At 69.9% G+C, this 52,824-nt stretch carries 64 protein-coding genes and 1 pseudogene (2 of these 65 cut by a window edge); 20 read left to right on the top strand and 45 right to left on the bottom strand.

Going from position 1 to position 52,824, the window contains the following annotated elements; translation table 11 throughout:
• The 14 genes from ACH4VX_RS28940 to ACH4VX_RS28875 form a co-directional block, all read right to left on the bottom strand.
• On the bottom strand, positions 1–1,028 hold the 5' portion of the coding sequence (locus ACH4VX_RS28940) for a tyrosine-type recombinase/integrase (protein WP_398371418.1). Its footprint begins 220 nt before the window's first position; only the first 1,028 of its 1,248 coding nucleotides appear in the window; the start codon lies at positions 1,026–1,028; its stop codon lies beyond the left edge, outside the window.
• The gene (locus tag ACH4VX_RS28935) at positions 1,028–1,267 is read right to left on the bottom strand and encodes a helix-turn-helix transcriptional regulator (protein WP_398371416.1); all 240 of its coding nucleotides are present in this window, start codon (positions 1,265–1,267) and stop codon (positions 1,028–1,030) included. The genes ACH4VX_RS28940 and ACH4VX_RS28935 overlap by 1 nt, the downstream gene beginning before the upstream one ends.
• Positions 1,260–2,606 (bottom strand): replication initiator, encoded by a 1,347-nt coding sequence (locus tag ACH4VX_RS28930; protein WP_398371414.1) that lies wholly within the window; start codon positions 2,604–2,606, stop codon positions 1,260–1,262. Before ACH4VX_RS28930 ends, ACH4VX_RS28935 begins: the two co-directional genes overlap by 8 nt.
• An 88-nt stretch (positions 2,607–2,694) precedes the next feature.
• Entirely contained in the window at positions 2,695–3,000 is a 306-nt protein-coding gene (locus ACH4VX_RS28925; protein WP_359747194.1) for a SpdD-like protein, read from the bottom strand.
• A gap of 20 nt (positions 3,001–3,020) precedes the next feature.
• Positions 3,021–3,176 carry a hypothetical protein gene (locus tag ACH4VX_RS28920; protein WP_006134826.1) on the bottom strand — a complete coding sequence of 52 codons (156 nt, stop codon included), beginning with the start codon at positions 3,174–3,176 and terminating at the stop codon, positions 3,021–3,023.
• Positions 3,177–3,192: 16 nt separating this feature from the next.
• Positions 3,193–3,372, bottom strand: a complete 180-nt coding sequence (locus tag ACH4VX_RS28915) for a mobile element transfer protein (protein ID WP_019524147.1) — start codon at positions 3,370–3,372, stop codon at positions 3,193–3,195.
• A 13-nt stretch (positions 3,373–3,385) separates the two neighbouring features.
• Positions 3,386–4,081 (bottom strand): DUF2637 domain-containing protein, encoded by a 696-nt coding sequence (locus ACH4VX_RS28910; RefSeq protein WP_398371516.1) that lies wholly within the window; start codon positions 4,079–4,081, stop codon positions 3,386–3,388.
• A gap of 85 nt (positions 4,082–4,166) precedes the next feature.
• Entirely contained in the window at positions 4,167–5,522 is a 1,356-nt protein-coding gene (locus ACH4VX_RS28905) for an FtsK/SpoIIIE domain-containing protein (protein ID WP_398371411.1), read from the bottom strand.
• A gap of 5 nt (positions 5,523–5,527) precedes the next feature.
• A complete protein-coding gene (locus ACH4VX_RS28900; RefSeq protein WP_028959488.1) occupies positions 5,528–5,875 on the bottom strand; it encodes a hypothetical protein in 348 nt (115 codons plus the stop codon).
• A 243-nt stretch (positions 5,876–6,118) separates the two neighbouring features.
• Positions 6,119–6,475: a DUF6233 domain-containing protein gene (locus ACH4VX_RS28895; protein ID WP_398371409.1), complete on the bottom strand. Its 357-nt coding sequence runs from the start codon at positions 6,473–6,475 to the stop codon at positions 6,119–6,121.
• 10 nt (positions 6,476–6,485) lie between these two features.
• Positions 6,486–7,328: an integrase gene (locus ACH4VX_RS28890; RefSeq protein WP_398371408.1), complete on the bottom strand. Its 843-nt coding sequence runs from the start codon at positions 7,326–7,328 to the stop codon at positions 6,486–6,488.
• On the bottom strand, positions 7,325–8,176 hold the full coding sequence (locus ACH4VX_RS28885) for a sigma factor-like helix-turn-helix DNA-binding protein (RefSeq protein WP_398371406.1): 852 nt from the start codon (positions 8,174–8,176) through the stop codon (positions 7,325–7,327). Before ACH4VX_RS28885 ends, ACH4VX_RS28890 begins: the two co-directional genes overlap by 4 nt.
• Positions 8,177–8,351: 175 nt before the next feature.
• Entirely contained in the window at positions 8,352–8,741 is a 390-nt protein-coding gene (locus ACH4VX_RS28880) for an ATP-binding protein (protein WP_006134834.1), read from the bottom strand.
• A 97-nt stretch (positions 8,742–8,838) separates the two neighbouring features.
• On the bottom strand, positions 8,839–9,687 hold the full coding sequence (locus ACH4VX_RS28875; RefSeq protein ID WP_398371515.1) for a helix-turn-helix domain-containing protein: 849 nt from the start codon (positions 9,685–9,687) through the stop codon (positions 8,839–8,841).
• Positions 9,688–10,195: 508 nt separating this feature from the next.
• Here ACH4VX_RS28875 and ACH4VX_RS28870 point away from each other — a divergent pair.
• Complete coding sequence (locus tag ACH4VX_RS28870) at positions 10,196–11,575, top strand: deoxyguanosinetriphosphate triphosphohydrolase family protein (RefSeq protein ID WP_398371404.1); 1,380 nt, start codon at positions 10,196–10,198, stop codon at positions 11,573–11,575.
• Positions 11,576–11,711: 136 nt separating this feature from the next.
• Here ACH4VX_RS28870 and ACH4VX_RS28865 read toward each other — a convergent pair whose 3' ends face one another.
• Positions 11,712–12,881: a hypothetical protein gene (locus ACH4VX_RS28865; RefSeq protein WP_398371402.1), complete on the bottom strand. Its 1,170-nt coding sequence runs from the start codon at positions 12,879–12,881 to the stop codon at positions 11,712–11,714.
• A 32-nt stretch (positions 12,882–12,913) separates the two neighbouring features.
• Entirely contained in the window at positions 12,914–13,396 is a 483-nt protein-coding gene (locus ACH4VX_RS28860; RefSeq protein ID WP_319113161.1) for a DUF4365 domain-containing protein, read from the bottom strand.
• Between the two features lie 813 nt (positions 13,397–14,209).
• Between ACH4VX_RS28860 and ACH4VX_RS28855 the strand changes: the two genes are divergently transcribed.
• Positions 14,210–14,611, top strand: a complete 402-nt coding sequence (locus ACH4VX_RS28855; RefSeq protein WP_398371400.1) for a hypothetical protein — start codon at positions 14,210–14,212, stop codon at positions 14,609–14,611.
• Between the two features lie 622 nt (positions 14,612–15,233).
• Here the strand turns inward: ACH4VX_RS28855 and ACH4VX_RS28850 are convergent.
• From ACH4VX_RS28850 to ACH4VX_RS28835, 4 genes are all read right to left on the bottom strand, one after another.
• Entirely contained in the window at positions 15,234–15,497 is a 264-nt protein-coding gene (locus ACH4VX_RS28850; RefSeq protein ID WP_398371398.1) for a ribosomal protein L7/L12, read from the bottom strand.
• A gap of 80 nt (positions 15,498–15,577) precedes the next feature.
• The gene (locus ACH4VX_RS28845; protein WP_398371396.1) at positions 15,578–15,886 is read right to left on the bottom strand and encodes a hypothetical protein; all 309 of its coding nucleotides are present in this window, start codon (positions 15,884–15,886) and stop codon (positions 15,578–15,580) included.
• 162 nt (positions 15,887–16,048) lie between these two features.
• The gene (locus ACH4VX_RS28840) at positions 16,049–16,861 is read right to left on the bottom strand and encodes a LamG-like jellyroll fold domain-containing protein (protein WP_398371394.1); all 813 of its coding nucleotides are present in this window, start codon (positions 16,859–16,861) and stop codon (positions 16,049–16,051) included.
• A 219-nt stretch (positions 16,862–17,080) separates the two neighbouring features.
• Complete coding sequence (locus ACH4VX_RS28835; protein ID WP_398371393.1) at positions 17,081–17,503, bottom strand: hypothetical protein; 423 nt, start codon at positions 17,501–17,503, stop codon at positions 17,081–17,083.
• A gap of 351 nt (positions 17,504–17,854) precedes the next feature.
• Between ACH4VX_RS28835 and ACH4VX_RS28830 the strand changes: the two genes are divergently transcribed.
• Complete coding sequence (locus ACH4VX_RS28830; protein ID WP_398371391.1) at positions 17,855–18,838, top strand: alpha/beta fold hydrolase; 984 nt, start codon at positions 17,855–17,857, stop codon at positions 18,836–18,838.
• Between the two features lie 187 nt (positions 18,839–19,025).
• On the opposite strand, the gene ACH4VX_RS28825 is transcribed toward ACH4VX_RS28830, so the two are convergent.
• The 3 genes from ACH4VX_RS28825 to ACH4VX_RS28815 form a co-directional block, all read right to left on the bottom strand.
• Positions 19,026–20,369 (bottom strand): FG-GAP repeat protein, encoded by a 1,344-nt coding sequence (locus ACH4VX_RS28825; protein WP_398371389.1) that lies wholly within the window; start codon positions 20,367–20,369, stop codon positions 19,026–19,028.
• Positions 20,370–20,528: 159 nt separating this feature from the next.
• Entirely contained in the window at positions 20,529–21,038 is a 510-nt protein-coding gene (locus tag ACH4VX_RS28820) for an HAD domain-containing protein (RefSeq protein ID WP_398371387.1), read from the bottom strand.
• A 12-nt stretch (positions 21,039–21,050) separates the two neighbouring features.
• Entirely contained in the window at positions 21,051–21,518 is a 468-nt protein-coding gene (locus tag ACH4VX_RS28815) for a DUF2000 family protein (protein WP_398371385.1), read from the bottom strand.
• Here ACH4VX_RS28815 and ACH4VX_RS28810 point away from each other — a divergent pair.
• Complete coding sequence (locus tag ACH4VX_RS28810; RefSeq protein ID WP_398371384.1) at positions 21,517–22,323, top strand: AraC family transcriptional regulator; 807 nt, start codon at positions 21,517–21,519, stop codon at positions 22,321–22,323. The two genes, ACH4VX_RS28815 and ACH4VX_RS28810, sit on opposite strands and share 2 nt — an antisense overlap.
• A gap of 52 nt (positions 22,324–22,375) precedes the next feature.
• Here the strand turns inward: ACH4VX_RS28810 and ACH4VX_RS28805 are convergent, their stop codons facing one another.
• The 3 genes from ACH4VX_RS28805 to mshA all read right to left on the bottom strand — a co-directional run bounded on the left by ACH4VX_RS28805 (position 22,376) and on the right by mshA (position 25,138).
• Positions 22,376–23,176: a hypothetical protein gene (locus ACH4VX_RS28805; RefSeq protein WP_398371382.1), complete on the bottom strand. Its 801-nt coding sequence runs from the start codon at positions 23,174–23,176 to the stop codon at positions 22,376–22,378.
• Positions 23,177–23,286: 110 nt separating this feature from the next.
• Complete coding sequence (locus ACH4VX_RS28800) at positions 23,287–23,808, bottom strand: YbjN domain-containing protein (protein ID WP_398371381.1); 522 nt, start codon at positions 23,806–23,808, stop codon at positions 23,287–23,289.
• Complete coding sequence (gene mshA / locus ACH4VX_RS28795; RefSeq protein WP_398371379.1) at positions 23,801–25,138, bottom strand: D-inositol-3-phosphate glycosyltransferase; 1,338 nt, start codon at positions 25,136–25,138, stop codon at positions 23,801–23,803. Before mshA ends, ACH4VX_RS28800 begins: the two co-directional genes overlap by 8 nt.
• A 207-nt stretch (positions 25,139–25,345) precedes the next feature.
• On the opposite strand from mshA, the gene ACH4VX_RS28790 reads away from it, so the two are divergent.
• The 3 genes from ACH4VX_RS28790 (at position 25,346) to ACH4VX_RS28780 (ending at position 29,146) form a co-directional block, all read left to right on the top strand.
• On the top strand, positions 25,346–26,200 hold the full coding sequence (locus ACH4VX_RS28790; protein ID WP_398371378.1) for a class I SAM-dependent methyltransferase: 855 nt from the start codon (positions 25,346–25,348) through the stop codon (positions 26,198–26,200).
• Between the two features lie 153 nt (positions 26,201–26,353).
• The gene (locus tag ACH4VX_RS28785) at positions 26,354–27,442 is read left to right on the top strand and encodes an NlpC/P60 family protein (protein WP_398371376.1); all 1,089 of its coding nucleotides are present in this window, start codon (positions 26,354–26,356) and stop codon (positions 27,440–27,442) included.
• A 336-nt stretch (positions 27,443–27,778) separates the two neighbouring features.
• A complete protein-coding gene (locus tag ACH4VX_RS28780; protein ID WP_398371374.1) occupies positions 27,779–29,146 on the top strand; it encodes a PP2C family protein-serine/threonine phosphatase in 1,368 nt (455 codons plus the stop codon).
• Between the two features lie 132 nt (positions 29,147–29,278).
• On the opposite strand, the gene ACH4VX_RS28775 is transcribed toward ACH4VX_RS28780, so the two are convergent.
• The 3 genes from ACH4VX_RS28775 to ACH4VX_RS28765 all read right to left on the bottom strand — a co-directional run bounded on the left by ACH4VX_RS28775 (position 29,279) and on the right by ACH4VX_RS28765 (position 30,888).
• Positions 29,279–29,611 (bottom strand): DUF2516 family protein, encoded by a 333-nt coding sequence (locus ACH4VX_RS28775; RefSeq protein ID WP_398371513.1) that lies wholly within the window; start codon positions 29,609–29,611, stop codon positions 29,279–29,281.
• Between the two features lie 128 nt (positions 29,612–29,739).
• Positions 29,740–30,351 (bottom strand): hypothetical protein, encoded by a 612-nt coding sequence (locus tag ACH4VX_RS28770; protein WP_398371373.1) that lies wholly within the window; start codon positions 30,349–30,351, stop codon positions 29,740–29,742.
• Between the two features lie 78 nt (positions 30,352–30,429).
• On the bottom strand, positions 30,430–30,888 hold the full coding sequence (locus ACH4VX_RS28765; protein WP_398371371.1) for a helix-turn-helix domain-containing protein: 459 nt from the start codon (positions 30,886–30,888) through the stop codon (positions 30,430–30,432).
• 527 nt (positions 30,889–31,415) lie between these two features.
• Between ACH4VX_RS28765 and ACH4VX_RS28760 the strand changes: the two genes are divergently transcribed.
• Both ACH4VX_RS28760 and ACH4VX_RS28755 read left to right on the top strand, forming a co-directional pair.
• Positions 31,416–32,246, top strand: coding sequence for a Mu transposase C-terminal domain-containing protein (locus ACH4VX_RS28760; protein ID WP_398371369.1), 831 nt, complete (start codon positions 31,416–31,418; stop codon positions 32,244–32,246).
• On the top strand, positions 32,237–33,283 hold the full coding sequence (locus tag ACH4VX_RS28755) for a TniB family NTP-binding protein (protein ID WP_398371368.1): 1,047 nt from the start codon (positions 32,237–32,239) through the stop codon (positions 33,281–33,283). Before ACH4VX_RS28760 ends, ACH4VX_RS28755 begins: the two co-directional genes overlap by 10 nt.
• A gap of 383 nt (positions 33,284–33,666) precedes the next feature.
• Here ACH4VX_RS28755 and ACH4VX_RS28750 read toward each other — a convergent pair whose 3' ends face one another.
• Positions 33,667–34,020, bottom strand: coding sequence for a hypothetical protein (locus ACH4VX_RS28750; RefSeq protein ID WP_398371366.1), 354 nt, complete (start codon positions 34,018–34,020; stop codon positions 33,667–33,669).
• Positions 34,021–34,043: 23 nt separating this feature from the next.
• On the opposite strand from ACH4VX_RS28750, the gene ACH4VX_RS28745 reads away from it, so the two are divergent.
• The 5 genes from ACH4VX_RS28745 to ACH4VX_RS28725 all read left to right on the top strand — a co-directional run bounded on the left by ACH4VX_RS28745 (position 34,044) and on the right by ACH4VX_RS28725 (position 37,045).
• Entirely contained in the window at positions 34,044–34,499 is a 456-nt protein-coding gene (locus tag ACH4VX_RS28745) for a DUF6228 family protein (protein WP_398371365.1), read from the top strand.
• Between the two features lie 74 nt (positions 34,500–34,573).
• Entirely contained in the window at positions 34,574–35,005 is a 432-nt protein-coding gene (locus tag ACH4VX_RS28740) for a hypothetical protein (protein ID WP_398371363.1), read from the top strand.
• Positions 35,002–35,373: a hypothetical protein gene (locus ACH4VX_RS28735; protein ID WP_398371361.1), complete on the top strand. Its 372-nt coding sequence runs from the start codon at positions 35,002–35,004 to the stop codon at positions 35,371–35,373. Before ACH4VX_RS28740 ends, ACH4VX_RS28735 begins: the two co-directional genes overlap by 4 nt.
• A 426-nt stretch (positions 35,374–35,799) precedes the next feature.
• On the top strand, positions 35,800–36,324 hold the full coding sequence (locus tag ACH4VX_RS28730) for an AAA family ATPase (RefSeq protein ID WP_398371359.1): 525 nt from the start codon (positions 35,800–35,802) through the stop codon (positions 36,322–36,324).
• A 79-nt stretch (positions 36,325–36,403) separates the two neighbouring features.
• Positions 36,404–37,045 (top strand): glyoxalase, encoded by a 642-nt coding sequence (locus ACH4VX_RS28725; RefSeq protein WP_398371357.1) that lies wholly within the window; start codon positions 36,404–36,406, stop codon positions 37,043–37,045.
• A gap of 192 nt (positions 37,046–37,237) precedes the next feature.
• On the opposite strand, the gene ACH4VX_RS28720 is transcribed toward ACH4VX_RS28725, so the two are convergent.
• Together ACH4VX_RS28720 and ACH4VX_RS28715 are read right to left on the bottom strand one after the other, a co-directional pair.
• Entirely contained in the window at positions 37,238–38,464 is a 1,227-nt protein-coding gene (locus ACH4VX_RS28720; RefSeq protein WP_398371355.1) for an aminotransferase class V-fold PLP-dependent enzyme, read from the bottom strand.
• 170 nt (positions 38,465–38,634) lie between these two features.
• Complete coding sequence (locus ACH4VX_RS28715) at positions 38,635–38,979, bottom strand: winged helix-turn-helix transcriptional regulator (protein WP_398371353.1); 345 nt, start codon at positions 38,977–38,979, stop codon at positions 38,635–38,637.
• Between the two features lie 50 nt (positions 38,980–39,029).
• On the opposite strand from ACH4VX_RS28715, the gene ACH4VX_RS28710 reads away from it, so the two are divergent.
• Complete coding sequence (locus ACH4VX_RS28710; RefSeq protein ID WP_398371351.1) at positions 39,030–39,917, top strand: NAD(P)-dependent oxidoreductase; 888 nt, start codon at positions 39,030–39,032, stop codon at positions 39,915–39,917.
• A gap of 139 nt (positions 39,918–40,056) precedes the next feature.
• Here ACH4VX_RS28710 and ACH4VX_RS28705 read toward each other — a convergent pair.
• Positions 40,057–40,619, bottom strand: a pseudogene (locus tag ACH4VX_RS28705) (TetR family transcriptional regulator).
• A gap of 89 nt (positions 40,620–40,708) precedes the next feature.
• Entirely contained in the window at positions 40,709–41,584 is an 876-nt protein-coding gene (locus ACH4VX_RS28700) for a winged helix-turn-helix domain-containing protein (RefSeq protein ID WP_398371350.1), read from the bottom strand.
• A 174-nt stretch (positions 41,585–41,758) separates the two neighbouring features.
• Here ACH4VX_RS28700 and ACH4VX_RS28695 point away from each other — a divergent pair, with 174 nt between their 5' ends.
• Positions 41,759–41,941 carry a hypothetical protein gene (locus ACH4VX_RS28695; RefSeq protein WP_217128711.1) on the top strand — a complete coding sequence of 61 codons (183 nt, stop codon included), beginning with the start codon at positions 41,759–41,761 and terminating at the stop codon, positions 41,939–41,941.
• On the opposite strand, the gene ACH4VX_RS28690 is transcribed toward ACH4VX_RS28695, so the two are convergent.
• Together ACH4VX_RS28690 and ACH4VX_RS28685 are read right to left on the bottom strand one after the other, a co-directional pair.
• The gene (locus ACH4VX_RS28690; protein WP_398371348.1) at positions 41,932–42,690 is read right to left on the bottom strand and encodes an HAD family hydrolase; all 759 of its coding nucleotides are present in this window, start codon (positions 42,688–42,690) and stop codon (positions 41,932–41,934) included. The genes ACH4VX_RS28695 and ACH4VX_RS28690 overlap by 10 nt on opposite strands.
• A complete protein-coding gene (locus ACH4VX_RS28685) occupies positions 42,690–43,571 on the bottom strand; it encodes a GntR family transcriptional regulator (protein ID WP_398371346.1) in 882 nt (293 codons plus the stop codon). Before ACH4VX_RS28685 ends, ACH4VX_RS28690 begins: the two co-directional genes overlap by 1 nt.
• Positions 43,572–43,728: 157 nt before the next feature.
• Between ACH4VX_RS28685 and ACH4VX_RS28680 the strand changes: the two genes are divergently transcribed.
• Positions 43,729–43,917, top strand: a complete 189-nt coding sequence (locus ACH4VX_RS28680; RefSeq protein ID WP_398371344.1) for a hypothetical protein — start codon at positions 43,729–43,731, stop codon at positions 43,915–43,917.
• Positions 43,918–43,950: 33 nt separating this feature from the next.
• On the opposite strand, the gene ACH4VX_RS28675 is transcribed toward ACH4VX_RS28680, so the two are convergent.
• Positions 43,951–44,859 carry a FadR/GntR family transcriptional regulator gene (locus ACH4VX_RS28675; RefSeq protein WP_398371342.1) on the bottom strand — a complete coding sequence of 303 codons (909 nt, stop codon included), beginning with the start codon at positions 44,857–44,859 and terminating at the stop codon, positions 43,951–43,953.
• A 180-nt stretch (positions 44,860–45,039) separates the two neighbouring features.
• On the opposite strand from ACH4VX_RS28675, the gene ACH4VX_RS28670 reads away from it, so the two are divergent.
• Complete coding sequence (locus ACH4VX_RS28670; RefSeq protein ID WP_159534233.1) at positions 45,040–45,225, top strand: hypothetical protein; 186 nt, start codon at positions 45,040–45,042, stop codon at positions 45,223–45,225.
• Between the two features lie 166 nt (positions 45,226–45,391).
• Here ACH4VX_RS28670 and ACH4VX_RS28665 read toward each other — a convergent pair whose 3' ends face one another.
• Positions 45,392–46,648, bottom strand: coding sequence for a GNAT family N-acetyltransferase (locus ACH4VX_RS28665; RefSeq protein ID WP_398371340.1), 1,257 nt, complete (start codon positions 46,646–46,648; stop codon positions 45,392–45,394).
• Between the two features lie 55 nt (positions 46,649–46,703).
• On the bottom strand, positions 46,704–47,336 hold the full coding sequence (locus tag ACH4VX_RS28660) for an aerial mycelium formation protein (protein WP_398371338.1): 633 nt from the start codon (positions 47,334–47,336) through the stop codon (positions 46,704–46,706).
• A 177-nt stretch (positions 47,337–47,513) separates the two neighbouring features.
• Between ACH4VX_RS28660 and dtd the strand changes: the two genes are divergently transcribed.
• Complete coding sequence (gene dtd, locus ACH4VX_RS28655) at positions 47,514–47,939, top strand: D-aminoacyl-tRNA deacylase (protein WP_398371337.1); 426 nt, start codon at positions 47,514–47,516, stop codon at positions 47,937–47,939.
• Positions 47,940–47,949: 10 nt separating this feature from the next.
• On the opposite strand, the gene ACH4VX_RS28650 is transcribed toward dtd, so the two are convergent.
• The 6 genes from ACH4VX_RS28650 to ACH4VX_RS28625 all read right to left on the bottom strand — a co-directional run bounded on the left by ACH4VX_RS28650 (position 47,950) and on the right by ACH4VX_RS28625 (position 52,650).
• Positions 47,950–48,915, bottom strand: coding sequence for a YgfZ/GcvT domain-containing protein (locus ACH4VX_RS28650; protein ID WP_398371335.1), 966 nt, complete (start codon positions 48,913–48,915; stop codon positions 47,950–47,952).
• Positions 48,916–48,925: 10 nt separating this feature from the next.
• Positions 48,926–49,360, bottom strand: a complete 435-nt coding sequence (locus ACH4VX_RS28645; RefSeq protein ID WP_398371333.1) for a Fur family transcriptional regulator — start codon at positions 49,358–49,360, stop codon at positions 48,926–48,928.
• A 55-nt stretch (positions 49,361–49,415) separates the two neighbouring features.
• Positions 49,416–49,991 (bottom strand): FABP family protein, encoded by a 576-nt coding sequence (locus ACH4VX_RS28640; RefSeq protein ID WP_398371331.1) that lies wholly within the window; start codon positions 49,989–49,991, stop codon positions 49,416–49,418.
• A 225-nt stretch (positions 49,992–50,216) separates the two neighbouring features.
• Positions 50,217–51,071 carry a hypothetical protein gene (locus ACH4VX_RS28635; RefSeq protein ID WP_398371329.1) on the bottom strand — a complete coding sequence of 285 codons (855 nt, stop codon included), beginning with the start codon at positions 51,069–51,071 and terminating at the stop codon, positions 50,217–50,219.
• Positions 51,068–51,886 (bottom strand): hypothetical protein, encoded by an 819-nt coding sequence (locus ACH4VX_RS28630; RefSeq protein ID WP_398371327.1) that lies wholly within the window; start codon positions 51,884–51,886, stop codon positions 51,068–51,070. The genes ACH4VX_RS28635 and ACH4VX_RS28630 overlap by 4 nt, the downstream gene beginning before the upstream one ends.
• Positions 51,883–52,650, bottom strand: a complete 768-nt coding sequence (locus ACH4VX_RS28625; protein WP_398371325.1) for a hypothetical protein — start codon at positions 52,648–52,650, stop codon at positions 51,883–51,885. Before ACH4VX_RS28625 ends, ACH4VX_RS28630 begins: the two co-directional genes overlap by 4 nt.
• 173 nt (positions 52,651–52,823) lie before the next feature.
• On the opposite strand from ACH4VX_RS28625, the gene ACH4VX_RS28620 reads away from it, so the two are divergent.
• Position 52,824 carries a 1-nt sliver of a DsrE family protein gene (locus ACH4VX_RS28620; RefSeq protein WP_398371324.1) on the top strand. 362 nt of this gene lie beyond the right edge of the window, so a 1-nt sliver of its 363-nt coding sequence is all that appears in the window; the start codon is cut by the window's right edge — 1 of its three bases falls inside, at position 52,824; the stop codon falls past the right edge of the window.

Raw genomic sequence — 52,824 nt, 5'->3', positions numbered from 1 at the left:
TCGGCGTACGGCCGTCCCCGCTCGGGCACAGGGATGACGCCCGCTGCAGCCAGCGCCGGTTTCCACGCCTCCTCGTTGAGCGACGTACGCCAGACGTGCCCGCCGCGCGGCCCGGTGAAGATGAGTCGCTTGGTCACCGGAGGACCGTCGGCCACCTTCCACGGCAAGGTGATTTCGACCGGCGGGAACCGCTTCATGTGCGCCCGTAGTGCGTCGGCAACGGGGCCGGGAAGCGGCACGTCCCGCAGCTTGCCACCCTTCGGCGGCGCGAACACGGCCTTGCTGCGACTCAGCTTCAGTTGCTGGACCACGTGGAGCGTGTCCGACTCGAAGTCGATGGCGTCGACGGCCACGCCCAGGATCTCGCCCTGGCGGAGCCCGCAGCCGCCGCCCAGGTCGACCATGGCTTGGTAGCGCTCGGGCATGGCGGCCCGGACGGCGAAGACCCGCTCGGGTGTCCAGGGCACGACGCGCTTGTTGTCGACGGTCGGCGGCCGGACGGACCGGGCCGCACACGGGTTTCGGGGAAGGTGGCCGTCGTCCACGGCCGCGCTGAGCGCCGCGCGCACGTTGGAGTAGATGGTCCGGGCGTACGACCCGCGGATGCCGTTCTCCTGCAACTGCCGCACCCAGTCCCGGATGTGCGCTGGCTGGAAGGAGCCGAGCGGACGCGAGCCGAGGTAGGGGAAGGCGTGCAGCCGTAGCTGCGACTCTATCGAGGCTTGGGTGTTCGGGTCGGCGCCCTGCGTGGCGACCCAGCGCTCGGCGTACTGCTGAAAGGTGATCCGGGCGGCGCGCGGGTCGATGTACTGCCCGCGCGCCATGTCCGCCTCGATGTGCGCCAGCCACTGATCAGCGAGCCGCTTCTGACGGTCGGGGAAGCTCTTGGACTTCTCCGTACCGTCCGGGCCGACGTAGCGAGCGCGGTAGCGCTGACCGGACCCGTAGCGCTCGGTCTTGACCTTGCGCGCTTTCCCGTCCGGGCCGGTCTCGGTTCTGTACCAGCGGTCTTGGACGTGCCCGGCCATCAGGCGGCAGCCCCTTCCCGCAGGGACTCGACCCAGGCTTGGACGTCCGCAGGGTCGTAGCGCAGGTGCCGGCCGACCCGGAAGCCGCGGGGACCGGTGCGCTTGCGGCGCCACTGGTAGACCGTCTCGACGCTGGGCAGGTCGAACATCGCCACCAGGTCGTCAGGAGTCAGGTACCGCGACGGCAGAGGCCTCGGCTCGGGGGCCACGTCCACGACAGTGCTGCGTCGGCTAGCCATGGGCGGGCTCTCCTTCCGTTCCCGCATCGGGCTCGCGTGTAGCGGCAAGCCAGGCTTCTGCGGCAGTCAGGCCGGTACCGGCGAAGCGCCAGTGGCGGAGGACAAGGACGGTGCCGGGGTCGGGAAGCGGGTGGCCGGCCTCGGCCGCGCGTTCGCGGGCCAACGCTTCGTTGTGGTCGGCGCGTTCCTGGCGGAGGGTGCCGAGGGTGACGGAGTAGGCGCGGGACTTGGTGGAGAAGTGGCCACGGAAGCCGAGCATGTGGGCCCACTTGCGCAGGCGGAGGTCTTCCAGCTCGGGGAGCGCCCCGAGGTGCCAGCAGGTGAGGATCATGCGCCGGGCGTGGTCGGTGACGTCGGAGCCGATCAGGTCCGTGATCGGGTTGCGGATGGGGCGGTCGAGGGTGCCCGCGGTCTCGGCTCCCTTGGTGGCGTACTTGGCGATGTAGGCAGCCACGGCGCGGCTGGACAGTTCCGAGGTGCCGTTGAAGTCGGCTGAGCGGATGGGGCGGATGTCGAGCTGGTCGCCGAAGCGGAAGGCGTACGGGTGGCCGTCGAGGACTGGGCCGGGTGTTTCGGCTTGCATGGCCGCCGAGCGGATCGCGTCGGTGAGGAGTTCGGTGGTGGCCCAAGGCGGCGGGGTGTCCTCGGCACCGTCCGGGCCGTCGAGGCGGATGACGGCGTGGAAGTGGACGGCACCGCGCCGCTGGTACTCGGCGACCTTGGCGTAGGAGACCTTGAGGCAGTGCCGCAGTGCCGAACGGCTCAGGCCCGCGCGGGAGGCGAGGTGCTGGCGTAGGTAGGTGGTGAAGCGAGCCCAGAGCGCCCCGGCATGTGCGTTCCACAGGACGGCCGCGCGGTAGTCGTAACGGTCCGGGTCCAGGGGTGTGCCGAGGGCGGGGTCGTCGTCCGGGTGGAGGCGTCCGCAGTGGCAATGGCCACCGCCGGGGCGGTTGTGGACGGGGCCGAAGGACGGGGCGGTGAAGGTGGCGAAGACGCGCGGGTGTTGGGCCACGGCCGGGCCGATGCCTTTGCCGCCGCTCAGGCCGGCCGTGACGAGGTGGAAGGTGTCTTTGCGGTACACCTCGGCGCAGGATGCACACCGGGTGGCGCGGCGGTTGTTGCAGCGGATGAGGAGTTGTCCGGCCGGGAGGTCGCGGTCAGTGATTTCCCGGACTATCTCTCCGGTGGCGGCGTGGACGTCAATGCGGTGGCCCTCCATTCGGATGGGCCGCTCGCAGCCGCCGAGGCGCTGAATCTGGTGGGCGTAGGCGCTGAGGCCGCCGTGCCGGGCAAGTGCTGCCAGCTGGCGGATAGCTGCGGTCGTAGCCGCAGAAGTCATGTGGGGAGTCCTCCTTACGTGGGCGGGAGTCGGATTTCGTCGAGGGGGCTAGACAGTGTGAGAAGGCCGGGAAGTCGGGGCGGTGGTGTCAGCGGCGGGCGATGACTGAGCGGACGGTGATGGCACACACGGCCACGGATGCGGCAGTGAGGGCGACGGCGAGGAGCATGGAGACCAGGACGGCGCCGACGACCAGGACCACGGCGGTGCCGCCGCCGACGAGGGCGAGCACGGTGCCCGGCGTGAGCTGGACGACCGAACGGTTCGGAGCTGGGCTGGCGGCTGTCGATGCCGGGGCCGGGGCGTGCGGCGTGACTGCGGTCGGTTCGACGACCGCGGGCGGGGTGGTCAGGCCGGTGGGCTGCGGCATTGTCGGGACCTTCGGTCGGAACATGAGCGGTCTCCCTTCGCGGGTCACTTGAGGGCGGGGTCGATGACGGGGGCGAGCAGGCTGTCGGCGAGGAGGTAGCCGCCCAGGAGCAGTACGGCGATGAGCCACCAGGGCGGGCGGATGAGCTTGACGCCGAGGACGCCGACGACGAGCAGCGCGAGCCAGAGCGGGACGTCCATGTCGGGTGGTCTCCTGTCAGGCCGGGCAGCGGTGGGTGCGGGCGGCGAGTTCGGCGGCGGCGCGGCTGTCGTACTCGGCGGAGAAGTCGCAGCGGGGAGCGGTGCAGGCGGCCAGGTGGCGGTTCCGGCCGCGTTCGACGTAGGAGGCGACGTTGACGGGGCCGATGCGTCGGAGGTTGCGGAAACGGCGGTTCACGGTGGGGCTCCTCTCAGAGGTGTGCGGCGACGGATGCGGTCATGGATGGGGGCAGGCCGAGCCGAGTGCGTACGGCGTCGGGGTCGGCGGGGCGACCGGTGGCCGAGCGGTGTTCGTCGGCCAGGGCCCGGACGCGGTCGACGAGGGCGGGCGGCAGGGCGACGGCTGGAGCAGGCACTGGGGCGGGAGCGGTGGCCGGGGTGGCAGCAGGCTCGGGAACTGGTTCGGGGTCGGCGGGGTACGGAACCTTGTGATCGGGCCGTTCCGCGCCGGACGAACCGCCGTCAGGTGCCGTAGCGGCGTCCGTCGCGGGAGAGGCGGCGTGCCCCGGGGCGTGCGGGGCGTGGGCCAGCAGCGTGCCGCCGAAGAAGGCGACGGCTGGCCAGCCTGCGACCGTCACGCGGAGCCAGGCGGGTACGTCGTCCAGGTCGAGGAGGCCGGCCGTGGCGACGTTGGCGCCGAGGGACGCGGCCAGGGCTACGAGGAACCACAGCCGCGGACCGCCGGCCGCCTGGCCTGCTCGCTGTGACTGGCGCATCCGACGCCAGGCGGCGACCAAGAGCAGGTCGACGCTCACGGGATAGGCCCACGCCTTCCAGCCGTCCTGTCCGGCCGCTGCGGCGACGTCGTGCAGGTGGGAGAAGGACAGGGCACCGGCGATGACGGCCTGCACGATCACGGCGTCCACGCGGGCCAGGTGGGCACGCATCGGCTCGGGCTCCTTCGGTTCGGGCATGGCAGGGGTAGGGACTTGGCGTGAGGCGTTCACGCCGACCGTTGGAGGGGAAGTGCGGCTACCCGGTCACCGGGCGCGCGGAGGGCTGCACGCCGGGAGCAGCGGAAGGCTGCACCACGACAGGTCGGAAGGTTTCCAGGCGGGGCAGTTCTGGGATCAGGCCCGAAGTGTCGCGGCAGACGGCCGCCGCGTCTTCGAGAGTGAGATGCGGGGAGCGGACCCGGGACCAGCCGCCGGAGGAGTCCCCGACGACCGCGACGCCGGGTCGTTCGGCCGGGATCCTGGTGGCCGCCAGCGCCGCTTCCGGTGCGATGTCGCCGAGAGCCATGTTGGCGGACGTCTCGTCGTTGACGCGGTGGCAGACCCGACCGGTGAGCTGGGCGCGGAGCATGGTGGCGCCCTTGCCGAGTTCGGCGCCGAAGCGCTGCCCGCACACCTCCAGATAGATGCCGGCCGCGCGCCCGAGCTGGGCGAGGCGGATGAGCTTGGTGACCATGGCGTCCCGCCGCTTCTCGTCGTCCTTGCTCGCGGCGAGGAAGAGTTCAGCGACCTCGTCGACGACGACCACGACCGGCACCGGCCGCGCCTTCTCCGGCAGGCCCCAGACGTCCGAGGTGAGCACGGCATCCGAACCGGCCCCGCCCCTCATGCCGATCAGGCGGAAGCGTGCCTCCATCTCCTCCACCAGGACGTCAAGGAGGTCGTTCGCACGGTCCGGCGTATCGGCGAGCGCCGACAACCGGGGTGTGAACGGGGCCAGTTCGACACCCCATTTGCAGTCGATGCCGACGAGTGCGACAGGTTGCCGGGCCAGCCCGCAGAGCAGGTTGCGCAGGTACACGGACTTGCCCGACTGCGTGGCGCCGAGGATGAGTTCGTGCGGCACGGTGCGGAAGTCCCGGACGTGCCAGTGTCCGTCCTCACGCAGTGCCAGGGGCAGGGTCAGCGGTTCGGTCCGCAGCCGCCGACGAGGGGGCCGTACGTCGGCGAGGACGTCCCAGCCGACCAACCGCAGCTCCAGCCGTCCCGGCTTGGTGGGCCGGACGTGCACGGCGTGCGCACCCCAGGCGTGCCGTAGCCGGTCGGCCGAAGTGTTGAAGTCTTCGGGTGCCTGGCCGGCCGCCATGCGCAGCCGCATCACGAGTCCGGACCCGGTCGGCAGTGGCAGCGACCGACGAGGCGGCACGGGAGCGGCCTGTCGCCCCACCATCCGGGCGGTGGCCCGGCGCATGGCAGAGGCGGGCACCGTCAGGCCGCAGGCGTCCATGGTGGCCCGGTAGGTGGTGAGCACCCGCAGCGTCACGGCCGGATACCCGACCAGCCACCAGAACAGGACCGGCAGTCGACGGCGCACAGCGGCCAGCGCAGCCGCCACCAGCACCGCTAACAGCAGAATCCACAGGGCATCGGTCATGGCGCTCAGCCCTGCACCGCGGCCGGCGTGCCGACCATGACGGCGTCTGCCCGGTAGGCGATGCCGTGCCGAGTACGGCCGCCGAACTCGCTCTCCCAGGGCCGGGCGATCAGGCCGGACAGGAACACCGGTGCACCCATGACCAGTCCCTCGCCGATGCCCTTCTCGGGCACGGTGACCTTGATCATGTCCGAGCCACCTTGGGCGATGAACACCAGCTCCATGACCATGAGCCGGTCGTTGGTGACCGGGTCCACGGCCACCTCCCCGGTCTGCCGGTCCCTCACCTTGACCTCGGGGAGCTTGGTGACCAGCAGAGTGGCGGACGAGGTGTCCACAGGGATGACACGCATTCTGTACCTCACTTGATTCGGGCGCCCTCGTGGACGCCGAGCCGTTGAATACCCCCCTAGACAGCACAGGGAGGCGACCACCCCGACCGTCCAGGGGGATTGACGACCACCGTAAACCGACGCCCCGTCAACTGTCTAGGGGGGTATACGAGCGTGTCGCGCGAGCGTCGATGGGACCACCCGATCTCGCAGCGGCCGGTGACGCCATTCGGGAGCCCCTTGCCCGCTTTTAGACCACCACCGTCACGGGTTGTCGAGCAGGCCCAGCGCCGTATCCGGGCGGCAGTGCACGCACGCCGGCACACCATGCCGCAGAGCTTCAACCACCTGCTCGCGGGACGCGGGACGACACCGGCCCGACTTCGTCGCTGCCCAGCAGTCCCCGGCATGGACGGCATCCACGTTCTCCCGGTTGAGCCCGTACTGGAGCAGCCAGTCCGGAGGCGGCGGCCGCATCTCCTCACCTCGGCGCCGCTCAGCCTCGCGCCGCTCCTCGTCCGCGATCCACCCGTCGAGCTGCCGCACGGCAGCCGTCGCCTGCTGCACGACCACACGGCGCGCGAAGCGCAGCAGCTCCAGTCGGGACGGTTGGTCGCTCACACGTTCGATTCTACGGTTGGGTGTGCGGCTTCGACGAGGGCACCCAGTGGAGAACCGTGGCGTCGTCCCTCGCCTTTCCGCGAGGCCACCGCTGCCCGTCGGGATCGCCGTTCTCCGCTTCCCGTACACGGCGGATGAGTTCGTCCGGGCCGGCGGACGCGAGCACGTCCAGCACGTCCGTCCAGTCGGCGAGGCCGAACCGGTCGACGAGGCGTGCCGCGCCGTCGCTCAGCAGGGTCACGGACGCCAGCGATTCCAGCGGCACCGTTCCGGTGAGGGCGTGCTCGGCTGCCCGTGGTTCGGGGCCAGCGATCCAGAAGCCGCCCGGCCGGTTACGGAGTCCCGTCAGGTCGTCGCGGTACTGGGCCAGGGCGGCAGCGTGCTCGGGCGTGCCGGTGGGCAGTCGGTCGACCGACGCACGGAGTTGCTTTCCGACCTGGTCTAGGCGGTCGTCGGTGACAGCGGTCGTCTTCCCGCCCTGACCGGCGAGGAGGAGGGTCGAGTCGCCGAGGACGAGGTACTCCAGCGCTCCCCCGCCGACGCGGACCGCGACGACCGTGCTGGTCGGGCTGGCCCGGTAGGTCAGGTCGCACGTGTCCTCGTGCAGGGACCGGACGCCGCGGATCGCGTCGGCGAGACAGTCGGCGAGGGGCCGGGCGGGATCTTGCACGATGTTGCCCAGCAGCAGTCCGCCCAGGGTCGAGGAGAACCACGCGATGCCGTGCACGCAGCCGGTCTCGGCCCCGGCGACGCCGGCACCGTCGAGGAGGACGGCCGCACCTGGAGCGGTGGCCGCGAAGTCCTCGTTCTGCTGGTCTGGTTCGGCAGGCAGCGTGCCGAGGGCGACGTTCACGCCGTCGTCTCCTCGTCGTGCAGGTACAGGGGGCAGAGGAGTTCGGCGGATTGTGGCTCTTCGGCCTCGGGGTCGTACTCGACACTCACCAGGGTGGAGAAGTGCCTCTCCCCCACCTGTCCCCACAGCGTGCTGAGGTCGGAGGCGAGCAGGTGGACGACGCCGAGGGAGCCTGCCGTGTGGATGCCGGCGATGGCCAGCACCGAGCCGTTCCCGTCCGGGCGGGGCAGTCGGCCCAGGTATCCGACGTCGTGCGGGCGGCTCGGCTCGAGGTCCGCCCCTGCGTGGTACGCCGTGCCGGTGCGCCGGTCCACCAGCGCCCAGGGCTCGCCCTCCGGGTGTTCCCAGGCGAGTACCGGGTCCTGGGCGTACAGGTCGCGCATGGCCTGGGACATGCCCGGCCCGCAGACGACGACCAGGCCGTCACGGTTGAGGTCGACCTCGCCGCTCACCTGTACGTGGCCGGAGCTGACGTCGAGCCCGTACGACTTCGCCATCTCCTCCAGCCGCTTGCCGGAGTTCATGTCGGCCATGGCGACGACCGGGCGCTTCTTCGTGTCGTCCCATCGGAGCGGCGTCACGACCGTGACGGCGCCCGTCCCGAGGAAGGCGCCCTCAGGCGCCGGGCCGGTGTGCCGGATCTGATGGATCCGCCCGCGGCTGAGGCCGGCCTTCTCGGCGATCTGCGCGTAGGACATTCCTTGTGCGTGGAGGTCCTGAACCACGCGGCGGCGGAGCCGGGCGAGTTCGGTCACCTCCTGCTGCGCAGCGGCCAGCCTCGTGGTGACCTCACGCAGTAGCAGGTACGGATCATCGATCGCCATGATCCGCTGCAACTCGTCCGACATGACCACACCTCCCAGAAGTACCCAGGAGTCTAGGGCCCTAGACGGAATGGGTGGGAGGCGCCGTCCCGTACGACTTTCAACGACGAAGAAGCGCGACCGTCGCCGAGGCACACCTCGAGGAGTCACCCGTCACCGCCGGCACGGCAATGGCCGCCCATCAGCGAGCGGCACCCGGTCACGCGCCCTCCCAGGCCAGTTCCGCCCAGACGGAACGCCCGTCGGGCCAGTTCTTCACGCCCCAGTCCTTCGCGCAGGCCGCGATCAGCAGCAGCCCGCGCCCGCCCTCTTCTTGGCTGGTCACATCGCACAGATGCGGGACCCGTTCGCCGCCCTGGTCGACCACCTCGATACGGACGAAGCCGTCACCGAAGCCGACGACCACGAGGAACCAGCCGCCTTCCGCCCCGCTCAGCGAGTGACGAACGGCGTTGGTGGCCAGTTCGCTGACAACCAGGGTGGCGTCATCGACCGGCCCCTTCTCGGCGACTAAGGCAGCGACGAAGTGACGGGCCTGGACCACCTGCTCGGCCAGGCCGGGGAAGGCGCGGCACCACTTGGTACGCATGGCAAGCTCCTTGTCTGCGTCTAGGGGACTAGACAGCGCGACGGCAGGCTATGCCCACAAGCGCTCCGCACGCCAGGCATGTAAAGGAATTATTCCTCTAAGGGGTGACCGTGTCTCCCAGCTCGCGGAACTCCTTCATCACCCGCAACAACAGCTCACGTACCTCGTCCCCGAAGACGGCTGCGCCTTGGAAGCGGTCGAAGGTCTCCTCGTACGCAGCCACCTCGGCGGAGGCGACGGCCACCCGCTCACCGGTGAACGCCTCAATCACGACAGCCTGCTCGTCGCACAGCGTGAAGCCGTGACGAGGCAGATGCGGCACCGGGCGGCGCCACGGGATGACGCCGAGCCGCACCGTGCTCAGGCTCTCGACGGCGAGCAGCCGGTCCAACTGGGCGAGCATCAGCGCCGGCGTGCCCGGCCAGGTCCGCAGCACGGCTTCCGTCAGCACGAACACCGACTCGCGCCCAGGCTCGAACAACACGCTCTGCCGCTCCACACGGGCAGCGACAGCCCGACCAACCGCCTCAGGGGTCGAGTCCGGCGCGCTCTCGAAAACGTGACGGGCGTACTCCGCGCTCTGAAGCAGCGACGGCAGAACGACACACTGGAACGACCGCACCGACCGAGCACCGCGGACCGCGTCATCAACGACGAGCCCAGCGGGCAGCCCTTCCGCTTCGGAATCGGTGGCGATCGCAGACTCAACGGCGACGAGCAGGTCACGGAGTTCCCGGGCCGCCGACTCATCGAGGTTGAGCGCCCGGCACAGCCGGTCCAGCACATCGACACTGGGGACCATGCGCCCGGTTTCCACCTTGGAGACCGTCGGCTGACCAACGCCGGCCCGCTGAGCCAGAGCAGCACCCGTCAGACCAGCCTCCGCACGCAGAGCCCGAAGACGTGCCCCAAGCACCCGCATCCGCTCGCGCCGTTCACTCCCCATACCCAGGGTTCTACACCACGAGCCGACAGCGGCCAGGCGCAAGAGCAGCATCAACAGCCGTCGGTATGAGCGTGATTCAAAGTCTCTCTACTAGTTCAAGGCGGCTCGCTCCGCTCACCGCGCGCGGCCCGGCCCCCGGCCGGGCCTGCGCTCCTGTCTCCGCCCCGCTCCAGCCCGGCCGGCGCCCGTGCCGCGCACTGAGCAATCAGCCGGCTGATGCCAGAGAACGGGTACGTCGTGGCTGGGGCGGTCGGCTCCATGGCTTTACGGAGCCACTTTGGCGCGAGCCTCGAAGCCGCTCCGCCGCCCTCACCGGGAACCGCTCTCCTTCTATGTGAGTCCTTGTACGGTGCAGCCGCTGATCAACGCGCGACCCCAAGAAGACGGTGCTAACTTAAGTACAGAGGCCGCGCCCCTCTTATATTCTCCTTATTCATCGCTGCTCGGCGCCTTCCCAGAGCCGATCCGTCAGTGAGCATGCGGGCAATCATTGACCGAGGAGACGAAAATGCCTTCGCAAGAGAACGAGGAATTCCACGCTCAACGCAGGCATGGCCCGCCTTTGGACATCGATCCTCGTACGTCGTTTGAGCGTGATCGTGACCGCATACTTTATTCTTCGGCGTTCCGGAGATTGGCAGGCGTAACACAAGTTGCGGCCGTCAGAGAGCATCACCTTCTACACAATCGCCTCACTCACAGCCTGAAGGTTGCCCAGATAGGTCGCCGCCTGACTCAGCGCCTGTGCAAGGATCCAGCTTTCGCTGAGCAAGTTCCGGGAAAGGCAGTATCTTTCCCCGACATTGTGGAATCTGCAGGACTCGCACATGACATCGGGCATCCACCCTTCGGCCACACAGCCGATAAAGTGCTGCAACAAAAAATGTCTCACTACGGGGGATTTGAAGGCAATGCGCAAACTTTCAGAGTACTCACCAAGCTAGCAGTTCACGCCCATGTCGACCATGGGTTGAACCTTACCAGGGCATCTCTCAATGCAGTCCTTAAGTACCCCAGGTACCAAGGAGAAGAGGGTTCAGAATTAGCAGATCGAAAATGGCCCTACAGGATCAGGGGGAATAAGTGGGGCGCCTATCGGAGCGAGGAACAGGATTTCAACTTCGCACGACATGGCGAGACTTATACGGGGAAGCGTTCCGTAGCCGCTGTCCTGATGGACTGGGCTGACGACGTTTCATATGTCACTCATGATCTCTACGACTACTTCCGGGGTGGCCTCATACCCCTTCATGCCCTGCATAACGAGTCATCCGACGAACTCATGGGATTTGCGAGGGCACGAAGGAGCGACGGTTATGAAGAATTCAACGAAGATACATTCGTGCGGCAATATCGGGAACTTAAGCGCCTAATGCCGGACCGTAAGTGGCGGGATACGCGCGATGATCGCAAAATGCTAGACCAATTTCAGCACGAGCTACTTGGTCTCTTTTTTGATGCGGTTACTATCAACAACTCAGGAGGCAGCCCGGAAGTTACCATAGATGAAATCGCCGAATACCGGGTCGAGGTCATCAAGGAATTGACCTTCTTCTACGTAATAAGGCGCCCCAGCCTGGCTATGGTTCAGCGTGGCCAAAATAGAATTGTCAGCACGCTATTTGACGACTTGATGGAGATGCTAGGAAGCCATCGAAAGGGTAGGCGGAATCCAGATTACCCGGTACCAGAGCTACTTGACGACATCTACGATCGCATGGAAAAACACGAGCAAATAAGTGGCTTCCATCGAAGCAATGAAGAGCGCCGCGCACGAGCGGTGTGTGACTACATCTGTGCACTCACTGAAGATCAGGCGATCAATTTGTATGAGCGCATTACCGGAAATAGCGTTGCACAAGGTTCTATATTCGGCACATGGTTTTAGGGTTGCACACCGGCCCCCCGCGGTCGAGTAGCCGCCCGCATCCTCGGCCGCCGAAGCCGCAGCTCAGTTGCCGGATTACTCAGCCTCTCTCCTGAAGCGGTGGCTGGCAGCAGCCTTGTACCCTTCGAGCTGCGGTCTAGAACAGCGGATGCTGATCGGAACTCGGAGATTCGGCTTGAGCCTGGACTACTTCCATCGGAATAAGTTCAATACGCTCCGGGTCGTAAAGCCAGTAATACCGGCCTTCGATTTCTTGTCTCCCAGTCACCTTTATCGCCATATTGTTGCGATGGGCATCCATAGCGAGATCGTAGTCTTCCGCTTTCAGACGGACGCGCATCTTTTTGGCCGTGCTACCGGACAGAACATCTACCCGAATGAGCCCAGGGCGACCAAATTGCGGCCTATCAAGTAGCGTCACCGCACCCAAAACAGTAACGCGTTGAGGTCGAGAAGTAGCCGCTAGGACATTTCCTGCCGTCTCTAGCACGGGGTAGTCTGCCGGCGAGAATTCCATAGAATATGTCTCAATGCAGGAATCCTGGAAAAGATCGGCGGCCACATTCATCTCAATTCCGACTTCCGCCCCGTCCGAATCCCTAACAAGATCCCGAACCGCTTGTGTGATCTCGAAACAAAAGCCGCGATCGACGTTTTCGGTGAACCCTGCGCTGGAACCTGTTTCTGTATAGTGGTCGACAACTTCTCGTGTCGTTTGAAGTACATCAACCAGGGCGCGCGTAATGTCACGGCCAGTATGAGTTCCCGTAGCTGGAAGCGTGTCCCCGGGGCGCAACTTCTTCTCGGTGAAGATCTCCGTAGGGGGTACGTACGCCGTCACGACGTAGCTACCTACCTCAGTCTGCCCCATCAACACTGACTCTAGAAAAGACCTAGCCAAGTGTGCATTCGCGTTACCGAAGTACGCGAGTTTAGACTTGCGCGACTTCGCGGCAACGGCCATCGACTTTCGAGCGGCAGCATGCAGGTCTTCACCCGCCAACCATTGAATCGTACCTTCATACGTCCTGGCTTCTTTATGGAACTTCATTTCGTCACCAAGGGCCTGAGTGGTCAAGACCCTTTCAAGTAGCGCCCTAAGGCGCGTACTACCCAACTTCCATGCCTGTGCAACTGCTTGCGCGAAGAGGTCGGAGTAGTCGGCCAGTTCCTCGTTTTGTGGCAATAAAATCCCGCGCGCCGATGCATTCCCAATAGGTCGCCATCGGCTATACATGTTTGCTTGACCGCCGAACTTCTCCCAACCGTTCACCTCAAGCAAGCGAGCCAGCTCGCTGTCGCTCATGCGAGAAGCGATTTCCGCAAACTTAGGCGAGTTCACGGTGCGCCTCCCTGCCCTATCCTCTCCATTATTTGACAGAGTGCCACGTCATCGAAAATTTGGCCGGTTGACACACGGATTGCAGTGCTCTCTTTACCCGAGGGTACCTCTCCAGTGACACTACGCCAGTAAGCACAATGTCGGAGCGACAAATAGTCGTGACTAGCCTCGACCCACCCAGCGAAATCTTTCGGCACGATCATGGCTACCAGGATTCGGTGAACCGCGACAGGAGTTCGTGCAAGCATCTTGAGCCGGTCATTGCTCAGATTCACGGATACGAAACCATTGGGCGGATTGGGTGCAGAAGTAAACGTACTCTTCAATTGGATCTTCAGATCGATCTGACAGTCGACCACATGGGACGCGGAAGAGTGCGTCAGCTGCCAGTCGATGCCGTCGTCTGGTTCAGGCTTTGCCATGGTGCATCCAGAGGCGGCAGCAACGGCCCGCAGATAACTGTCCTGCAGCATCTCCATGCGATCTGTCTGCCGAAGGTCGCCTCTGAGCGGCTCAGTAGGCATATGTGCACTTACGCTTAACACGTGGCGTGTCTCCCCCCGGAGGTACTAGGACCATACGGTAGGTGCCCTCCTTGCACTTGGGTAGATCGCGTGGCAGTTCGGGCGCAGATTGTGACCGCATGATCGAAATGACCACCTGCCAGAGGCCCAACAGCGAGGCGGCTATGCGGGCGCGCTGGTCAATGGCTGCAAGGCCGCAACCGACCGAGGCTCACGTGCCATCTGCGTGCCCGATCGTGCGGGGAATGGCGGGTACCGAGTCGACGGTCAGGCAGATCTTCCTTGATACTTCGCCGCAGGTCAGCGCAGTAGCGGTCACCAAAAAAACCCAAGCTGATAGCTCGCGCTCCGTCGTCACGGGGCCGGCCGTCGCGGGTTGCTCTGGACGACTGCGCAATAGCGTGGCTGAGGCCGGCGGGGGTACAGCGAGGCATACGCGCGCCTGGTCGGTCAGTGCGCCCACCGTCGTGGCTGGCTGTCGCCGGCTGAGGCCCGTGCCACTGCCGTGCCAGATGCAGCGGTCAGCCACGGTCAACAAGAGTTTCTGACAGTCGAGTTGCCGGACATCTCACCAGGCATCGAAGCCGCAGGTCACCGGCCCGACGCACCAGCCTCTCTCCTAAAGCGGGTGTCGCAGGTTCGAATCCTGCCGGGGGCGCAGCCAGAAGGGCCGGCTCAGGAGGAGTTTCCTCCCGGGCCGGCCCTTCGTCGTGTCCGGGGTCGTGTCACGTCGGCTTCGCTGTCAGTCCTGGCCTGTACGGTCCGCCCATGGCTGAGAGACCGACTACAAGCTGGCGTCACGGCATAGCGGAGGAAGCTGCGGAGATCGCCGTTGGCACCCTGGATCCCGAGTGCGCCTGCATGGCTGGGCTGTTCCCCGAGAAACTGCTCACGGCGACCGATGCAGTCCTCGATACCTTCGAGGACGAGCTTGCCGGACTTGGCGATGCCAGCGACGAGCAGGTCTTTGCTGTGGTGCAGCGCGTCGTCCTGGCCCTCAACGCGGTGGACGAAGCCCACAAAGGAAGCGCCTTCGAAACCGACGAGCGCGAGGAGCTGTGCGACTACATCGACCAGTCGCTCACCGAGCACGGCGTCGACGTCGTCGCGCTGACCGCCCGCCACGGACTGGGCCGCCACCAGCTCACGGACAAGTGGCGGAAGTGGTAGGGACGCGCACCCTGCTGGGCGTCGTACTACCGCCGCACCACAAACGCACCAGATCGAGCGGGGAACAGCGGGGAACCACGGTGAAAGCTGTCGGACGCGAAGAGGCCGCACCGAAGCCGTTCACCCAGGTCAGCGCTGGAACCAGCCGTGAATGATCGCAGCTTCCCAAGCTGAGGGCTCGGCCGGCCGCCGTCGTCAGGCGCTGGCCGTCGGTACCTGCTCCTGTCGACGGCACAGGCAGCATGGTTGAGGCCGGTGGGGGTGCAGTGAGGCACACGCGTGCGTGATCGGTTGGCGCACCCGCCGTCGTGGCGGACTGTCGTCGGCTGAGGTCCAGACAGGGCGCATCGAAAGTGCCGCCCGTCGGCCGAGCGAGACAAAACTGGGCCGTCTCTGGGCCGTCCGAGGCCGCTCGCCAGTGGCCAATGACGACCAACGACGACCACCAGGCGCACGGGCCCATTGCCTCTGATCAGGGAAAATGCAGGTCGCCACGATTCTCGGCAAGACCCAGGGCAAGAAGAAGTAAGCGGACGCGAACAAGCCCCCTGCCTGCGGGTTCTCCGCCGGGAGGGGGCTTTTCGTTGTTTCTTGGGTCGTCTGCTGCTCGGTCGGGTCGTGGTCAGGGTTCGAGGGAGTCCGGCTCCGGTTGTTGCCTCACCTCCGCCTGCGCTCCCGCATCGCGGAGAGCCGTGGTGGCCGCCTCTGTGTCTTCCTGCGGCACGCCGGCGAGGATCACGGCGGGTACCCGCACTGTCAGGACCTTGCTGTGCCAGAGGCTCAGCCCTGTCAGCCGCCGTACGGCCTGGACGACGTCCAGCGTGCGAGTGCCGGGGTCGGTGAGCACCACGTCATCACACACCGGCGAGAAGTACTCGTCAGCCATGAACCCCCGGATGCTGCGGCTCCACCATCACCCGGATCGGCACCCGAGCCGATGGTGAGGCGGCGCAGGCCGGACGGGTCTCAGTAGAGGATGACTCTCCACAGGTCGACCCACAGCATCCGGCCACTGTCCGTGTCGCGCACCTGGATCCGGTCGTCCTCCACCTGCCGGACAGTGCCGTAGAGCGTGGCGTCCGGGAGGTCCGCCCTGACGGTGTCGTACACGTCCAGGTCGTCCTCCACCGGGCGGAACCACGTGTGCCCGCAGCGGTCGCAGCGGTAGTTGACGACGTCCCGCCCCCGGGCGGAGGGAGGATTTCCGGTACGGACTTCCTCGACGCGGCACTTGGGGCACGGATCGGCGGTATGTGCGCCTATCGAGCGGGACATCGTCCGATCCTGTGGTGGAGCAGCGGAGCACAGCAACTGCCAGGGGGCGACAACGACTGCTCAGCCGCCCCTGCGCGCGGACGGTCCGCGATCCGCGCGCAGGGGCTCAGGAGTGCCGTACGGGTTTCATGGAGCTGCGGGCACGGTCGGCCCGCGCGGTGCTCAGAGGTCGGGGAGGCCCGTCAGGGCGGCCATCTGCTGGATCTTCGTCGGGTCCGCGACGCCGGAGTAGGCGCGCACCTCGTCCACCGTGCCCGCGAAGTACTCACCGTGGATCGCCGAACGGCCCACCTGGAGACCGCCCGAGGCCGTCCACGAGGTCGTGTCCACGGCGGTGGACGTGTGGGAGAGCTGCCCGTCCACGTAGAAGCGGAGCTCGTGGGCGGTGGCGTCGAAGACGACGGCCAGGTGTTCGCCCACGTCGTAGGGGTTGTCGTTGGGCAGGGTCTGCTCCTCGGCGATGACGACCTGTGGAGCGTTCGCCTCGTCCCGTGTGGACACGACCACTTCCCACTTGCCGCTTTCCGCCTGGTACCGGATCGCGAGGCGGTCGGTGCTCGCGCCCGGGAGGGAGAGGACGGTCTGCGTCCTGTCGTCGGCCGCGGCCAGGCGGGCGCGGACGGCGAGGGTGAAGCTCCCGTCCCCGCCGACCGGTGCCGCGGACGTCGCCGCCCAGTCGCCGTCGCCGTCGAGCCTGAGATCGCCCTGACCGACCAGTGCGGGGTCCCCGAAGATGTCCTCGTTGTGGTAGATCCAGGCATCGCCGTTCAGGGTCAGCGGCAGGCCCCCCGATTCCACGTTGGGTGCGGCTCCGCCGGGCGCCGCCTCCAGGGGCCAGTAGCCCTCCCGGCTCAGTGACGTCGCCGGGGCCGGCCCCTCGTCCGCCGCGTAGGCGGTACCAGGGATCCCACCGAGTGCGAACGAGAGCGCGAGGGCTCCCGCCGTCACCGTGGCGGCGCGGTATCTGCCGTTCATGTTCCCCCACTTTTCGAGAATCCGGTCGGAATGCTGAAGTGATCGTCAGGCCTTGGCACTTGAGACGCAAGGAGTTTTGGCCGTTGCGCCTGACGCACCGTTGTCCGGCGAAGCCCAGCGGATGGGACGTCCGTCCTCACCGTCGTCACCCACCGGATTCGCTGACGGCTTCGCTGCGAGGTCGGTCAGGCCCACCAGGTCCACGCCGTGCGGCTCGGATCAGACCTCGACGGGGTCGTACGTGCCGTCGTGGAAGTGGAAGGGCTTCACCTCGGTCTCGTACACGTGGCGGATGTGGCCGCCGTAGCCGCTGTTCGCGATGTGCGGAGCTATCAGCTCCAGGAATGCGTCGAGGTGGAGTGTCAAGTCGTCGACCCAGTCCTTGCGGGCGAACAGCTCCCATTCGTACCGGTCTCCCGAGGCCGTGAACTCCTGCACCGTACGGCGCAGGCACACGGTGTCGCCGCCGGGGAGGCGGCTGTTGCCGTCCGGGAGCAGCAGCGGGTAGGGGTGGCCGTCCGGGTCCAGGGTGTCCGGGCAGTCGTCGTCCATGCCCATGTGCCAGCGCAGGGCCGCCAGTACCGGGGCCGGGGTGTCGTCACGCAGGAAGCAGGAGAGGACGACCTCGTAGTGCTCGCTCATGGCGGCATTGTGGGAGACCCCACTGACATCGCCGCGGTCCTGGCACCGCAGGACTACCTGCGGAGCCACCGGCCGGCCCTGAGGATGAAGTGCGGAGGGCGGGAGCGGAGCAAGTCGGCGGGCCGGCTCCTGGCTCGGACACGATCGTCCAGGCCGATGAGGTCCATCATGAACTCATCGACGTTCTTGCGCTCGATGCGGGTCGGACGACGGTCCACGAACGGGCGAGGCCTCGATCAGCCAACGGTGGTCGGGCCCGGGGTTTGCCGGACCGGCAAACGCGCTCGGGTCCCCGGGGCGGTCTTCCGCATGATCGAGGCACAGAAGACCACCGGGCCCGGAGGAGAGCGCATGCACCAGAAAGCCACAGAGATCACACACCGGCTGATTTCCTCGCCGGGAGGGCGGATCCATCTCGCGGAGCAGGGAAGCGGGCCGCTGGTGCTGCTCGTGCACGGGTTCCCGGAGTCCTGGTACTCCTGGCGCCACCAGTTGCCGGCCCTCGCCGCGGCGGGGTACCGCGCGGTCGCCGTCGACGTGCGTGGCTACGGGCGCTCCTCCAAGCCCGCCGCGACGGACGCGTACCGGATGACGGCCCTGGTGGAGGACAACGTCGCGGTGGTGCACGCCCTGGGCGAGGAGTCCGCGGTGGTCGTCGGGCACGACTGGGGCGCGAACATCGCCGCGAGTTCCGCCCTGGTCGCACCGGACGTGTTCCGCGCGGTGGCGCTGCTGAGCGTTCCCTACGCCCCGCGCGGCGGTCCCCGGCCCAGTGACGTCTTCGCCGGGATGGGCGGTGACGAGGAGTTCTACGTCTCGTACTTCCAGGAGCCGGGCCGCGCCGAGGCGGAGATCGAACCCGATGTACGGGGCTGGCTCGCGGGCCTCTACGCGGTGCTGTCCGGCGACACCGCGCCCGCGCCCGGCGCTCCCGATCCGCACTTCGTCGGCAGGGGCGGGACCATGCGCGACCGGTTCCCCGCGGGCCGGCTGCCCGGCTGGCTGAGCGAGCGGGAACTCGACGTCTACGCCGGGGAGTTCGAGCGGACGGGGATGACCGGCGCGCTCAACCGCTACCGGAACATGGACCGCGACTGGGAGGACCTCGTCGCGTTCGACGGCGCCCCGATCACCCAGCCGTCCCTGTTCGTCGGCGGCGCCCTGGACGCCTCCATGACCTGGCTGGCCGACGCGATCGAGGCGTTCCCGGTCACGCTGCCGGGCCTGGTCTCCTCGCACCTGCTCGACGGCTGCGGCCACTGGATCCAGCAGGAGCGCCCCGACGACGTCAACCGCCTCCTCGTCGAGTGGCTGGCCGCGCTGCCCCGTTCGTGACGGCTTCGCACCCCGTGGCTGGCGGACGGTTCACCTCCGCCGGGTACCCGTGTACGCGGACGCAGTCGCGTCGCAGTCCGGTTGTCACGGGGAATGCCGTGAGCCGCGTCCGGCCCGCGCCGCCTCGTCGTCGGCGTGAGCGCGTACGCGGCCACCGGTTCCGTCGGGTCGTCCGCCGGCCGACGCTCTACTGCAGGAAGTACGACCAGACCGTGGGCTGGGCGCCGGACGTCACGATGCCTCCGGAGGCGCCGCGCAGGCGGAGGTAGTCGGCGAAGAGGTCGGCGTGGCCGTCGCGGTCGGAGTCGCGCAGACGCAGCCCCTCGCCGAAGGACTCGCCGGCTTCCAGGCCGCCCGGCACACCCGAGGTGTCACGGTGGATGAACTGGGACTTGGCTCCGGTGAGCCCGGAGGCGCTGCCGCGCAGGATGTGGACGGCGCCGGCGTCGGCGTATGTGCCGAGGTCCTCTCCGGGGGCGGCGACGGCGAGGTCCGGGTAGCCGTCGCGGTTGACGTCGCCGACGGAGATCCGGGCGCCGAAGCGGTCACCTCTCTCCGTGCTGCCGGAGACGCCCGCGGTGTCCTGGTTGATGCGGGTGACACCGCCGGGGCCGCTGGAGCCGCCGCGCCAGACGAGGACGCCGCCCTTGCCGTTGGCGTTGGGGTGTCCGAGCGCGATGTCCCCGTAGCCGTCCTTGTTGAAGTCGGCGATCTGGGCGTCGACCTCCCAGCTGGTGTCCTCGCCGGTGCCCATCCTGTACGTCGCGCCCCGGGTGAGCGTGCTCCCGCCGCGGATGAACCAGGCTCCGGTGACGGTGTGCTGGTCTCCGTCCACCGCGCCGATGATCACGAGGTCGGAGGCGGTGTCCTTGGTGACCCGTCCGGCGACCAGGTGCTCGGCGAAGACCCTCTCGTTGCTGAGCTTGGTGACCTTGCCGCTGAAACCGGACCTGGTGAACGAGCCGGTGTACACGTGCGCGGTGCGGTCGTTGATCAGGGCCAGGTCGGGCTTGCCGTCGCCGTTGAAGTCCCCGGCGGCGAGGTCGAGTCCCATCTGGCCGTACTTCCCGGGCGCCTTGTTCGGGACGGTGGTGCCTCCGGACAGTCCTGACGCGGACCCCCAGAGGATCGTGGTCCCGCCCTGCTCCTTGTTCGCGCCGACGTCCTCGCCGTAGACGCCGACGGCCAGGTCTCCGTATCCGTCACGGTTGAAGTCGGCGGCCGCCAGCGCGTTGCCGAAGCTGTCGTCCCACTCGTTGGCGCCGGGGATGCCCGCGCTGTTCTGCGTGATGTTCTGCTTGCGGCCGTTCGGTCCGGTGGCCGTGCCGTAGATGACGCCGACCGTTCCGGAGCCGTCGTTGCCCGCGTCGGTGACGCTCTGTCCGTAGGCGTAGTCGCGGTAGCCGTCGCCGTTGAAGTCGTCCGCGAACTTGGCCGGGGCCGCGGAGGCCGTGGGAGCGACGAGGAGCGGCGAACAGAGGCCCGCCACGACTGCCGCCGCGGTGGCGAGGACGGGGCGTGAGGATCGCATGGTTCTCCGAGGTCCCGGAAGCGTCCTGCGGACGGACGCTTGCACTGCGATCTTGGACGCGTGCGGATCCCCGATGGTTGTACGCCGGGCGGGCGCGTTCCCCCGGCACCGCCCCCGGCCGGGCTTCCCCCGGGCATCCCGTGATCGCCGGGGGACGGTTCACCGCCGTCGGGTAAGTGCGGAGAAGGGCTTCCCCGGTGCCGACAGCCATTCCTCCACCGCCGTGAAGTCCGCCTCCGTCAGGCCCTTCGCCGGGTCCACCCGGTGGAGCAGGGCCGGGGCCGGGTGGGCTGCTTCGACCCAGACGCGGTCCGTCCCGCCGATCTCGTCGTCCAGCCAGACGAAGGGTCGGTGCCCGGCCCACTCCGCGAGGCGGCGGGTCTTCCAGTGCAGGCCGCGCGGGGCGGGGGTGCCGTCGTCCGGCCAGGTCACCATCGGCAGGCGTGGCAGACCCAGGCGTGGGGCGATCGTGTCGTTCGCCTCGTGCTGCCAGGTCGTCGCCCACACCAGGTCGCAGGGCAGGGCGAGCAGTCGGGCGCCCACCGCGGGGTCGAGACGGCCCAGCAGCGGGTTCCCGTCGTCCGTGGCGGGCCCCCGCGCGGCCTCCCCGAAGGGGATCAGCGGGCCGTCCACGTCCAGGAAGAGGATCGGGCGGGGCGCACTGTTCATGCGGTCAGCGTGTCACGGGTGCATGCGGGCGCCCTTGAGGACCTTGTCCACCGCGTTCTTCGGGCCGTGGAGCGACAGGCCGACCAGGTCCAGGTCCGCCGTGCCCACGGCGCGGACCGCCGCGCGGTTGGCCTCGTCGTGGCCCGTGGCGAACAGGTCGGAGGTGAAGACCGCGCGGGGCAGGGCGCGGGAGAGGGCGCGCGCGTGGGCCGCCTTCAGTACTTCCTTCGTGCCCTGGAAGACCAGGACAGGCTGGCAGAACATCGGCAGGTACGGCACGTCGTCCGCGTCCTCGTAGGGTGCGCCGATCAGTTCCGGGAGCCGGGTGCCCAGGCCGCTGACCAGGAACGCGGTGACGTTGAGGCGTTGCCAGGGCTCCAGGTCCTCGCGCAGCAGTACGGCGATCTTCGTGTCGAAGCGAGTGCTCATGCACTGAGACTGCCGATCGGGTCCCGTCCGCGTCTTGTACGTTGTTTGCATGGCCGCGGAGCGGCCCGAGCGGGCCGTTTCCGCCTGGCGGCCCCGTGTTCCGGGCGTCGTCGAGGTGTTCCACGCCCGCTTCACCGAGTACGCGTACCCGATGCACGTCCACGACGCCTGGACACTGCTCATCGTCGACGACGGCGCCGTACGGTACGACCTCGACCGGCACGAGCACGGCACCCCGCACGACACCGTGTCCCTGCTGCCGCCGCACGTCCCCCACAACGGGGCCCCCGCCACCCCCGACGGCTTCCGCAAGCGGGTGCTGTACCTCGACGGCCACCATCTCGCCGACGATCTCATCGGGGCCGCCGTCGACCGGCCCGATCTGCGCGATCCCCTGCTGCGGCGGCGCGTCGGACAGGTGCACTCCGCACTCGTACGGCCCGGGGACGAGCTGGAGGCCGAGAGCAGGCTGACGTTCGTCGGGGAGCGGTTGCGGGAACATCTGCGACGGCGCGACGCGGAGAGCGTACGGCGGCGGGATCCCGTGCTCGCGCGGCGGCTGCGGGAGCTGCTCGACGAGCGGGTCGTGGACGGCGTGAGCCTGGCGGAGGCCGGCGGGACGCTGTCCGCCCATCCCGCGCATCTCGTACGGGCGTTCAGCGGGGCGTACGGCATCGCGCCGCACCAGTACCTGATGTCCCGCCGGGTCGGCCGCGCCCGGCGGCTGCTCCTGGACGGACGGTCACCGAGCGAGGTCGCCGTCGCCACCGGGTTCTACGACCAGGCGCATCTCACCCGGCATTTCAGGAAGCTGGTGGGGGTCACGCCGGGGCGTTACCGCGCGGTGGGCCGGTAGCCCCTGGGGGAGCGGGCCACCGGTCCCGGACGGCGGCCGCGGCGCCCTCGCGTCACCTCACGTCGACGTAGTCGCCCGCCGCCGTCGCCCCGCCCGTCGTGGACGTCTCGCCGAACGTCCAGCGCCAGTAGCCGTCGGTGGTGGCCTTCACCGTGGTCTTCAGGGCGCCCGTGGAGTTCGCCCGCACGGTCTTGACCGTCGTGTAGGTGCTGGTGCCCGCCTTGCGGAACTGCAGCTTGGCCAGCTTGTCGCCGTAGCCGACGTACGCCTCCTTTCCCCAGTCGGCGCGGGTCAGCCTGCCCGTCACGGTGAGCGTCCTGTTCTTGGCGACCGGTTCCGGCGAGGCGTTGACGGTGGCCCGTGCGGCGCGCTTGACCTGGACCGTGCCGAGGCCGGTCAGGGTCTCCTCGGCCTTGACCTTGGTCTCGGTGGCCCAGAGGCGGACGTTGACCGCGATCTTCCAGGTGGTGGCGTCCTTGGTGGAGTCCAGGGTCCAGCGGGGGTCGATGTAGAGCTCGCCCTCGACGTTCGCCGAGCGGGGGGTGTCGTCGTAGTAGATGACGTGGCCCGTGCGGATGCCGCTCTCCGCGCCCTTGGCGGCCGTGGTCTCGTGGTACAGGTGCGGGAACGCGGTGATGTCGGCGGACGAGTAGCCCGCGGGCCAGGTCATGCGGAAGCTGACGCCGGGGTTCTTCTCCTCGGAGATGCCCACGACGATGGGCTTGCCGTTGTTCACGACCACGTTCGACACCGTGACGCCGGTGTCGGCCGCCTGTGCGGGCGTCGCGGTGCACACCCCGAGGGCGAGCGCTCCGGTGAGCGCGGCCATGAGTGCGGATCTGCCTGTGCGCATGCACGTCCTCTTCATGCACGGGACCCCTGAGACCGGGGTCCGGATCGCGGCAGATTAACAGCCCGCGACCGCACGTCCGTTCGGAGCCCCCGCGGTGACCTGCGCGGTCGTCACTCGTCCGAGGGGCGCCGCAGCAGGTGCGTGAACGCGTCCAGGTTGCGGGTGGACTCCCCGCGCGACACCCGCCAGTCGTACTCCTTGCGGATCGCCGAGGCGAATCCCAGCTCCAGGAGGGTGTTGAAGCTGCCGTCGGCGGCCTGAAGGACCTGGCCGAGGAGGCGGTCGAGTTCCTCCGCGGTGACGGCGGAGAGGGGCAGGCGGCCGGTGACGTAGACGTCGCCGAGCGGGTCGACGGCGTAACTCACGCCGAAGAGCTTGAGGTTGCGCTCCAGGAGCCAGCGGTGGACGGCTCCCTCGTTCTCGTCGGGGTGGCGGATGACGAAGGCGTTCAGGGAGAGCGTGTGCCGGCCGGCGATCAGGGACACGGTCGTGGAGAGCTTGCGGGTGCCGGGGAGCTTCACCACGTACGAGCCGGGCGCGGGGCTCTCCCACTCCAGCTCGGTGTCCTTCAGCACGCCCTCGATGACCCGCGCCGCGCGCTGCTGCTCTGCTTCCACTGCCTTGTCAGCCATGCTGCGAGCGTAGGTGACGGCGGTGGGCCTGGGCCGCGGCCGTGTAGACGTCGGCCGTGGCGGCGGCGGCGGTGTCCCAGCCGAAGGACTGGGCGTGCCGGGCGGCGGCCTCGCCCATGCGGTCGGCGAGGTGCGGGTGGTCGGCGAAATCGCGCAGCACGCGCGCGTAGGCGTCGGGGTCGTGGCCCTGGACGAGGAAGCCGGTGTGCCCGTCCCGCACGGCCACCGGAAGGCCGCCGACCGCTGCCGCGAGCACCGGGGTGCCGGCGGCCTGGGCCTCTATGGCGACCAGTCCGAAGGATTCGCTGTAGGACGGCATGACGAGCACGGACGCCGCGCGGAACCAGTCCGCGAGCTGCTCCTGCCCGACGGGCGGGCAGAACCGTACGACGTCCGCGATGCCGAGCCGCGCGGCGAGCTTCTGCAGCCCTTCCGGCTTGGCGAGGCCGCTGCCGCTGGGGCCGCCGACCACGGGGACGCAGAGGCGTGAGCGCAGCTCGGGGCGTTCGCCGAGCAGGGCGGCCACCGCGCGGAGGAGCACGTCGGGTGCCTTGAGCGGCTGGATGCGGCCCGCGAAGAGCGGGATCAGGGCGTCCCTCGGGAGACCGAGGCGGGCCCGTGCGGCGGCGCGGCCGTCGGCGGGGCGGAAGCGGGTCAGGTTCACGCCGGGGTGGACGACGGCGACCTTGCCGGGGTCGGCCGCGTAGTGCCGTACGAGTTCGTCGGCCTCCTCGGCGGTGTTGGCGATCAGCCGGTCGGCGGCGGCGACGATCTGGGTCTCGCCGATGACGCGCGCGGCGGGCTCGGGCGTGTCGCCGGCGGCCAGGTTGGCGTTCTTGACCTTGGCCATGGTGTGCATGGCGTGCACCAGGGGCACGCCCCAGCGCTGGGCGGCGAGCCAGCCGACGTGGCCGGAGAGCCAGTAGTGGGAGTGGACCAGGTCGTAGTGGCCGGGGCGGTGGCGGGCCCAGGCCTGCATCACGCCGTGGGTGAAGGCGCACAGCTGGGCCGGGAGCTCCTCCTTGGCGAGGCCCTCGTAGGGGCCCGCGTCGACGTGCCGGACGAGGACGCCGGGGGCGAGTTCGACGGTGGGCGGGAGGGCGGCGGCGGTCGCGCGCGTGAAGATCTCGACCTCGATGTTGATCGCGGCGAGGCGCTGCGCGAGCTCCACGATGTAGACGTTCATGCCGCCCGCGTCGCCGGTGCCCGGCTGGTGGAGCGGGGAGGTGTGCACGGAGAGCATCGCCACGCGGCGGGGCCTGCGGTGCAGCCGCAGACGTGGGGACGCGGCGGGGGAGCGCCGCCCGAGCCTCGCGATGTATTGGCTCACGTGGCGTTCCTCCTCGCTGCGGGCATGGCTGTCGGAGGGTGTGCGTCCCTCGGCGAGGTCAACGTCCGAAAACCGCGTCCCCATTTCCGGACGGCGTCCCCGGTTCGGGTTTTTACCGAATCATTACCGCTTGTCGCTCAACCGTTCGAGAGCGGGCCGCGTGACCCCACATCGGGACCGCTCCCGGATACCCGCATACTCGTCCGTATGACAGTCCGCGCCGCCCCCCGACCCGTCGGCACGGTGACGCGCGGGACCACCAACCCCAACCGCCTGCGCCGCATGGACCGCTGGATCGCGGCCACGCACGGCGCGGAGCTGCGCCGCGCGGCCGATCCCGTCGCCGTCGACCTCGGCTACGGCGCGGCCCCCTGGACGGCGGTCGAACTGCTGCACCGGCTGCGCACCGTGGCGCCCCGCGCGCGCGTGACGGGCGTCGAGATCGAACCCGCCCGGGTCGCGGCGGCACGGCCGTACGAGCGCGAGGGGCTGGTTTTCCTCCGCGGCGGCTTCGAGGTCCCGGTCGCCGGCCGGCCGGTGCTGGTCCGCGCGGCGAACGTGCTGCGCCAGTACGACGAGGACGAGGTGGCCGCCGTGTGGCGGCGGCTGTGCGCGCGGCTCGCCCCCGCCGACCCGGCGACGGGTTCGCGCGGCGGACTGCTGGTCGAGGGGACCTGCGACGAGATCGGGCGCCGGCACGTATGGGTCGCCCTCGGGCCGGAAGGGCCCCGCACGGTCACCTTCGCGACCCGGCTGGGCTCCCTGGAGCACCCCTCCGACCTGGCGGAACGCCTGCCGAAGGCGCTCATCCACCGCAATGTCCCCGGCGAGCCGGTGCACGCCTTCCTGCGCGACTTCGACCGCGCCTGGGCCGCCGCCGCGCCCTACGCCTCGTACGGCGCACGGCAGCGCTGGATCCGGGCGGTACGGGACCTCACCGCCGACTGGCCGGTGACGGACGGACCGGGGCGGTGGCGGCAGGGGGAAGTGACGGTGCGGTGGGAGGCGTTGGCCCCGCGGGGCCGACTCCCCGGCCACCCGGGGCGGGAACGATCTCCGTGAGTCGTTCGTCACACGGACGGGATGATCGCCGCGCCGGGGAAGGCCGGGGAGGGAGACACGGGAAGTACTCCCTCTGTCGTTTCGCGCGTCGGCATGGCAGCATCCCCTGGGCGACCGTATGTTACTGACGGTTAATCAACGGGGGTACGCGTCATGGGAACGGGCAAGCGCGGATTGCTCACGGCGGCTGTGACCGTGGTCTGTGCGGTCACCGTGCTGGCGGTGCCCGGTACGGCGTTCGCGGCTCCCGCTCCCCCGCCGTCCCCCGGCACGAGCGCGAGCGTCACCGTGGTCACCGACAAGGACCTCGAGGCCGTGCGCGGGAAGCTCGACAAGCTCTACCGCGCGGCGGCCGTCGCCACCGACGAGTACAACGCCGCCGAGGAGAAGGCGCGGCAGCAGTCCGCGCAGATCGTCCGGCTGGCGAAGAAGATCGTCGAGGGCCGGGAGAAGCTGGACGAGCTGAAGGCCCGCGCGGGCGCCGCGGCCGCCGCACAGTACCGCGGCGGCGGGCTTCCGCCCGAGGCCCATCTGATGCTGAGCGACGATCCGCAGGAGTTCCTCGACGGCGCGGGCCGGGTGCGCCAGGGCGAGCACGCGACCAGGGGCCTGCTCGGGGAGATGACCCGCACCCAGCAGGACTTGGAGCAGTACGCGCAGGACGCCGAAGCGCAGATGAAGAAGCTCGAGGCGGGCCGCAAGGCCAAGGCCGGGGCGCAGAAGAAGATCGAGAAGCAGATCAAGGCGGCCGAGAAGGTCGAGTCCGAGCTGGAGAAGGAGGAGAAGGAGCGCCTGGCCCGGCTGGAGCAGCGGGCCGCCGACGAGGCGCAGGCCACCTGGCTGGGCTCCGGCATCCTCGACGAGATCAGGGGCAAGGCGACGGAGCAGGGCAAGAAGGCCGTCGCGTACGCCACCGCGCAGATCGGGAAGCCTTACCAGTGGGGCGCCGAGGGGCCGCAGACGTACGACTGCTCCGGACTGACCTCACAGGCCTGGATCTCGGCCGGGCGGAGCATGCCGCGTACGTCGCAGGCGCAGTGGGAGCAGCTGAAGCGCGTCGACATCGAGGACATGCGCCCCGGTGACCTCGTCATCTACTTCGACGACGCCAGCCACGTGGGGATGTACGTCGGGGACGGCGTGGTCGTGCACGCCCCGCGCCCGGGGCGGACGGTGACGCTCGCGGGGGCCGGATCGATGCCGATCCTCGGGGTGGTACGGCCGGACGCGGACGCGAATTGAGCGGTTTGTACTCTTCCGGGCAGGCCGCTCAACACGCCGGCGGCGTACGCCACGTGACCCAGCGCACGTCGATCTTGCGGCCAAACCACCTGCGGACGTGACGTTCGTCATCCCCGCGGCCTCTCCGGCCTGTCCAACTGCGGTAGCAAACGCGGCATATGACGGTGGCTGATGGCGGAGCGGCGTGGTTCACACCATTCCGCTGCGGCGCCGTCAGCCGCTATGGTCCCCGTTCGAAGGGGCATCCCCTGCTCGCACACAGAGGTGGGAGCCGGGCGCAGGCCTACGGCCGAAGCCCCCACCGTGCCCTCGGGGGGAGGGAAGGAACCCGCAACAATGCCCGCATCCGTACCGCGGCAGAGAGCGATCCCGGCCGCGGAAGGTGGTCAGGCGCCGACCGCCGCACCGAACGGCGGCTCCGCCCAGGACTCCTCGGAGGCCAGGGTGACGGCCCCGCGCGCGGCGGACCCGTCCGAGAACGCCACGGGCCGGGCCGGCACCGCGCCGGACCGCTCCGAGACGGCCGCCCACACCCACCTCACGCTGCTGCTGATCGAGGACGACCCCGGCGGGTCGCCGATCGTGCCGGAGCTGCTCGACCAGTCCGGCAAGCCGATCCGCGTCCGCACCGCCCGCAACCTCACCGAGGCCGAGCGGCTGCTGACCGACGACGTCCACTGCATCCTGCTGGACCTCGCGCTGCCCGCGCCCGGCCGGGCGGGCGACGGTGACGACGAGCTCGCCGTGCTCAAGCACGTCCTGGAGCTCGCGCCCCGGCACGCCGTCCTCGCGCTCACCGGCGCCGACGACGCCGAGCGCGGCGCCGCGGCCGTACGCGTCGGCGCCCAGGACTACCTCGTCCGCGACGAGCTGGACGGCCGGCTGCTGAGCCGGGCGATCCGGTACGCGGTGGAGCGCAAGCGGTCCGACTCCGCCGAGCGGCGGCTCGCCGAGGGCCGCGTACGCGCCCAGGAGAACCGCCGGCTGGAACGCGGCCTGCTGCCCACCCCGCTGCTGGACGGCTCCCCGCTGCGGTTCGCCGCCCGCTACCGCCCCGGCCGCTCCCGCGCCCTGCTCGGCGGTGACTTCTACGACGTCGTCCGCACCCCGGACGGCACCGTGCACGCCATGATCGGCGACGTCTGCGGGCACGGCCCCGACGAGGCCGCGCTCGGCGTGGAGCTGCGCATCGCCTGGCGCGCGCTGACCCTCGCGGGCCTGTGCGGCGACCAGCTGCTGGGCACGCTGCAGCAGGTGCTGGAGCACGAGCGGCCGGACGACGAGATCTTCGCGACCCTGTGCACGGTGGACATCGCGCCGGACGGCCGCAGGGCGGGCCTGTGCCTGGCCGGTCACCCGTCGCCGCTGCTCGCCCGACCCGGCCGGCCCGCGCGCCTGCTGCCGTACGACAACAACGGCCCGGCGCTCGGCCTGCTGCCGGGCGCCCGCTGGCCGCGGATGCAGGTGGAGCTGGGTGCCGAGTGGAGCCTGATGCTCTACACCGACGGCCTGATCGAGGGCAAGGTCGGCGACACCGGCGAACGCCTCGGCCAGGACGGCATGGTGGAGATGATCCGCCGCCAGCTCTCCGAGGGGCTGCGCGGGGAGGCGCTGCTGCGCACCGCCGTCAACGAGGTCCGGAACCTCAACGGGGGCGAGCTGACGGACGACGTGGCGGTGCTGCTGCTGGACCGGGCGGTGTGAGCGGGGCCCGCCGTTCGACTCGCGTCGTATGCCGACAGCCGGGTCCGCTGTGGCCGGGCGTGCCCACGCGGCGGTAGCCGCACACCGGACGCGGCCCCGCGCCCCCGAGGGGGCGGGGCAGGCCCGCGTTTCCTACCTGCCGCCGTTGTAGGGGCCGTAGGGGCCGTCGCTGCTGGAGCCTCCGCGGGAGCGCCCGCCGCCGGAGAGACCGCGCAGGGCGGGACGGACGTCGACCATGTACACGATGGTCGCGATCAGCCCGATGATCGGCAGGAACGACAGGATGTTGAAGATCAGGTTCACCACGAAGGCGAGGGCGAGAATGATCAGCCAGAACGGCTTGGTCTTCTTGTCCGCCGCACGGTAGGCGTCCTCACGGCGTGTGGCGGCGTCGAGCAGCGCGAAACCGCTGAACACGATCAGGGCCATGCTCAGCAGCCACATGAACCCCGTGAAGCCCTGCATCAGCACTACGTCCACCACCAGACTCGGCTCGTCCTCTACGCCGTCACCGTACCCGCATCCAGCGGCCGGCTACCCGGACAACGGGCCGGGCACTCCGAGAGTGCCCGGCCCGTCCGGTTCCTCCCCGCCTACTTCGCGGGCGGAGTCGTCTTCTTCGGCGTGGCCTTGCGCACCGGGGCCTTCTTGGCGGCGGCGGGCTTCCTCACCGCGGCGGACTCCGCGGCGGCGGGCTTGTCGTCCTTGACCTCGACCGGCTCCGGCCGGGGCGCGGGCTTCGGCTCGGCCGCCGCCGGCTCGACGGCCACGGCGATGTCCTCGATGCCCTCGGCGGCGTCGCCGCGCCAGGTCCTCACGGCCTGCTCGCCGTGCTCGGCGACCTTCTCGTAGGTCTCCCGGGCCTTGACGGCGTACTCGGCGGCGATGCCGACCCCGCGCAGCGCGAGGTCCTGGGCGTTCTCACCGAGCTTCTTCAGGTCGGTGTCGAGCGAGCCGAAGAGCTCGCCGACCTTGGTCTGGAGGTTCTCCTGCGTCTCCCGGACCCGGACGGTCGCCCGCTCCTGGACGGCCTTGGGGTCGGTGTTGCGCACGGCCTCGATACGGGCCGGGGCCTCGGTGCGCAGCTGATCCACCAGGGCCGGCACCTTCTTGGCCTGCTGCAACGCGAGGTCGGCGGTGCCGGCGGCGAAGTAGAGCGGGGTCGGGTCGCTGAAGGTCTTGCGCAGGTCGTCGGTGATGGCCATGGTGATGGTCCTCCCGGATTCGTTTTCGGCTGAGGGTTTCATGTGGTCCGCGGTGGGCGGCCGGTGCCCTGGTCCGGCTCAGCCGGCCGTCCGCCGCGGACCGGTGTCGCTGTCGCGGGCCGTGTCGCCCGCCGGGGCGTCGACGGCCTCGGGATCCCCGGGCGTCGCCTCACCGTCCTCGGCGCTCCCAAACCCGTTCTCCTTGCGGAACGACTCGTAGATCTGGAGCAGCACCTGCTTCTGGCGCCCGGTCAGCGTGGGATCGGCGAGGACGGCGGCCCGCGTCTCGACCTCGGACCGGTCCCGCTCGGCGTCGAGGATGCCGGCCCGGACGTACAGCGTCTCGGCGGAGATCCGCAGCGCCTTGGCGACCTGCTGCAACACCTCCGCGCTCGGCTTGCGCAGCCCGCGCTCGATCTGGCTGAGATACGGATTGGACACCCCGGCGGCATCGGCGAGCTGCCGCAGCGACAACTGCGCACTGCGCCGCTGCTCGCGCAGGTACTCACCGAGATTGCCGACGTTGAGCGATGCCATGTCCCCACCCTGCCCCAGCCCGCTAACTATTGCAAGCACCTGCTTGCAATAGTGCGCCACGACACGGTCGAGGACCGGAAACCGCCTGCCCACGTCTGACCTGTCTCGCTGAGGGTGGGCCAGTCTCGGTCTATCTGAGTCATCTGGTCTTACGTCCCGGTCGACCTGGGCCATCTGCCGATCCGTCTCGCTCTTTCTGAGCCGCCCGCCACTGCCGGAGGCCTGGGTGCTGGAGGGCCTGCCGGAGGAAGCGGCACAGCGGGCTGAGTGGTGGCGACGACATCTGACCGAGCTGCTCACCGGACGCCCGGACAGCAATACCAACGTCCCGGTGCGGGCCGAGTACGACCCGACAGCGCACTCTCTGCGGCAGCGGGAGCTGACCAAGCTGGCCGAACTGCGGGACTGCGGTGAAGAGGTGGGGCTGAGCACGCTGCGCCGGATGACCCACGCACCCGGACACCCCGACCGACAAGCCGCACATCGAGCGAACGCTGGGCTCGGTATCGACAATGTTCGCCCAGTACGTGGCTGGCTACACGGGACGCAGTGCCGAGATGCGGGGAAAGGACCCGGCCGCGCAGGCGGCCTGGTCCATCCACGAACTGCAGGAACTTCTCCAGGAGTGGATCGTCGTCTGGCAGTCCAGGCCGCACGACGGGCTGCGCGATCCCTTGATGCCGCACCGGCCGCTGAGCCCGAACGAGAAGTACGCCGCGCTGGTGTCAGCAGCCGGATACGTCCCCGTCGCGCTCAGCCCCGAGGAATACATCCAGCTCATGCCCCGTCAATGGCGGGTCATCGGCCGCAGCGGGGTGCGGATCAACAACCGCACTTACGACGCCCCCGGACTCGCTCCTTTCCGGCGTCAGCCCTCAAGGGAAGGCCCGGACGGCAAGCTCTGGGAAGTCCACTACGACCCCTACGACATCTTCTGTGTCTGGGTACGCAACCATCACGGCACGGGCTGGATCACCGCGACCTGGCGCCACCTGCGCACTTCTCCCGTCCCGCTGGGCGAGCTGGTCTTCGACCGGGCCCACCAGATCCTGACCGAACGCGGGCAGCACAAGCCGGACGAGGAAGCCGTCGCACAGATTGCGGCAGAGCTGCTGGACCGGGCCTCGGACGGGCCCGATCACAAGCCTGCCCGCGAGGCGGCGGAGAGGGGCCGGCCAGCCCGGCGACGCAACCGCAAGGTCGCCGCCCGCACCCGGGCCACCAGCGAGCCCGCCTGGCCGCGGCCGGCGCCCACGCCGGAGCCGGACCCGGCGGATGACGAGGACGTTGGCGAACTCGCCGACGTCGTCCCGCTGGAGATCTTCGACGCGCGCAAGGAGGCCGAGAAGTGGTGGTGAACGCTGAGGAGCCGAGCGGGGATGAGACCGGTCTGCCTGATGACCGGACCGATCCCTCCACCCGGCTGGAGGGCTGGCGGCGGTTCGTGGAGGCCGATCCCGCCGTCTTCGAACTGCTGCCCGAACAGCAGTGGCAGGCCCTGCCGCCGCAGCTGCGGGAGGCCTACGACGAGGCCCGCATCGCCTACCACTCCGAACTCCAGGTCGTGCGCACCTCCACGGTCAAGGAGATCGCCCACCAGGGACGGCTGCTGACCCTGCTCAACCAGCGTGAGCACGGCGCCCGCCGCGGGATGATCGTCTCCGGCCAGTGGACGACCGGGAAGACCACCGCGCTTAAGCAACTCGGCCGCACCCATGAACTGCGCATCCGGCAGCGCTACCCGGGCAGCGACCGCATCCCGGTCGTCTACATCACCGCCCCGCCCAAAGGCTCCCCCCGCAAACTCGCCCTGGAATTCGCCCGATTCCTCGGCCTGCCCGTGATCAACCCACGGCACAACACCATCGACGTCACCAGCGCCGTCTGCCAGGTACTGATCGAGGCCCGCACCGACCTGGTCCTGGTCGACGAGATTCACCTGCTCAACCACGCGACCACCGCCGGCGAGGACCTCTCCGACCACTTGAAGTACTTCACCGAGCACCTGCCCGCGACATTCGTCTGTGCCGGGATCAACGTCGAGAATTCCGGCTTGTTCACCGGAGTCCGCGGCAAGCAGCTCGGGGGCCGCTGCATCCTGGTGCGCACCGGTGCCTTCCCGTCCAACGCCGAGGGGCAGGCGTTGGTCGCCTCTCTGGAAACGACCCTCCGCCTGCACCGGCACCCGAACGGCGCCCTGGTCAAGCTCGCGAAATACCTGCACCAGCGCACCGGCGGCATGATCGGAAGCCTCTCCCACCTGATCCGGGCGGCAGCCATTTCTGCCATTCTCGACGGCAGCGAACAGATCACCAAAACTCTCCTGCGCGGCATCCACGTCGACCACAACAGCGAATCCGACTCCCCGCCAGAACCGCGCAGGGCAGCCGGATGAGCCCACGTTTCGAGCCCGTCCTTTTCCGTCCGCTGCCGCGACCACTCAAGCCCTTCCCACAGGAGACCAAGCACTCGTTCCTGGGCCGACTCGCAGCGGCAAACGCGATGCCTGTCCACCGCATCCAGCAGCCCTCCCGGTGGCTGCCCTCCCGCCTGGACTCGATTGACCAGCTCAGCGTCCTGAGCGGACAGCCGCGCACATCGATCCAGCACGCGATCCCCCAGTGGGAGAAGCAGCCCGGGAACTCTCCGCAAGGACCCCTCGCTGCGACTCCCCGATAGGCCTGCCGACGCTGCGTCGCGCGCAGAACCGGCAACCCGGACGAACGCGTCAAGATCTGGATGTCGAACTATCACGACCAAGTCTGCATCCCGCACCGTCTATGGATCGGCCGAGCCGTCGAGACGCCCGCGAACCAGTTCGACCTTGCCAGCCTTCCCGAGGTCGTCAGCGCCCAACGGCGTCACTACAGGCTCCTGCGCCACTGCGGGCCTGACGTGCTCAACCCGTGCTACGTGCAGTGTTCTGGTCTCTGGCACGCTCTCCTCCGGCACGGGTACCTGCTCGACGATCGCACTCACCGCCTCGCCCGCCTTCGGCCCCGCTCTTCCCGCACCGTTCGTCCCTCGGACTCCGAGCGCTATGCCGCGGTCTCTCCGGAGATCGTCAAAACCATGGTGCTCGTTGAGGGAGGCAGAACCCCGAAAGGGGAGAATCCCGATGACGTCGAACACGACACTGGCCTAGCGTTCCGCCCATGACTTCTCTGGGCGCCGACACCAATGACAAGGCCAGCGTGACCATCCGCTGCCAGGACAACACCTCCGTCGGCGTGACCTTCTGCGACCGGTTCAGCTCCGACGCGGACTCCGTGCACTATGCCATCGAGTTGCGGGCCCCCGGCCTGACCGCTCGACTCAGCGAGGCTGTCGCCTGGATCTGGGACAGTGATCTCACCGCGTTCCTGGAAGAACTGGCTGCGGACTACCGGGGATGGGACGGCGAACGGAGCTGGCAGACCAACGACAGAGACCTGACGGTGTCGGCCGTCTTCCGGTCCGGCGGCCACGTCGGGTTGACCTGGACCGTGCGACCCTGGCCGCGGGCCGCTGGCGGCTGGAGCGCCTCGGCGACCACGTGGCTGGAAGCTGGCGAGCAGATGACTGCCCTGGCCGCCGGCATCCGGCGCTTCCTCTCCGAGGAGCACCAGTGACATCCGGCATGCGCATCACTTGGGTGCTGGGGGCACACGGATGGGCCGACTGCGCCCTTGAGGATCAGCACGCCATGGCCGAGCTCACCGCGTCCTACATCACCAGTGCACCCGAGGAGTTCCTGACCGCGGTGGCCCGGCTCGTCGCGGGGGAGACGGAGACCCGTGTCCAGTTCGAAGCCGAACCCACCGCCTGCCGGTGGATCTTCTATCGCGAAAACGACGACATCTGGATCCGCGTTCTGGAACTGCGCGACGGCAGCGATCACGACAACAGGGGAACCGAGATCTGGTCGAGTCAGCTCGGCATCGACCAACTCGCCCGCGCCGTGATCCGCTGCTTCGACGAGGTCGCACAGACCTACGGCGAGAGTAGCTACCGAGGGAAATGGGGCGAGCACTTCCCCCGAACCGAACTCGAAGCCCTCAGACGACTCTGGAACAACCATCGACATCCGCACGGCGCACAGCCGGTTCCGCGCCAGACCTGCGAAGGAGACCGATGAGACCGATGAGGGAAATGAGCGAGCGCGAGTACTTCGCCTGCATCGGCCAGCGTCCCGGAATGTTCGTCGGCACAGCCTCGTCGTTCCACCAGCTGACCGCCTTCCTCACCGGCTACGACCAGCACGCGGTACGCCACGGCGGACAGGGACTCACAGGCTGGCACGAGTGGCTCGTCGCCCGCCGCGGCCGCAGCTGCAACCATGCCTGGCCCGGACAGGTCCTGCATATCGCGCTCCCAGAGGGCTGGAACAACATCGCCGACCTGCCCTCCAAGGACGAGAAGCACGCGATCAAGGTCCTGTTCCAGTTCCTCGACGAGTTCGCCGCTGAACGCGAAGCAAGTCCTGGTCCTCAGAACTCACATTGAGCGAGACGCCGACCGCACCTCCGTCTCGCTCAAACTGAACTACCGCTGGTCACAGCCCCGACGTGGTTCACCTTCAGCGAGACGGGTCACTGCGCTCACGGCCCGGCCCGCACGTCATGCGGCTGACATGGGTCGGGAGAACGTGAGCACGCGGGGCGGACGCGCCCGGCGCCGAAGCCCCCTGTCTTCGGCGTGCCGGAGCAGGCGGGCGGGGTCCGTGCCGGCTTCCGCCGCCTCCCGCCCCGCGCCCCGCGCCCCGCGCCCCGGGCCTCTCCCCGCTCCCGCCCGAGCGGGCCGTGTACGACTTCCCGCGCACCGCACCGGAATCCCGACGACGCCCTACGGGACGGGTCCCGGCGGACCGGAGCCGTACCGGATTTCCGCCGCACCCGTTCCCCCGGCCCCGCAGCGCTAGCGTGGAGTGCCATGATCGTATGGCTCAACGGAACCCACGGCGCGGGCAAGACGACGACCGGCGCACTCGTGCAGCGGCTGATCCCGGATTCACGGGTCCTCGACGCCGAGAAGGTCGGCGAGACACTCATGGACATCACGCCGGGGCTGCCCGGGACGGACAACTTCCAGCACTGGCCCCCGTGGCGACCGCTCGTGGTCGAGACCGCCCGCCGCGTACTCGACTACACCGGCGGCACTCTGGTGATGCCCATGACCGTCCTGGTCGAGGAGTACTGGCGCGAGATCAGCACGGGCCTCGACCGGCACGGCATTCCGGTACGCCACTTCGTCCTCCACGCCGACCAGGAGACCCTCCGCGGGCGCATCGCGGGGGACACGGTCCTCGGTCCCGACTCCCCTTTCCGTCTGAGATACCTGGAGCCCTACGCCGAGGCGGCCCGCACCTGGCTGCACGACGAGGCCGAGGTCATCGACACCACCCGCCTCACCCCCGCCGAGGCCGCCCTGCGGATCGCGGAGGCCGTCAAGGGCTGAGGTCCACCCGCCACCGGCGCGGAAGACCGGTCAGGATTCGAGAAGCCTCGGCGGGCGGGGCGCGCCTAGCGTGGTGGGCATGGCATTCATGGAGAGCGTGACCCTCGACGTGGCCGACACCGCCGCCGTCCGCCGTTTCCACTCCGCCGCCTTCGGGCTGGACGGGCAGATCCGTCTGCGGGCCTCGGAGGAGGCCACGAGCGGGTTCCGCGGGTTCACGCTGGGGCTCACGGTGTCCCGGCCGGCCGACGTCGACAGCCTCATCGGTACCGCCGTGGACGCCGGTGCCGTACCGCTGAAGCCGGCCGCGAAGTCGCTCTGGGGGTACGGCGGTGTCGTACAGGCCCCGGACGGGACGATCTGGAAGGTCGCGACCTCGGCGAAGAAGGACCGCGGCCCCGCGACCCGGCGGATCGACGAGATCGTGCTGCTGCTCGGCGTCGCGGACGTGGCCGCGAGCAAGCGGTTCTACGTCGCGCGGGGCCTCACCGTGGCGAAGAGCTTCGGCCGTACGTACGTCGAGTTCGCCGGCGGGGAGACGAGTACCGTCAAGCTGGCGCTGTACCGGCGCCGGGCCCTCGCCAAGGACCTCGGCGTCTCCGCGGAGGGCAGCGGATCGCACCGGCTGGTGATCGGCGGCGGCGCGGGCGCCTTCGCCGACCCGGACGGGTTCCCCTGGGAGGCCGCGTCGGCCGCCGTGGCGGTCCGACGCACGCCGTGACGGCCGCCGGCCCGTTCGGCCCGCACGGCAGACTGACCCGCATGACTCCTTCCGGCAGCGACCGGCACCAGCCTGCCGTCGGACGACCCGGCCTGGTGGGAGGCCTACCGCAGCCGGCTGGAGCGCGTGGCGCGGGAGGCCGGCGGGAAGGCGTGACCGGCCCGCCTCGCCGGCCGCCGGCGGCGGTGACCCTCACCGCGCCGCGCGGGCCCACTCCCCGAGCACGGGGACGCACTTCTCGGCGAAGTACTCGTAGTCCTCGGCCGTGTTGTAGACGTGCGCGGACAACCGCAGATAGCCCACGCCGCCGAAGCTGGTGAACGCCGCCTCGACGCCCAGTCCCGCCGGGGCCCGGTCGCGCAGCGCGTCGGCCGCGAGGCGGCTCCCGCCGAGGCCGTCGGGCAGCCGCACCAGCCGCATTCCGGGCACGGGCATGCCGACGTCGACGGACGCGTCCGCACCGGTCAGCGCGGCGAACGCGGCGCCCACGATCCGCTCGCCGTAACCGGCCAGTTCGTCCATGTACCGGCGGGCGGCGGGCCAGCCCCAGGTGCCGTCGACGAAGTCGAGGGCGGTCGGGGCCGCCAGCTGGTTGGTGGCGTCGAGCGTGCCCTGCTGGTCGAAGCGGTCGGGGTACGGATCGGCGGCGCCCCACGAGTCGATCAGCGGGTACAGCCCGTCCCGCAGCGGACCACGCGCCACCAGGGCCGCGGTGCCGCGCGGGGCGCAGCCCCACTTGTGCAGATTGCCCGCCCAGAAGTCGCAGGCCAGTCCGGAGAGCGGGGCGGCGATCAGTCCGGGCGCGTGCGCGCCGTCCACGAGCAGCGGGATCCCGCGCCGCCGCGCCTGGGCGCCGATCCGCTCCACCGGCAGCCGGCGGGCGGTCGCCGAGGTGATCTGGTCGACGACGACGAGAGCGGTGGCCTCGCCCACCTCGGCCATCACCGCCTCGTACGCCTGCTCCTCACCGGCGTCCAACGGCACCCTCGCCGTGCGCACCCGGCCGCCCCAGCGGCGGGCCAGCCGTTCGGCGCCCGTCGTCACGGCGCCGTAGCCGTGGTCGGTGACGAGGATCTCCCCGCCGCGCCGATGGTCCAGGCCGGCGTACACGACGCTCGCGCCGGCGCTCGCGTTCGGCACCAGGGCGAGGTCGCCGGGGTCCGCACCGAGGAAGGCGGCGAGGTCGGCCCGGACCGCCGCGAGCCGCCGCGGCAGCTCGGGGAACCACACCACCGGGGCGCTCTCCATCCGCGTACGCAACTCCTGCTGCCGCTCCTGGGCGACCAGCGGAACGGCTCCGAACGAGCCGTGGTTGAGATGGCGCAGGGCGGGGTCCAGCGACCAGGCCCGCGCCGCCGGCCGGCCGTCGGCCAGCAGCAGGGGACGGGGCGCGGTGGTGACCGCCTCGGTCTCGCTCACTTGACTCCCATCCGCGAGGAACACCGGATCCTAACGCGGCCGCACGATCACCACGGGGCGCGCGGACGGCGGGCGCACACGCACTTTTTTGTGCGTACTTGGCAGCGCGGCGGCGCCCGGCGAACCTGGTTGCGGGCGCCGGGCGGGAAGGGAGCGGGAACGGCCGCCTGTCAGGAGGCCGGGGCCTCGGTCAGCCTCTCCAGGCGGCGGTGACCCCAGTCGGACAGGGGTGCCAGCGCCTCGGCGAGCTCGCGGCCGAACGCGGTCAGGGAGTAGACCGTCTTCGGCGGCAGTACGTCGTGCACCTCCCGGTGCACCAGACCGTCCGCCTCCATCTCACGCAGCGCCTGGGTCAGCACCTTCTCGGTGAGGCCGGACACCTGTCGGCGCAGTTCGGCCGGCCGGTGCGGGCCGGATTCCAGCAGCCACAACAGCGTGGTCTTCCACTTGCCCTCGATCACGGCGATCGCGGCGGTCACTCCGCAGACGTCCGGATCGTGGCGCCGGTGCACCATGCCGTGCCCCTTTCCTCAGTAATTGCCATGAATATTACGGGAGTTGAAACATGTCCGTGCACACCGACCAGCCCTCCGTCACCGTTCTCGGTCTCGGTCCGATGGGCCGGGCACTGGCCGGCGCGTTCCTGGACGCGGGAGTGCGCACCACCGTCTGGAACCGCACGCCCGGCCGGGACACCGAACTGGTCGCCCGGGGCGCGGTCCCGGCGCCGTCGCCCGAGGAGGCGGTCGCCGCCGCCGCGCTGACCGTCGTCTGCGTGGTCAACTACGACGCCTCGGACGCCGTACTGCGCCAGGACGCCGTCACCGCCGCCCTCAAGGGCCGTACGGTCGTGAATCTGAGCGCCGACATCCCCGAACGCGCCCGGGACACGGCCGAGTGGGCCGGCCGGCACGGCGTCCGCTACCTCGACGGGGCGATCATGACCCCGACCCCGACCATCGGCACGGACGACGCGGTGTTCCTGCACAGCGGCCCCGAGGAGCTGTACCGGGAGCACCGGCCCGTGCTGGCGGCACTCGGCGGCAGCCACACCCACCTCGGGGACGAGATCGGCCGGGCGGCGGTGTACGACGTCGCACTCCTCGACATCTTCTGGACGGCGATGGCCGGCTACGCGCACGCCCTCGCCGTGGCCCGCGCGGAGGGCGTCACCGCGACGCAGCTCGCTCCTTTCGCCCAGGGGATCGCCGCGATCCTGCCGCCCCTGTTCACCGAGTTCGCGGCCGACACCGACGCCGGCACGTACTCGGGCGAGCTGAACCCGATCACCTCGGCCGCCTCGACCATGGCCCACGTCGTCCACGCCTCCGAGGCCCACGGCATCGACGCGAGCGTGATGCGCGTGATCGAGGGGCAGGCCCGTCGCGTCATCGCCCTCGGCCACGGCACGGACGGCTTCACCCGGGTCACCGAGGTGCTCGCCCACCGCTGACGAGGACCTCGGCGCCGTCGGCCACGGCGGTGAGGGGGTACGGCAGCGGTCGTGGTGGGTGCGTTCCCGGTCGAGGGCGTGCCGGGGGACGGGCTCGGGTGACGTCGTTCCACCGGGCGTACCGGAGAAAGCGAACGAGTCACATTCCTACTCGGTCCCGGAATCGCGGCAGTGCCCCGTCCGGCGCCCCGAAGGCCCGCTCGGCCGCCGCCACCGCGTCCCCCGGACGTCCTCGATCCGCTCGCCCGCAGCGATCCGCCGCCGGTCCTCCTGCGCGAGGATCCGCCGTACGGCGATGATCCGCCCCGCCGCCGGCCGGGCGTCGAGCCCGCCCCCGGGCGCCCCGGCCGGTGCCGCCTCGGACCGCTCCAGGTACCCGTACAGCCGCGCGACCAGCGCCGGGGTTGCGTGCAGCAGCGTGCGGAAGGCCGGCACCTCGGGGTCGTCGTCGAGCCCGGTGACCGGACCGCACCGCCGGAGCCCGTCCGGGAAGTGCCGCCGCGGCGCCTCGGCCGGTACCGGCCCCCGCGCGGCCTCGTGATCGGCGATCCGGTACAGGACGAGGTCCTCCTTGGCGGGGAAGTACCGGAAGATCACCGGCTCGGAGATCTCGGCCGCGGCCGCCACCCCGGCGACGGACACGGCGTCGAAGCCGCGCTCCGGGAAGAGCCGGACGGCGGTGTCCGAAACGGTCCGGTGCATCCGCCGCTTCCTGCGCTCCCGCAGGCCGGTCCCGCTCGTGCGGCGAGCCTGCGCGCCCGGCCGGTGCGGCAGGTACCGCGGAGTTCCGCTCACTCGGAGAGCCGGTCCCAGACCGAGTCGAACCACTGCCTCATGCCGTCCACGAAGACGGAACCGGGGGCGGTCGGGTCCTCCTCCGTCTTCTCGTGGTGGGTGAGGGTCGCGCCGAGGCCCAGGGCGTCCAGGGCCGTGATCGTCTCGTCCTGCCCCAGGTTCACGGGCCGCTCGACGATCTCGTACATGCCGTGCAGGACCTCGACGTCGTTGAGGAGGTAGAGCTTGAAGGCGGGGATGAGCGGTGTGTGCCGGATCCGCACGTCGACGGAGGGCACCAGGTTCTCGCTCCGCAGGTAACCGAGCATCTCGAGCAGCGACGTGGTGTGCCACTCGGTGATGGTGCGCATCCGGTCCCGCATACGGGGGTCCTCCGGATCGTCCTTGACCCGGGGGTAGGGCAGCGGCCCCGTCGAATCGGGCAGGAGCATGCGCAGCGCGATGCTCCGGGGGGCGATGAGACCGCTCCGGATGCGCTCCGTCTGGACCCGGATGTGCGCGTCGAGGGACTCGGACGTCAGCGTGTAGACGTCCAGGGCGACTTCGGGCTGCTCGAAGGCCTCGCTGATGAACGGGCCCAGGGTCACCACGCCGCCCAGCCTCCTGGCCCGGGCCGCCGAGGTATGGATGTGCTGGGTCTTGACCACCCGTGAGCCGCTGTTCGGCCGCGTCGCGATCCAGCCCTCGTCCTCCAGCTCCCGCAGCGCCCGCTTCACGGTTTCGCGGGAGACTCCCAGCTCCTCGACCAGGTCACGCTGCGACGGCAGGAAGGACTGCAGCGGGTACGTGCCGTCGGTCACCCGCCTGCGCAACTCGTCGGCGATCCGCTGCACCTTGTTGCCTCCGCCTTCGCGGGGCCGCTGCCCGTTCACATGGGGACCGTACCGCTTTCAGGCAACCGGGAAACCCAGTTCTGCCCAACTGGACTTTTTATTAGTCCGGTTGGTTAAGGGATCAAGTGGCATGGGCAGACCAGATTCACAATAAGCAGTCCAGTTGGACTACTAGTGGGCGTTCCACCGGAAGTGGAAGGGAGATGGTCGGACGTGCCCCTGTTCCCCGTGCTCACGGCACTCGGCGAGTTGTCCGTGGGACTGCTCGCCGAGGCGAAGCTCGGCGCCCTGGGCGTGGCGCTCCTGTTCGTGATCGGCGTGTGGGTGAGGACGCGCCGCGACGGACCCGCCGTCGCGGCGGCCGTGGTTCTCACCGTGCTGATGATTCAGGCCTGAGCCTCGGCGCGGACCAGCCGGAGGACGGTCTCCATCGAGTACACGATCACCGTGGCGCCCGCGTTCCGCAGGAGCCTGTCCTTGCGTTCGTTGCGCGCGTAGCCGAGGAAGGGCACGCCGGCCGACCGGGCGGCGAACAGGTCCGACGGGGAGTCGCCGATCATCAGGGAGGTCTCCGGAGCGGCGGCCATCGCGTTCAGGGCCCGGTTGATGCAGTGGGGATCGGGTTTGAGGTGGCCGAGCTCCCGGGTGCGGCCGTAGAGGTGGGGGCCGAAGCACGGAGCGAGGCCGCGACCGGTCAGGTACGCGCGCACGGCACGCGGGGAGTTGTTGGTGGTGACGGCAGGCCGGACGCCCACCGCGGTCCAGGTGCGGATCAGCGGGTCCGTGTACGGAGTGGGCATCGCCGAGGCGGTGGCCCGCACCTCCTCCTGGGTGAGGCGCTCCTCCAGCTCCGCGACCAGGTCGCTGTCCGGCTTCCGGCGGCCGACGGCGCGCAGGACGACCTGCGGGTCGAGGGACCCGCGTTCGTCCTCCGTCAGCAGGTCACGCAGGTCACGCCCCTCGAGCCAGGAAACCAGGTCGCCCGCCACCCGCTCCGCCGAGTGTCCGGCGAACAGGCGGCAGACAGGGCCGTCGAAGTCCCACAGCACGACGCGGGCGCCTTTAACCAGTTCTCGCAGATCGTCGAGTTCGCTCTCGGTCCCGGTCGTCACCGGGCCGGTCCGTGTCGTCGTCTCAGAAGTCACTAGGAGAGTGTCAGGTCCGTGGTGATGGTTTCCCAGAGGGCGTCGAACCACTTCTGGGATTCCTCCACGAACGCCCGGTCCCGCCGGCCGGTCTGCCTGGCGAAGGAGAAGAGCAGGGACTGGGAGCCGAGGGCGTTGTACATGTCCAGGGTCCGGTCCTCCCACTCCTCCTCACGCCGGGCGATCCTGTAGTAGCTGAACAGCGCCTTCTCCCCGTTGAGCAGGTACAGCTTCACCGGCGGGGTGAACGGCAGCGCGCGGAAGGAGACCCGCACGTCGATGCCGTGGGTGGCACGCAGGGAGAGCAGGTTGTGGCGCAGCACCTGCCCCTGGGCGTTGCGCTGGGCCAGCCACCGCTCGTGGAGGAGGCCGCCGTCGCCGTCGCGCCCCTCGACCGGCACCGGGAAGGCCAGGTTGATGTCCCGGCCGGGCAGCAGGACGCGGACGTCGACCGACTCGGGGAGGGTACGGCCCTCGTGGATGCGCCGGACCGGTTCGCTCAGCGCCATCATCAGGCTCTCGGCGGTCAGGCACACCACGTCGATCCGCACCTGGGCGGACGAGAACGCCTCCGTCAGGAGCGGCGCCAGCCCCACCATCGTCGGCTGGGGTTCCTCCCGGACGGGGGCCGGTTCGGCGATCCGCGGCGGGCTGCCCTTGCTGACGTTGCTGAGCAGGCCGTCCTCCTGGAGGGCGCGCAGGGCCTGGCGAACGGTGCCGCGCTCCACGCCGAACTCCTCGGCCAGCTCGGCCTGGGTGGGCAGGCGGTCGCCCGCCTTGAGCTCACCGGCCCGGATGCGTTCCCGCAGGATGTCGGCGATCTCCTGGGGCGAGAGTCTGCTGCTGCCGTTCACTGCCGCGTTCTCCTGGGTCACGACCAAACGTTACAACTTCGACCTACCTGAAGGGAGTTGCTTGAAAGTTGTTTGCAAGTAGGAGCCAAGTGGGGACAACCTATGCAAAGTTGGCTGCCAACTTCTCGGAGTTGGTGGCCCTTTGATTCCGCCGCCCCGCCACACACCGAAGGAGGAACACGCCGTGCCCGTCCCCGCCCTCGTCTTCGCGGTCCTGGTCGTCACCGTCGAACAGCTCGCCCAATGGGAGTACGGCGCGGCCGGCATCCTCGGCCTGTTGCTGCTCACCATAGGCATCAGGGCCAACAGGCCGGGGGTCAGCTCCGCCGGAGCGGTCCTGCTCGCGCTGCTGGTGGCGAGGCCGGCCCTGTGAGGAGCCGGCGCCGCCCCGGCCCGGTGGGAGATGTCAGCCCCTGAGCACCAGTTCCGAACTGATGGTCCCCCACAGTGCGTCGAACCACCGGCGCGACTGCTCCACGAACGTGGTGTCCCGCGGGCCGGCCCCCTGCCCGAAGGCGAACAGCGGGGACCGGGTGCCCTGCGCGTCGTACGTCTCCAGGTACTCCTGGTCGATCCGCGCCCTGCCGCGCGTCAGCGTGTAGTAGGCGAACAGCGCCTCCGCACCGTTGAGCAGGTACAGCTTCACCGGCGGGGTGAACGGCAGCGCGCGGAAGGAGACCCGCACGTCGATGCCGTGGGTGGCACGCAGGGAGAGCAGGTTGTGGCGCAGCACCTGCCCCTGGGCGTTGCACTGGGCCAGCCACCGCTCGTGGAGGAGGCCGCCGTCGCCGTCGCGCCCCTCGACCGGCACCGGGAAGGCCAGGTCGATGTCCCGGCCGGGCAGCAGCACCCGGACGTCGACCTTGGCCGGTTTCAGCCGCCCGGAGTGAATCCGGCACAGCGGCTCCCCGACGGCCAGGGTGAGCGAGACCGCGGTCAGGCAGACGGCGTCGATCTCGACGTGCTCGGCCTCGAAGGCTGCGGCGATCCTGGGCGCGAGGCCCGCGGTGGTGGGCAGCGGGGGCACCGAGGGGCCGGTCGGCGCCCTGCCGGGGTCGTCGGCGACGGTCGCCGGAACGCCCTTGGAGGCTTTGGTCAGCAGTCGCTCGGACTGCAGGATGCGCAGCGCCTGGCGTACCGCGGGGCGCTCCACGCCGAACTCGGCGGCGAGCTGGGCCTGCGTGGGCATGCGCCGGCCCGGCTGCAGCGCCCCGGACCTGATCCGTGCGCGCAGTTCGTCGGCCACCTCGCGATGTGTTCTCCGTGACCGCTGTGGCTTCTTCCGCCCATCGACGGAGGCGTGTTCCGGGTCCACAGCTGAACACTACAACTTCCCGCCATCTTCGGGCAGTTCGGTGAAGGGTGGTTACAGGCCTCTCCCAAGTGGCTATAACTAAGAGCAAGTTGGTAACCAACTCCCGCAACCTGGTCGGCAGCTCCAAGGGTTGGCCGTCAGGGAAAGGGTGGGGAGCCACGAACAACTAGGGGGACCGCCATGCCGCTCATCGCCATCGTCCTCGCAGCCCTGGCCATCGGGTTCGAGCAACTCGTCCAGTGGAAGTACGGGCCGATGGGAATCATCGCCTTCGTCGCCCTCACCGTGGGCATCAAGGCACGCAACACCGTGATCAGCGGCATCGGCGCGGTCATCCTCGTGATGCTGCTCGCCCAGTCCGGCTGACAGCACACCGCACGGACCGCCGGCCGGGCTCCCTTCCGGAGGGGAGCCGGGAGTCCCGTCGGCGGGCACCACCCGCACGACAACCACAACCGAACAGCTCGCTACGGATGAGTCACCCGTCGTCGGCGGAAGGAGGAAGGCAGCAGGAGCGCGAGAGCGACAGCGCTCAGAACACGTCCGGGCACCACGGTCGCCTGGAGGTACGCAGCAGGGCGTCGGCCTGACGGGCGGCGCCCGCTCGTTCTTCCCGGACCCGGCCCAGCGCCGCCAGCCGCACCGCCGACTCGTCCCCCAGCCACAGCACGGCCAGCTCGGCGACGTCCAGCGTGAGATCGGCGCTCCCGGTGGTCGGCACACAGACCCCGGCGCCGTCCGCGGACGCCTCCAGCCGGTAGCGCCCCCCGGCCAGTCCGGCCCGGTCGGCCACCTCCAGCACCAGCGACCCCGCGGCCTCGTACGTCCGCGCCCGAAGGGCCCGTACGACGTCCAGGATCCGCACCCACAGCCAGTCCGCCTGCGTGGTCACGGCGGCGGCGCGCGGGTCCGGAAGGAAGTGCGGGAGCAGATCGTCGGGCGCCCGCCAGCCGCTCCTCACCTTCACCACCCAGTCGATCGAGCACAGGTAGAGCCACAGCGCGCGCTCGGCCGCCGGGGTCACCCCGGTCAGCCACTTCACCCGCGCCGTGTTCAACGGCTGCTTGGTGTCACCCCAGTTGTCGTCGGCCGTGTAGGCGACCATGCCCTCGACCTCGCCGCCGGCCGAGCGGTACACCGCGTAGTACGGCTCCTGGAAGGCCGGGTGGAAGCGCACGGCACCGGTGGTGACCTTCCACCACAGCTCGTCCCGGCTGACGGCACCCGGCTGTGTGCGGCGCAGCCGCTCGTGCAGCTCGGGGCCGAGCTTGCGGACGTCCTCCGCGTCCACGAGGTCGACCCTGCCGCCGTCCTCCGGGCCCGAACGGCGCGGGTCGAGACCGGCGCGCGGCACGTCGATCGTCCACTCGGCCGCCGTGGTGGCCGGCCCGAAGCCGTACCGCCCGTAGATCGGGTACTCGGCCGCGATCAGCGTCGCGACGACGTCCCCGCGCTCCTTCGCGGCGGCGAGGTCCTGCGCCATCATCCGGGTGAGCAGGCCGCGACGGCGGTGGGTGGCGGTGACGGTGACGTTGGTGACGGCGTCGGCGGGCACGGTCGCCCCGCCGACCACCGTGAGCTCCTGCGCGAAGGACCGGAACGTCGCCACGCAGCGCCCCCCGTCGAAGGCCCCGACCGACCGGCCGGGCGTGAACTGCGCCCGGCGCGTGTCGAGGATCTCCTCGGACAGGGTGGGTTCCCGCAGGAACCCGGTGTTCAGAGCCCGTTGCCAGTCGGCGAACTCGGACTCGGTGATCGGGCGTACGTCGATGCCGGCGCGGGAGGTCATGGGCTCACGGTAGGTCGGCCGCGCGCCGGGTGTCGAAGAGGTTTTCGCACCCCCCTCACACGAGCAGGTCGTCGACCTGTGCCTCCCCGTCCCGGTACCGGCGCGCGATCTCCGCGCTGCACTCGTCGGCCGTACGCTGCAGCCGCTGCCGCCGCCGGGACACCTGCTGCTCGTACCGCACGAGCCACCCCATCGCGGTGCTCAGCTCCACGTCCGTGCGCGCGCCCAGATCGGACAGCTCCACCTCGGCGAGCATCTCGGCCGCCAGCCGCCGGTACTCCTCGCCCCGCGGCGTCCCCAGCGTCACATGCCGGGCGGAGGAACGGTGCCGGGCCGGGGTGTCCCGCAGGATCTCCCCCAGCCGCTCGACGACGGACGCCTCCTTCGGCGCGACGACCGAGGGCGCCTCCTTCGGAAGGCGCCGGGCCAGCTCCGCCCGCAGGATGTCGATCCGCCCCTGCAACAGCCGCCGCACATAACTGAGGTCGGCCTCGTCACGCTGCGCGTCACGCCGCACCGTACGCAGCTCGGCCAGGCTGAGCACGATCAGATCGTGCACCGCCCGGTCCTCGGGCAGCACCGGGCTGTCCGTGCGCTGTGTGGGCGGCCGGCGGAACTCCCGCTCCCCGATTCCCGCTTGGGTCAACGAGACAGCCCCAGGAGGCTGTCCGATCCCTGGTGTGCTCATGTGCCTCACCCGTCCCCTCGACCGGCATGTGCCAGCATCGTGCCACCCCGAGCAGCCACATTGTGAGCGAGTGCCCCCGATCCGCCCCAGATGGGCGTTAAGGAGTAAAAGTAGCCCGTCCGGGGTCCCTCGTGGGCCGACGTCGTCCGCCTGTTCGCCGACCGGCATGATGGTCGTATGCGAGCAGTGGTGCAGAGGGTCGACGGCGGATGCGTGGTCGTGGACGGCGAGACGGTGGGGGCGATCGAGGGCGAGGGACTGTGCGTCCTCGTCGGCGTCACCCACGAGGACACCAAGGAGAAGGCGGCGCAGCTCGCCCGCAAGCTCTGGTCGGTCCGGATGCTCCAGGACGAGAAGTCGTGCAGCGACACCGGCGCCCCACTGCTGGTGATCAGCCAGTTCACCCTTTACGGCGACGCCCGCAAGGGCCGCCGCCCCACCTGGAACGCCGCCGCACCCGGTGACCTCGCCGAGCCGCTGGTCGACGAGGTGGTCGCGCGGCTGCGCGCGCTGGGCGCGACGGTGGCGACGGGCCGCTTCGGCGCGAAGATGCGGGTGTCGCTGACCAACGACGGCCCGTTCACCGTCCTGCTGGAGATCTGAGCCGTACGGCTCAGGGTTCGACGACGGTCTCCTGCGCCGCCGCCGTCTCCCCGGCGAGCAGCCGCGCGTCCACCGGTACGTTCCGCTTCACCAGGGCCAGCGCGACCGGCCCCAGCTCGTGGTGGCGTACGGACGTCGTGACGAACCCGATCCTGCGCCCCTCCGCGCCGTCGTCCGCGACCCGGATCTCCGTCCCCGGTGTCGGCAGATGGACCTCGCTGCCGTCCAGGTGCAGGAAGACCATCCGGCGCGGCGGCTTCCCCAGGTTCTGCACCCGGGCCACCGTCTCCTGCCCCCGGTAGCAGCCCTTCTGCAGATGCACGGCGGTGCCGATCCAGCCCAGTTCGTGCGGGATGGTGCGGTGGTCGGTCTCGAAGCCGAGCCGCGGCCGGTGCTGCTCGACCCGCAGCGCCTCGTGCGCGAGGATCCCGGCGGCCGGCCCGGTCTTCCCGGCGTAGGACTCCAGGTCGCCGCGCGGCAGGAACAGATCCCGCCCGTACGGCGTCTCCCGCGCCACGACACCCTCCGGCACCTCCGCGATGGACCCGGCCGGCAGGTACACCACCGCGATGTCGGCGGTGCGGTCGGCGACCTCGACCCGGTAGAAGAACTTCATCGACTCCAGGTACGCGATCAGCGCCTCCTGGCTGCCGGGCTCGACGTGCGCCCAGACCGTCTCCCCGTCGTCGACCAGGTAGAGCGCGTGCTCGATGTGGCCGTTGGCGGAAAGGATCAGCGCCTCGGTGGCGCGGTGCGGCGGCAGGTCGCTGACGTGCTGGGTGAGCAGCAGATGCAGCCAGGCCAGCCGTTCCGGACCGGAGACGGTGACGACCCCGCGATGGGACAGGTCGACGAAACCGGTGCCGTCGGCGAGGGCGCGCTGTTCGCGGAACAGGTCGCCGTAGTGGGCGGCCACGCCTTCGTCCACGCCCTCGGCGGGAACGGCGCCGGGCAGGGTCAACAGGGGGCTCTTCATACGCCCAAGCCTACGACTCGGTGGTCGAGGCCTTCAGGCAGTCCTCGCACCGGCCGAAGATCGCGAAGTGCTTCATGTCGGTGTCGAAGCCGAACTGCTCGCGCAGCTTGGCGGTGAACTCGGCGGCCACCGAGAGGTCGGCCTCGATCACGTTGGTGCAGTCCCGGCAGACCAGGTGGATGTGATGGTGCCGGTCGGCGAGGTGGTACGTCGGCGCGCCGTGCCCGAGGTGGGCGTGGCTGACCAGGCCCAGCTCCTCCAGCAGCTCCAGTGTGCGGTACACGGTGGAGATGTTGACCCCCGACGCCGTCTTCCTCACTTCGCCGAGGATGTCGTCGGGGGTCGCGTGTTCCAGGGTGTCCACGGCTTCGAGCACCAGCTGCCGCTGCGGGGTCAGCCGGTAGCCGCGCTGCCTGAGGTCGCTCTTCCAGTCGGTGCTCACCACACCACGAGTCTAGAGCGACCCGTGCCCCGTCGAGGGAGGCCCACGTGAAGAATGCCTACTTGAAGAAGGCGATCCCGTCGTCCGGCATGTCGTCGGGCAGGGCCTTGGCCCAGCGCTCGACCTCCTCCGGGGTGACGACCTTCTTCAGGTGCGCCGACATGTAGGGGCGCAGCTCGACCTCGGGGGTCTGCTTCTCGCCGACCCACATCAGGTCGCTCTTGACGTAGCCGTACAGCCGCTTGCCGCCGTTGTAGGGCCCCGAGGCGGCGGTGCGCGCCACCGCGTCCGTGACCAGGTCGATCTGCGGCTTCCTGTCGGCCAGCTCGCCGTACCAGATCTCGATGACGCCGTTGTCGCGGGTCATCGTGACCTCGACCTTGCGGCTCGCGTCGATCCGCCAGAAGCCGTGCTCGGACTCCAGCGGGCGGACCTTGTTGCCGTCGCCGTCCAGCACCCAGGTGTGGGAGCCGTACTCCAGGAAGTCCCGGCCGTCGTGGGTGAACGTGACCTCCTGGCCGAAGTTGCACTTCTCGGCGCCGGGGAAGTCGTGCACGCCCGCGCCGGCCCAGTTGCCGAGCAGGAAGGCGAGTGGGACGAGGTCCTTGTGCAGGTCGGACGGGATCTCGATCATGAGCGGAACTTCCTGGCGTCGGTGATCAGCGCTGGCCCTGGTACAGCTTCTTCACGGTCAGCCCGGCGAAGGCGAGGACGCCGACGGCAACCAGGACCAACAGGATTTCGAAGAAGAGTTCCACGGGGTGCTCCTTGAGCGGGGGTGCGGTGGTGTGCACGGGCCGGGCCCCAGCTTACGCGGCCGGGGCCGGCCCCCGTCGTGCGAGGTCCGCCCTGCCGGGCCTCAGCCCAGCAGCTGGCTCTGCAGCACGACCGTCTGCCGGAACGGCACGGCGGGCGCGGTCCCCTTCCGGGACTGCAGCACGACGGCGAGGACGTCGCCGGCGGCGAGGTAGGCCTGGCGGTCGTGTTCGGCGCCGTAGGGCCTGATCTCGTTCTGGGCCGAGCGCTGGACCCCCGCGACCTCCGACTTCACCGGGAACGACTCGTCGTTGTCGACGCTCTCGGCACCTCGCACCGGATAGGCCGAGACGAACGAGAAGTGGGGCATGAAGAAGCCCTCCTCCACCACACCCGCCGTGTCGAACCGCAACAGGTAGATCCTCGTCCGGGTGCCGTCCTCGGTCGTCCAGCCGCGGGCCGCGATGTGCCGCAGACCGTTGTCGACGAGCTCCTGCCGGAAGGTGTCCCGGTCGTCGTCCTCCGCGTACTCCTCGAGGAAGTCGTCCGTCGCCAGCCAGCCGTCCTCGCCGCGCAGCGCCTTGTTCTCCTCGGCGCCCTCGGGGGCGGGCAGCAGGAGGGCGCGCAGGTCGGCGTGGTGGGTGCCGGCCGGGTTGGACTCCGCCTGCGGTCCGGGGCTGCCGGAGGGCAGCGGCGGCTTCGTCAGCTCCGGGTAGTCCCACCGTCCGTCGGAGGCGGTCGCCAGGCCGGGTACGTCCGTCCGTTCCATCCGGGTGATCCCGTACGCCGTGCCCGCGCCGGCCACGGCGAAGACCACGACGGCGGCGGTCCAGCGCAGGGCGGCGCGCAGCACCCGGCGGTCCTTGCGCACCGGCGGCCCGGGATCGGCCACCACGTCCGGTGCGGCCGGCGGCTCCGCGGGCGGGGCGGGTACGAGGGTCTGCGGCTGCTCGGTCATACGGCCTTCCCCGGTTCGTCGATACGGTCGAGCTGCTCGCGGAACAGTGCGGCGACACTCCTGGTGTCCAGCGGCTTCGCGCCGTCCGCGGTGAGGGTGACCAGGACGTTCCCGACACGGGCGGAGCACTGCATCATGTCGAGGTCGGTCTCCGCGTCCGCGGGCGGCAGGAAGCACTGGGCGTCCTTGTGGCCCTTGATCTCCGGCCCCTTGCGGAAGATGTCGAGGGCGTCGAGGAACTCGGTCTGGAACCGCGCGAAGTCCCGCACGGCCGCCTTGTTCTCCATCCGGGCGAGCACGATACCCACGGTGTGGACCTCGTCCTCGTTGTAGACGCTGTTCGATCCGCTGGTGTAGCTGCGCATCGCCATGCCCTCGACGCGCCAGCTGTCGATCTCCTTCTCCAGCCGCTTGCGCTGGGAGCGCGGCAGATCGCGCAGCGACTCCTTCTGCAGCGCCGTGGCCCGGGCGCCGCTGAGCTGCGCGTCGGAGCCGAACTCGCCGAAGTCGGGCCCCGGGAACCAGTGGTCGTACCCGTACGGCACGAGCATCGCGGCCAGCCCCTGCGCCTTGGGCGCCTTGTCCTCTGCGGCCGCCGCCTCGGGGAACTTCCATTCGGGTGCGGCGGCGTCGCGGTCGGCGCCGTCCACGGTCACCACGGTGTACCCGACGCCCGTGACGACGGCGCCGGCCAGCAGCACGGAGCCGACGACGGACGCGACACGGCCCCACCGCACGGGCCGCTTCACGGGAGTCGCGGCGGGGGCGCCGTCGGGGACGGGCGGCAGGGGTGCCGGGCTCTGCGTCTCGTTCACAGCCGCTCCATCTGCCGCTCGGCCAGGTCCATGATCATTTTCTTGGAGACGGGCTTGCTTCCGTACACCCAGATCTCCATGGAGATGTCGCCGCGCCAGGCATGCGCCTCCGCGGCGTACAGGGGCTCGTAGCCGGGTTCGGCGTGGGGGTCGTTGTGGACGTACGCCCTGCCCTTCCGGGTACCGGGGACGGCCCAGCTGTCCGTGTCCTCCGCGTCGTCCGCCCAGTACTGGCTGTTCTCGACGTTGCCGGCGGCCGCCAGCCCTTCCTCCTGGCGGAACTGGACCAGCCGGATCTCCACGCTGTAGTCGTCGTCGTCGAGCCAGCCGACGACGGCCGCCCTGCGGAACCCGTCCATGGCCATCTGTCCGAACATCGAGCCGGACTCCTCGTAGTAACCGGCGTACTCGGCGAGGTCCATCCAGCCGTCCTCGCCCATCGGCCAGTCGGGCTCCTGCGTGCCGCGCGGCTTCTTCAGCAGCAGCTCGCGCAGGTCGCCGTCGGTCTTCACGCGGCGGTCCCGGTCGGCCGACAACGGCTCGGGCGCCTCGCCCTTCGACTGTGCGAGCACCGGCTGCGACAGCGGCGGCAGCCTGGTGGGCTCGCGGTCGGCCTGTACGAGGTATCCGGTGCAGGTGCCGGCGACCACGCCGAGCACGGCCGCGGCGGCGATCAGCGCAGCCGTCCGCCCCCGCCGGCGTTTCCGGGACGCGTCCGGGGCCGGAACCTCCGGAGATTCCGGGTCCGGGCCGGCCTCCGGCACATCCGCCGGTCTCGGCGCATCCGCCGGTCCCGGCGCATCCGGGGCGTCGGCTGCTTCTTCGGGCTGTTCCAAGGCGTCCCCCACAGAAGGTGAAGCGCGTATTCCGTCTACGCGCGCACAGGAGACCCACAGGCTGCGACCGAAGTTGTAGCGATCATGATTACGATTCGGTCA

Source organism: Streptomyces sp. NPDC020731 (assembly GCF_044334705.1).
Lineage (GTDB): Bacteria > Actinomycetota > Actinomycetes > Streptomycetales > Streptomycetaceae > Streptomyces.
This window is presented reverse-complemented; position numbering and strand designations above follow the sequence as displayed.

Excerpts from the sequence above, each read along its gene's own strand:
- ACH4VX_RS28710 (WP_398371351.1), top strand. The coding sequence starts at position 39,030 with ATGTCCGTGCACACCGACCAGCCCTCCGTCACCGTTCTCGGTCTCGGT.
- ACH4VX_RS28870 (WP_398371404.1), top strand. The coding sequence starts at position 10,196 with ATGCCTTCGCAAGAGAACGAGGAATTCCACGCTCAACGCAGGCATGGC.
- ACH4VX_RS28640 (WP_398371331.1), bottom strand. The coding sequence starts at position 49,991 with ATGATCGAGATCCCGTCCGACCTGCACAAGGACCTCGTCCCACTCGCC.
- ACH4VX_RS28715 (WP_398371353.1), bottom strand. The coding sequence starts at position 38,979 with ATGGTGCACCGGCGCCACGATCCGGACGTCTGCGGAGTGACCGCCGCG.
- ACH4VX_RS28770 (WP_398371373.1), bottom strand. The coding sequence starts at position 30,351 with ATGGCCATCACCGACGACCTGCGCAAGACCTTCAGCGACCCGACCCCG.
- ACH4VX_RS28650 (WP_398371335.1), bottom strand. The coding sequence starts at position 48,915 with ATGAAGAGCCCCCTGTTGACCCTGCCCGGCGCCGTTCCCGCCGAGGGC.
- ACH4VX_RS28840 (WP_398371394.1), bottom strand. The coding sequence starts at position 16,861 with ATGAACGGCAGATACCGCGCCGCCACGGTGACGGCGGGAGCCCTCGCG.
- ACH4VX_RS28925 (WP_359747194.1), bottom strand. The coding sequence starts at position 3,000 with ATGTTCCGACCGAAGGTCCCGACAATGCCGCAGCCCACCGGCCTGACC.
- ACH4VX_RS28835 (WP_398371393.1), bottom strand. The coding sequence starts at position 17,503 with ATGAGCGAGCACTACGAGGTCGTCCTCTCCTGCTTCCTGCGTGACGAC.
- ACH4VX_RS28820 (WP_398371387.1), bottom strand. The coding sequence starts at position 21,038 with ATGAACAGTGCGCCCCGCCCGATCCTCTTCCTGGACGTGGACGGCCCG.
- ACH4VX_RS28900 (WP_028959488.1), bottom strand. The coding sequence starts at position 5,875 with ATGCGTGTCATCCCTGTGGACACCTCGTCCGCCACTCTGCTGGTCACC.
- ACH4VX_RS28850 (WP_398371398.1), bottom strand. The coding sequence starts at position 15,497 with ATGGCTGACGAGTACTTCTCGCCGGTGTGTGATGACGTGGTGCTCACC.
- ACH4VX_RS28785 (WP_398371376.1), top strand. The coding sequence starts at position 26,354 with ATGGGAACGGGCAAGCGCGGATTGCTCACGGCGGCTGTGACCGTGGTC.
- ACH4VX_RS28765 (WP_398371371.1), bottom strand. The coding sequence starts at position 30,888 with ATGGCATCGCTCAACGTCGGCAATCTCGGTGAGTACCTGCGCGAGCAG.
- ACH4VX_RS28815 (WP_398371385.1), bottom strand. The coding sequence starts at position 21,518 with ATGCAAACAACGTACAAGACGCGGACGGGACCCGATCGGCAGTCTCAG.
- ACH4VX_RS28855 (WP_398371400.1), top strand. The coding sequence starts at position 14,210 with ATGGCTGAGAGACCGACTACAAGCTGGCGTCACGGCATAGCGGAGGAA.
- ACH4VX_RS28805 (WP_398371382.1), bottom strand. The coding sequence starts at position 23,176 with ATGCGCACAGGCAGATCCGCACTCATGGCCGCGCTCACCGGAGCGCTC.
- ACH4VX_RS28635 (WP_398371329.1), bottom strand. The coding sequence starts at position 51,071 with ATGACCGAGCAGCCGCAGACCCTCGTACCCGCCCCGCCCGCGGAGCCG.
- ACH4VX_RS28930 (WP_398371414.1), bottom strand. The coding sequence starts at position 2,606 with ATGACTTCTGCGGCTACGACCGCAGCTATCCGCCAGCTGGCAGCACTT.
- ACH4VX_RS28730 (WP_398371359.1), top strand. The coding sequence starts at position 35,800 with ATGATCGTATGGCTCAACGGAACCCACGGCGCGGGCAAGACGACGACC.
- ACH4VX_RS28880 (WP_006134834.1), bottom strand. The coding sequence starts at position 8,741 with ATGCGTACCAAGTGGTGCCGCGCCTTCCCCGGCCTGGCCGAGCAGGTG.
- ACH4VX_RS28735 (WP_398371361.1), top strand. The coding sequence starts at position 35,002 with ATGAGACCGATGAGGGAAATGAGCGAGCGCGAGTACTTCGCCTGCATC.
- ACH4VX_RS28865 (WP_398371402.1), bottom strand. The coding sequence starts at position 12,881 with ATGAGCGACAGCGAGCTGGCTCGCTTGCTTGAGGTGAACGGTTGGGAG.
- ACH4VX_RS28830 (WP_398371391.1), top strand. The coding sequence starts at position 17,855 with ATGCACCAGAAAGCCACAGAGATCACACACCGGCTGATTTCCTCGCCG.
- ACH4VX_RS28660 (WP_398371338.1), bottom strand. The coding sequence starts at position 47,336 with ATGAGCACACCAGGGATCGGACAGCCTCCTGGGGCTGTCTCGTTGACC.
- ACH4VX_RS28885 (WP_398371406.1), bottom strand. The coding sequence starts at position 8,176 with ATGTCGGACGAGTTGCAGCGGATCATGGCGATCGATGATCCGTACCTG.
- ACH4VX_RS28670 (WP_159534233.1), top strand. The coding sequence starts at position 45,040 with ATGCCGCTCATCGCCATCGTCCTCGCAGCCCTGGCCATCGGGTTCGAG.
- ACH4VX_RS28775 (WP_398371513.1), bottom strand. The coding sequence starts at position 29,611 with ATGCAGGGCTTCACGGGGTTCATGTGGCTGCTGAGCATGGCCCTGATC.
- ACH4VX_RS28745 (WP_398371365.1), top strand. The coding sequence starts at position 34,044 with ATGACTTCTCTGGGCGCCGACACCAATGACAAGGCCAGCGTGACCATC.
- ACH4VX_RS28935 (WP_398371416.1), bottom strand. The coding sequence starts at position 1,267 with ATGGCTAGCCGACGCAGCACTGTCGTGGACGTGGCCCCCGAGCCGAGG.
- ACH4VX_RS28725 (WP_398371357.1), top strand. The coding sequence starts at position 36,404 with ATGGCATTCATGGAGAGCGTGACCCTCGACGTGGCCGACACCGCCGCC.
- ACH4VX_RS28665 (WP_398371340.1), bottom strand. The coding sequence starts at position 46,648 with ATGACCTCCCGCGCCGGCATCGACGTACGCCCGATCACCGAGTCCGAG.
- ACH4VX_RS28875 (WP_398371515.1), bottom strand. The coding sequence starts at position 9,687 with ATGGGGAGTGAACGGCGCGAGCGGATGCGGGTGCTTGGGGCACGTCTT.
- ACH4VX_RS28780 (WP_398371374.1), top strand. The coding sequence starts at position 27,779 with ATGCCCGCATCCGTACCGCGGCAGAGAGCGATCCCGGCCGCGGAAGGT.
- ACH4VX_RS28845 (WP_398371396.1), bottom strand. The coding sequence starts at position 15,886 with ATGTCCCGCTCGATAGGCGCACATACCGCCGATCCGTGCCCCAAGTGC.
- ACH4VX_RS28905 (WP_398371411.1), bottom strand. The coding sequence starts at position 5,522 with ATGACCGATGCCCTGTGGATTCTGCTGTTAGCGGTGCTGGTGGCGGCT.
- ACH4VX_RS28790 (WP_398371378.1), top strand. The coding sequence starts at position 25,346 with ATGACAGTCCGCGCCGCCCCCCGACCCGTCGGCACGGTGACGCGCGGG.
- ACH4VX_RS28800 (WP_398371381.1), bottom strand. The coding sequence starts at position 23,808 with ATGGCTGACAAGGCAGTGGAAGCAGAGCAGCAGCGCGCGGCGCGGGTC.
- ACH4VX_RS28810 (WP_398371384.1), top strand. The coding sequence starts at position 21,517 with ATGGCCGCGGAGCGGCCCGAGCGGGCCGTTTCCGCCTGGCGGCCCCGT.
- ACH4VX_RS28920 (WP_006134826.1), bottom strand. The coding sequence starts at position 3,176 with ATGGACGTCCCGCTCTGGCTCGCGCTGCTCGTCGTCGGCGTCCTCGGC.
- ACH4VX_RS28910 (WP_398371516.1), bottom strand. The coding sequence starts at position 4,081 with ATGCGTGCCCACCTGGCCCGCGTGGACGCCGTGATCGTGCAGGCCGTC.
- ACH4VX_RS28825 (WP_398371389.1), bottom strand. The coding sequence starts at position 20,369 with ATGCGATCCTCACGCCCCGTCCTCGCCACCGCGGCGGCAGTCGTGGCG.
- ACH4VX_RS28740 (WP_398371363.1), top strand. The coding sequence starts at position 34,574 with ATGGCCGAGCTCACCGCGTCCTACATCACCAGTGCACCCGAGGAGTTC.
- ACH4VX_RS28860 (WP_319113161.1), bottom strand. The coding sequence starts at position 13,396 with ATGGAGATGCTGCAGGACAGTTATCTGCGGGCCGTTGCTGCCGCCTCT.
- dtd (WP_398371337.1), top strand. The coding sequence starts at position 47,514 with ATGCGAGCAGTGGTGCAGAGGGTCGACGGCGGATGCGTGGTCGTGGAC.